53 protein-coding genes, 1 other RNA gene and 1 pseudogene (1 of these 55 cut by a window edge) are annotated in these 57,184 nt (G+C 52.4%); 36 read left to right on the top strand and 19 right to left on the bottom strand.

All coding sequences use genetic code 11. The features are described from left to right. Positions 1-304: 304 nt before the first annotated feature. The 8 genes and pseudogenes from E5987_RS02720 to lptG all read left to right on the top strand — a co-directional run bounded on the left by E5987_RS02720 (position 305) and on the right by lptG (position 9,287). Positions 305-1,897: an ABC transporter substrate-binding protein gene (locus tag E5987_RS02720; protein ID WP_160334555.1), complete on the top strand. Its 1,593-nt coding sequence runs from the start codon at positions 305-307 to the stop codon at positions 1,895-1,897. Between the two features lie 54 nt (positions 1,898-1,951). Next, on the top strand, positions 1,952-2,917 hold the full coding sequence (locus E5987_RS02725; RefSeq protein WP_160334556.1) for an ABC transporter permease: 966 nt from the start codon (positions 1,952-1,954) through the stop codon (positions 2,915-2,917). A 9-nt stretch (positions 2,918-2,926) separates the two neighbouring features. Continuing rightward, positions 2,927-4,141: an amidohydrolase gene (locus E5987_RS02730; RefSeq protein ID WP_160334557.1), complete on the top strand. Its 1,215-nt coding sequence runs from the start codon at positions 2,927-2,929 to the stop codon at positions 4,139-4,141. Beyond that, positions 4,086-4,820: pseudogene (locus tag E5987_RS02735) on the top strand (ABC transporter permease); the annotation flags it as partial. The gene E5987_RS02730 and the pseudogene E5987_RS02735, both read left to right, overlap by 56 nt. Before the next feature lie 9 nt (positions 4,821-4,829). After that, positions 4,830-5,870, top strand: coding sequence for an ABC transporter ATP-binding protein (locus tag E5987_RS02740; RefSeq protein ID WP_160334559.1), 1,041 nt, complete (start codon positions 4,830-4,832; stop codon positions 5,868-5,870). Continuing rightward, positions 5,867-6,895 (top strand): ABC transporter ATP-binding protein, encoded by a 1,029-nt coding sequence (locus tag E5987_RS02745; protein ID WP_160334560.1) that lies wholly within the window; start codon positions 5,867-5,869, stop codon positions 6,893-6,895. The genes E5987_RS02740 and E5987_RS02745 overlap by 4 nt, the downstream gene beginning before the upstream one ends. A 101-nt stretch (positions 6,896-6,996) precedes the next feature. Continuing rightward, a complete protein-coding gene (lptF, locus tag E5987_RS02750; protein WP_160334561.1) occupies positions 6,997-8,154 on the top strand; it encodes an LPS export ABC transporter permease LptF in 1,158 nt (385 codons plus the stop codon). Then, on the top strand, positions 8,151-9,287 hold the full coding sequence (gene lptG / locus E5987_RS02755; protein ID WP_160334562.1) for an LPS export ABC transporter permease LptG: 1,137 nt from the start codon (positions 8,151-8,153) through the stop codon (positions 9,285-9,287). Before lptF ends, lptG begins: the two co-directional genes overlap by 4 nt. 67 nt (positions 9,288-9,354) lie before the next feature. Here lptG and E5987_RS02760 read toward each other — a convergent pair whose 3' ends face one another. The 3 genes from E5987_RS02760 to E5987_RS02770 all read right to left on the bottom strand — a co-directional run bounded on the left by E5987_RS02760 (position 9,355) and on the right by E5987_RS02770 (position 16,044). Beyond that, the gene (locus E5987_RS02760; RefSeq protein ID WP_251452956.1) at positions 9,355-9,855 is read right to left on the bottom strand and encodes a MarR family winged helix-turn-helix transcriptional regulator; all 501 of its coding nucleotides are present in this window, start codon (positions 9,853-9,855) and stop codon (positions 9,355-9,357) included. A 122-nt stretch (positions 9,856-9,977) separates the two neighbouring features. Next, positions 9,978-15,548, bottom strand: coding sequence for an excinuclease ABC subunit UvrA (gene uvrA / locus E5987_RS02765; RefSeq protein WP_160334563.1), 5,571 nt, complete (start codon positions 15,546-15,548; stop codon positions 9,978-9,980). 184 nt (positions 15,549-15,732) lie between these two features. Continuing rightward, positions 15,733-16,044 carry an HPF/RaiA family ribosome-associated protein gene (locus E5987_RS02770; RefSeq protein WP_160334564.1) on the bottom strand — a complete coding sequence of 104 codons (312 nt, stop codon included), beginning with the start codon at positions 16,042-16,044 and terminating at the stop codon, positions 15,733-15,735. Between the two features lie 149 nt (positions 16,045-16,193). On the opposite strand from E5987_RS02770, the gene glpK reads away from it, so the two are divergent. The 5 genes from glpK to argC all read left to right on the top strand — a co-directional run bounded on the left by glpK (position 16,194) and on the right by argC (position 21,672). Continuing rightward, the gene (glpK, locus tag E5987_RS02775; RefSeq protein WP_160334565.1) at positions 16,194-17,687 is read left to right on the top strand and encodes a glycerol kinase GlpK; all 1,494 of its coding nucleotides are present in this window, start codon (positions 16,194-16,196) and stop codon (positions 17,685-17,687) included. Continuing rightward, positions 17,687-19,147: a glycerol-3-phosphate dehydrogenase/oxidase gene (locus E5987_RS02780; RefSeq protein ID WP_237178701.1), complete on the top strand. Its 1,461-nt coding sequence runs from the start codon at positions 17,687-17,689 to the stop codon at positions 19,145-19,147. The genes glpK and E5987_RS02780 overlap by 1 nt, the downstream gene beginning before the upstream one ends. Before the next feature lie 332 nt (positions 19,148-19,479). Continuing rightward, positions 19,480-19,908: a 50S ribosomal protein L13 gene (gene rplM / locus E5987_RS02785; protein ID WP_160334566.1), complete on the top strand. Its 429-nt coding sequence runs from the start codon at positions 19,480-19,482 to the stop codon at positions 19,906-19,908. 2 nt (positions 19,909-19,910) lie between these two features. Then, the gene (gene rpsI / locus E5987_RS02790) at positions 19,911-20,303 is read left to right on the top strand and encodes a 30S ribosomal protein S9 (protein ID WP_160334567.1); all 393 of its coding nucleotides are present in this window, start codon (positions 19,911-19,913) and stop codon (positions 20,301-20,303) included. A gap of 310 nt (positions 20,304-20,613) precedes the next feature. Further along, entirely contained in the window at positions 20,614-21,672 is a 1,059-nt protein-coding gene (gene argC, locus E5987_RS02795; RefSeq protein WP_160334568.1) for an N-acetyl-gamma-glutamyl-phosphate reductase, read from the top strand. Between the two features lie 54 nt (positions 21,673-21,726). Here the strand turns inward: argC and E5987_RS02800 are convergent, their stop codons facing one another. From E5987_RS02800 to tyrS, 3 genes are read right to left on the bottom strand one after another with little or no spacing between them, the layout of a single operon-like run. Next, positions 21,727-22,371, bottom strand: coding sequence for a YbhB/YbcL family Raf kinase inhibitor-like protein (locus E5987_RS02800; RefSeq protein WP_160334569.1), 645 nt, complete (start codon positions 22,369-22,371; stop codon positions 21,727-21,729). 4 nt (positions 22,372-22,375) lie between these two features. After that, positions 22,376-22,825: a D-aminoacyl-tRNA deacylase gene (gene dtd, locus E5987_RS02805; protein WP_160334570.1), complete on the bottom strand. Its 450-nt coding sequence runs from the start codon at positions 22,823-22,825 to the stop codon at positions 22,376-22,378. A 10-nt stretch (positions 22,826-22,835) separates the two neighbouring features. After that, positions 22,836-24,080 carry a tyrosine--tRNA ligase gene (gene tyrS, locus E5987_RS02810; protein WP_160334571.1) on the bottom strand — a complete coding sequence of 415 codons (1,245 nt, stop codon included), beginning with the start codon at positions 24,078-24,080 and terminating at the stop codon, positions 22,836-22,838. Positions 24,081-24,285: 205 nt separating this feature from the next. On the opposite strand from tyrS, the gene E5987_RS02815 reads away from it, so the two are divergent. Further along, entirely contained in the window at positions 24,286-25,611 is a 1,326-nt protein-coding gene (locus tag E5987_RS02815) for a M23 family metallopeptidase (protein ID WP_288319247.1), read from the top strand. Positions 25,612-25,652: 41 nt separating this feature from the next. Then, positions 25,653-26,759, top strand: coding sequence for an anhydro-N-acetylmuramic acid kinase (locus E5987_RS02820; RefSeq protein ID WP_202074532.1), 1,107 nt, complete (start codon positions 25,653-25,655; stop codon positions 26,757-26,759). A 70-nt stretch (positions 26,760-26,829) separates the two neighbouring features. On the opposite strand, the gene erpA is transcribed toward E5987_RS02820, so the two are convergent. Further along, positions 26,830-27,183: an iron-sulfur cluster insertion protein ErpA gene (gene erpA, locus E5987_RS02825; protein WP_160334572.1), complete on the bottom strand. Its 354-nt coding sequence runs from the start codon at positions 27,181-27,183 to the stop codon at positions 26,830-26,832. A 175-nt stretch (positions 27,184-27,358) separates the two neighbouring features. Here erpA and glyA point away from each other — a divergent pair, with 175 nt between their 5' ends. The 10 genes from glyA to E5987_RS02875 all read left to right on the top strand — a co-directional run bounded on the left by glyA (position 27,359) and on the right by E5987_RS02875 (position 35,261). Further along, the gene (glyA, locus tag E5987_RS02830; protein ID WP_160334573.1) at positions 27,359-28,627 is read left to right on the top strand and encodes a serine hydroxymethyltransferase; all 1,269 of its coding nucleotides are present in this window, start codon (positions 27,359-27,361) and stop codon (positions 28,625-28,627) included. Positions 28,628-28,642: 15 nt separating this feature from the next. Next, a complete protein-coding gene (gene nrdR / locus E5987_RS02835; protein ID WP_160334574.1) occupies positions 28,643-29,098 on the top strand; it encodes a transcriptional regulator NrdR in 456 nt (151 codons plus the stop codon). A gap of 13 nt (positions 29,099-29,111) precedes the next feature. Next, positions 29,112-30,203: a bifunctional diaminohydroxyphosphoribosylaminopyrimidine deaminase/5-amino-6-(5-phosphoribosylamino)uracil reductase RibD gene (gene ribD / locus E5987_RS02840; protein ID WP_237178703.1), complete on the top strand. Its 1,092-nt coding sequence runs from the start codon at positions 29,112-29,114 to the stop codon at positions 30,201-30,203. Between the two features lie 18 nt (positions 30,204-30,221). Next, complete coding sequence (locus E5987_RS02845; protein WP_160334575.1) at positions 30,222-30,827, top strand: riboflavin synthase; 606 nt, start codon at positions 30,222-30,224, stop codon at positions 30,825-30,827. 90 nt (positions 30,828-30,917) lie between these two features. Beyond that, positions 30,918-31,412 carry a 6,7-dimethyl-8-ribityllumazine synthase gene (gene ribH, locus E5987_RS02850; protein WP_160334576.1) on the top strand — a complete coding sequence of 165 codons (495 nt, stop codon included), beginning with the start codon at positions 30,918-30,920 and terminating at the stop codon, positions 31,410-31,412. Positions 31,413-31,416: 4 nt separating this feature from the next. Next, positions 31,417-31,899 carry a transcription antitermination factor NusB gene (gene nusB, locus E5987_RS02855; RefSeq protein WP_160334577.1) on the top strand — a complete coding sequence of 161 codons (483 nt, stop codon included), beginning with the start codon at positions 31,417-31,419 and terminating at the stop codon, positions 31,897-31,899. Beyond that, positions 31,889-32,923: a thiamine-phosphate kinase gene (gene thiL / locus E5987_RS02860; protein WP_160334578.1), complete on the top strand. Its 1,035-nt coding sequence runs from the start codon at positions 31,889-31,891 to the stop codon at positions 32,921-32,923. The genes nusB and thiL overlap by 11 nt, the downstream gene beginning before the upstream one ends. Further along, complete coding sequence (locus E5987_RS02865) at positions 32,910-33,443, top strand: phosphatidylglycerophosphatase A family protein (protein ID WP_160334579.1); 534 nt, start codon at positions 32,910-32,912, stop codon at positions 33,441-33,443. Before thiL ends, E5987_RS02865 begins: the two co-directional genes overlap by 14 nt. Then, the gene (locus tag E5987_RS02870) at positions 33,444-33,938 is read left to right on the top strand and encodes a CinA family protein (protein WP_160334580.1); all 495 of its coding nucleotides are present in this window, start codon (positions 33,444-33,446) and stop codon (positions 33,936-33,938) included. It abuts the gene before it with no gap. A gap of 3 nt (positions 33,939-33,941) precedes the next feature. Next, a complete protein-coding gene (locus tag E5987_RS02875; protein ID WP_160334581.1) occupies positions 33,942-35,261 on the top strand; it encodes a hemolysin family protein in 1,320 nt (439 codons plus the stop codon). A gap of 288 nt (positions 35,262-35,549) precedes the next feature. Here the strand turns inward: E5987_RS02875 and E5987_RS02880 are convergent, their stop codons facing one another. From E5987_RS02880 to dacB, 6 genes are all read right to left on the bottom strand, one after another. Next, complete coding sequence (locus E5987_RS02880) at positions 35,550-36,533, bottom strand: LysR family transcriptional regulator (RefSeq protein ID WP_160334582.1); 984 nt, start codon at positions 36,531-36,533, stop codon at positions 35,550-35,552. Positions 36,534-36,646: 113 nt separating this feature from the next. Further along, positions 36,647-37,303: a carbonic anhydrase gene (locus tag E5987_RS02885; protein ID WP_160334583.1), complete on the bottom strand. Its 657-nt coding sequence runs from the start codon at positions 37,301-37,303 to the stop codon at positions 36,647-36,649. 137 nt (positions 37,304-37,440) lie between these two features. Next, positions 37,441-37,824 (bottom strand): hypothetical protein, encoded by a 384-nt coding sequence (locus E5987_RS02890; protein WP_160334584.1) that lies wholly within the window; start codon positions 37,822-37,824, stop codon positions 37,441-37,443. After that, the gene (locus E5987_RS02895; protein WP_160334585.1) at positions 37,811-38,278 is read right to left on the bottom strand and encodes a phage holin family protein; all 468 of its coding nucleotides are present in this window, start codon (positions 38,276-38,278) and stop codon (positions 37,811-37,813) included. Before E5987_RS02895 ends, E5987_RS02890 begins: the two co-directional genes overlap by 14 nt. A 27-nt stretch (positions 38,279-38,305) precedes the next feature. After that, a complete protein-coding gene (locus E5987_RS02900) occupies positions 38,306-38,608 on the bottom strand; it encodes an ElaB/YgaM/YqjD family protein (RefSeq protein WP_160334586.1) in 303 nt (100 codons plus the stop codon). 44 nt (positions 38,609-38,652) lie between these two features. Then, entirely contained in the window at positions 38,653-40,086 is a 1,434-nt protein-coding gene (gene dacB, locus E5987_RS02905; protein WP_160334587.1) for a D-alanyl-D-alanine carboxypeptidase/D-alanyl-D-alanine endopeptidase, read from the bottom strand. A 212-nt stretch (positions 40,087-40,298) separates the two neighbouring features. On the opposite strand from dacB, the gene E5987_RS02910 reads away from it, so the two are divergent. From E5987_RS02910 to pyrF, 4 genes are all read left to right on the top strand, one after another. Next, the gene (locus E5987_RS02910) at positions 40,299-40,586 is read left to right on the top strand and encodes a co-chaperone GroES (RefSeq protein ID WP_160334588.1); all 288 of its coding nucleotides are present in this window, start codon (positions 40,299-40,301) and stop codon (positions 40,584-40,586) included. Positions 40,587-40,633: 47 nt separating this feature from the next. Beyond that, a complete protein-coding gene (gene groL, locus E5987_RS02915; RefSeq protein WP_160334589.1) occupies positions 40,634-42,274 on the top strand; it encodes a chaperonin GroEL in 1,641 nt (546 codons plus the stop codon). Positions 42,275-42,383: 109 nt separating this feature from the next. Then, positions 42,384-43,586, top strand: a complete 1,203-nt coding sequence (locus tag E5987_RS02920; protein WP_160334590.1) for an MFS transporter — start codon at positions 42,384-42,386, stop codon at positions 43,584-43,586. Between the two features lie 70 nt (positions 43,587-43,656). Beyond that, positions 43,657-44,469, top strand: a complete 813-nt coding sequence (gene pyrF, locus E5987_RS02925) for an orotidine-5'-phosphate decarboxylase (RefSeq protein WP_160334591.1) — start codon at positions 43,657-43,659, stop codon at positions 44,467-44,469. On the opposite strand, the gene E5987_RS02930 is transcribed toward pyrF, so the two are convergent. After that, positions 44,466-45,434, bottom strand: coding sequence for a LysR family transcriptional regulator (locus E5987_RS02930; protein WP_160334592.1), 969 nt, complete (start codon positions 45,432-45,434; stop codon positions 44,466-44,468). The genes pyrF and E5987_RS02930 overlap by 4 nt on opposite strands. 177 nt (positions 45,435-45,611) lie before the next feature. Between E5987_RS02930 and E5987_RS02935 the strand changes: the two genes are divergently transcribed. From E5987_RS02935 to E5987_RS02945, 3 genes are read left to right on the top strand one after another with little or no spacing between them, the layout of a single operon-like run. Next, positions 45,612-47,042 (top strand): lyase family protein, encoded by a 1,431-nt coding sequence (locus E5987_RS02935; RefSeq protein ID WP_160334593.1) that lies wholly within the window; start codon positions 45,612-45,614, stop codon positions 47,040-47,042. 2 nt (positions 47,043-47,044) lie between these two features. After that, positions 47,045-48,415, top strand: a complete 1,371-nt coding sequence (gene dcuC, locus E5987_RS02940) for a C4-dicarboxylate transporter DcuC (RefSeq protein ID WP_160334594.1) — start codon at positions 47,045-47,047, stop codon at positions 48,413-48,415. Between the two features lie 52 nt (positions 48,416-48,467). Further along, on the top strand, positions 48,468-49,277 hold the full coding sequence (locus tag E5987_RS02945; RefSeq protein ID WP_160334595.1) for an SGNH/GDSL hydrolase family protein: 810 nt from the start codon (positions 48,468-48,470) through the stop codon (positions 49,275-49,277). A 58-nt stretch (positions 49,278-49,335) separates the two neighbouring features. Here the strand turns inward: E5987_RS02945 and E5987_RS02950 are convergent, their stop codons facing one another. The 5 genes from E5987_RS02950 to E5987_RS02970 form a co-directional block, all read right to left on the bottom strand. After that, positions 49,336-49,629 carry a hypothetical protein gene (locus tag E5987_RS02950; protein WP_160334596.1) on the bottom strand — a complete coding sequence of 98 codons (294 nt, stop codon included), beginning with the start codon at positions 49,627-49,629 and terminating at the stop codon, positions 49,336-49,338. 87 nt (positions 49,630-49,716) lie between these two features. Continuing rightward, on the bottom strand, positions 49,717-50,355 hold the full coding sequence (locus tag E5987_RS02955; protein ID WP_160334597.1) for a serine/threonine protein kinase: 639 nt from the start codon (positions 50,353-50,355) through the stop codon (positions 49,717-49,719). A 103-nt stretch (positions 50,356-50,458) separates the two neighbouring features. Beyond that, the gene (locus E5987_RS02960) at positions 50,459-52,525 is read right to left on the bottom strand and encodes a protein-disulfide reductase DsbD family protein (RefSeq protein WP_160334598.1); all 2,067 of its coding nucleotides are present in this window, start codon (positions 52,523-52,525) and stop codon (positions 50,459-50,461) included. A gap of 47 nt (positions 52,526-52,572) precedes the next feature. Then, on the bottom strand, positions 52,573-53,865 hold the full coding sequence (hemL, locus tag E5987_RS02965; RefSeq protein ID WP_160334599.1) for a glutamate-1-semialdehyde 2,1-aminomutase: 1,293 nt from the start codon (positions 53,863-53,865) through the stop codon (positions 52,573-52,575). Between the two features lie 93 nt (positions 53,866-53,958). After that, positions 53,959-55,131, bottom strand: a complete 1,173-nt coding sequence (locus tag E5987_RS02970) for an outer membrane beta-barrel protein (protein ID WP_160334600.1) — start codon at positions 55,129-55,131, stop codon at positions 53,959-53,961. Positions 55,132-55,290: 159 nt separating this feature from the next. Here E5987_RS02970 and rnpB point away from each other — a divergent pair. The 4 genes from rnpB to ftsL form a co-directional block, all read left to right on the top strand. Then, positions 55,291-55,595, top strand: an RNA gene (rnpB, locus tag E5987_RS02975) — RNase P RNA component class A. A gap of 151 nt (positions 55,596-55,746) precedes the next feature. Next, positions 55,747-56,175, top strand: coding sequence for a division/cell wall cluster transcriptional repressor MraZ (gene mraZ / locus E5987_RS02980; protein ID WP_160334601.1), 429 nt, complete (start codon positions 55,747-55,749; stop codon positions 56,173-56,175). A 15-nt stretch (positions 56,176-56,190) separates the two neighbouring features. Beyond that, positions 56,191-57,153 (top strand): 16S rRNA (cytosine(1402)-N(4))-methyltransferase RsmH, encoded by a 963-nt coding sequence (gene rsmH / locus E5987_RS02985; RefSeq protein WP_160334602.1) that lies wholly within the window; start codon positions 56,191-56,193, stop codon positions 57,151-57,153. A 2-nt stretch (positions 57,154-57,155) separates the two neighbouring features. Beyond that, on the top strand, positions 57,156-57,184 hold the 5' end (the start) of the coding sequence (gene ftsL, locus E5987_RS02990) for a cell division protein FtsL (RefSeq protein ID WP_160334603.1). The gene runs 277 nt beyond the window's last position; 29 of the gene's 306 nt are visible here — the first part of the coding sequence; its start codon is at positions 57,156-57,158; the stop codon falls past the right edge of the window.

Consider the following 57,184-nt stretch of genomic DNA (forward strand, 5'->3'; position numbering starts at 1 on the left):
TGAAACGCCTCCACGCCGATGATAGTGAGTTGTATTTCTTGCGAAAGTAGGTAGTCTCCGGGCTCTCCATTCTTAAAGCCTCTTGCTGCGAATGCGGTGAGAGGTTTTATTTTGTCCGCGTGAAGGGGTAATAAATTTATACAGATCAAATTGTTATTTTTTTACTTCCGTGCACAGTTTCGAGGCTGTACCGATCCAATGAGTGTTTTTTCGGGTAGTAATTTTTTCTCTCTCCTTCGATAAATTTCGGTTTTTGCATGATATAAAAGTTATGGCATACCGTTAATTTTTATAGGAGATAGATATGCGTCGTTTAGTTGCAGTTGCAATGGCCTGCGCGGCCTTGGGTATCGGTATTTCTTCTGGCGCTTATGCAGCCTCTTTCAAATGGGCAAGTCAAGGGGACATATTAACTTTTGATCCGCACGCTCAGAACGAAAATCTTAATAATTCAGCCAACTCGTACGTGTACGAGCCGCTTGTGGAACTCTCCAAGGGGAAAATCGTTCCCTGTCTTGCCGAAAGCTGGAGATCCGTTCCTGAAGGCTATGTGTTTAAGATCCGTCAGGGCGTCAAATTCCATGAAGGCGAGACGCTGACTCCTGCCGATGTCGTCTTTTCTATTAACAGAGCGCTTCACCCTATCTCTCAATTTAGAACTTATACCGCCGGTATTTTGGGCGCTGAAGAATTGCCTAACGGAGAGGTTCTCGTAAAAACGAACACTCATTCTCCGGTGCTGATGACTCAGCTGACCAATCTTCGAATTTTGAATAAAGCCTGGGCTGAAAAACACGGTGCCACAGCACCGCAGAACTTTGTCGGTAAAGAAGAATCTTATGCGGCAAAACACGAAAACGGAACAGGACCGTTCAAACTGCAGACTCGAGAAGTCGATATCAAGACTGTTTTTATTGAAAATCCGGACTGGTGGAATAAGGCAAATAAAGTTGGCAATGTGACAGAGGCTGTCTACACGCCGATTAAATCAGCTGCAACGCGTATGGCCGCACTTTTATCGGGCGAAATTGACCTCGTGCTTGATCCTGCGACGCAGGACGTTGTCCGCCTGAAAAGAAATCAGGACTTGAAGGTTGAAGAAGGTCCTGAGCTTCGCGTTCTGATGATTTCTCTGGATCAGATGCGCGATGAGTCGCCGTATATTCTCATTGACGGGAAAAAATCAACTAAGAATCCCTTTAAAGACATTCGCGTTAGAAAAGCCCTTTATCAGGCAATTGATGTGAACACCCTCAAGAGAACTGTCATGAGGGGTATGTCGATTCCCAACGGCACAATTATTTCGTCCGAGACAAACGGATGGACGGAAAAAGCGGCGGAAAGACTGCCGTATGATCCCGCTGCCGCAAAAAAACTCCTCGCAGAAGCAGGCTATCCCAACGGATTTGAATTCACGCTGGATGCACCGAATAACCGCTGGGTCAATGACGAAGCAATCGCAAAGGCGCTTGCTGCCATGTGGGCAAAAATCGGTGTCAAGGTTAACGTTAATACGATGCCTCGGGCGAACTATTTCCCGAAAGTGCTGAAGTTTGACAGTTCAGCCGGTATGGTTGGCTGGGGTGCAACAACTCAGGATGCGCTTTTCCCGCTCCAGTCCCTGGTCGAAACAGTCGACGTGCAGAAAGGCAACGGGCTTTCCAATATCGGCCGAGTCTCTGATCCCAAGCTGGACGCTTTGATTGAACAGATCAAGGCAGAAACAGAGCCGACAAGGCGAAACGCTTTAATCGAGCAGGCTCTGCTGATGGTGAACCATAATGTTTACCAGCTTCCGCTGCATACCCAGATCATTAACTGGGCAATGAAAAAGAACATTGATACACCGATGCGTGCGGATAATCGCCTAGAGCTTGATAAGGTCACTGTCAAGTAAAATTGCCGCTTTTGCCGGAGCACTGTCTCCGGCGTCAACCTTGGAAAAAAGTAGATGTTAACTTTCGTATTGAAACGTCTGCTCCAAGCCGTCATCGTTATGCTTGTCGTAACGCTGATCGCATTCCTGCTTTTTCAATTTATCGGAGATCCGGTTACCCAAATGCTCGGTCAGGAAGCGACTGAGGCGGATAGGATTGCTCTGAGGCAGAGTCTCGGCTTGGATGAACCGCTGTGGAAACAGTACGGGACGTTTGTTGTAAATGCGCTTCACGGCGAGTTCGGTACTTCGCTGCGGCAAGGCGCACCGGTGGCTCAGCTTCTCGCAGAGAAAATGCCGGCAACGCTTGAATTGGCATTTTTCTCCGCCTTTGTTGCGACGCTGATCGGTATTCCTTTGGGCGTGTTTGTCGCGCTCCATAAAGACTCCATGATCGCCAAATGGCTGATGGGATTGTCGCTTCTGGGGATTTCTTTACCGACCTTCTTTATCGGTATTCTGCTGATATTGGTTTTTTCCGTTTGGCTGGGCTGGCTCCCTTCTTACGGAAGAGGTGAGATTGTCGCATTTGGCAAATGGACGACCGGTCTGTTGACGGCAGACGGATTAAAACACATCATTCTGCCCGCGGCGACGCTTGCGATATTTCAAATCGCTCTGGTTATGCGTCTGGTGAGAAGTGAAATGCTCGAAACGCTTCGATCAGACTTCATCCGATTTGCGCACGCCCGAGGAATACCAAAATCTAAAATCTTTTATAAACATGCGCTGAAGAATACGCTCCTTCCGGTCATCACTATTACCGGACTTCAGCTGGGCGGGATCATCGCATTCTCGATTGTGACTGAAACGGTTTTTCAGTGGCCGGGAATGGGACTGCTTTTTATTCAGGCGGTTCAGTTTGCGGATATTCCGGTGATGGCAGCTTATCTGTGCCTCATCTCGCTCATATTTGTTGTGATCAATTTAATTGTCGACCTTCTTTATTTCTTGGTAGATCCGAGACTGAAGGCCGATTAAGGAATCTTTATGTCAGCCCGATCTTTTGATTTCAATAAAAACGCTTTTCCTCAGATTAAGGAATATGCGCAAACGCTTAGAGACATTCGTCGTGACTTCCATAAGAATCCGGAAATCGGATTGGTGACGCCTCAGACCAGCGGCAAAATTGCATCGCTGCTTCGCAGTTTTGGTGTCGATGAAGTTCATGAGGGTATCGGCGGCTGCGGTGTTGTCGGTGTTGTCAGAGGCGCTCGTCCCGGCTCCCTGAGAGTAGGTCTCAGAGCAGATATTGACGCGCTCCCCTTGGCGGAACTTTCTTCTCACGATCATGTCTCACAGATCGGCGGCTGTATGCACGCCTGCGGACATGACGGTCACGCTGCGGTACTGCTGGGCGCCGCGAAATATCTCGCGGAAACCCGTGATTTTCCGGGAGAAGTCGTCCTGATTTTCCAGCCGGGGGAGGAAGGCTGGTCTGGTGCAAAACATATGATCGATGACGGATTGTTTGATCGCTTCCCTGTTGCTGAAGTCTATGCGCTGCACAACTCATCAGCGCTGGAGCCCGGAAAGATCGCACTGAACTACGGAGCGATGCAGGCCGCCGCAGACGCCTTTACGATTACGGTTAAGGGCAAAGGCGGTCATGCTTCGCGTCCTCAGATGAATCATGATCCGGTGCTTGCTTCCGCTCATGTGATTGTGGCTCTGCAGAGTATTGTTTCCAGAGAGGTTGATCCGCTGGAAACCGCTGTGGTTTCATGCTGCTCGCTCCAGGCGGGAGACCCGAGAGCGCAGAGCGTTTGTCCGGAAACCTGCCAGATTGTCGGAACCGCCAGAACCTTCTCACCTGAAGTAAGAGACTTGGTAGAAAAGAGAATCGGTGAAATCAGCGCCTGCATCGCCGCGGGTCTCGGCTGTGAAGCTCAGACAAAGTATGAACGCTTCTATCCTCCGGTCATTAATACGCCTGCTCAGGCCAAGATTCTGGCTGATATCGCTGCTGATTTAGTGGGCGAAGAAAATGTCGACCGCAGCTATCCTCGGATGGCCGGCGGAGAAGATTTTGCATTCATGCTCGAGAAGGTTCCGGGCGCCTACATTCGCATCGGTCAGGGCGGGGCTCCGGCGCATAACCCTTATTTTGATTACAACGACGATGTCACACCGCTTGCGGCAACACTTCTTGCCGCCGGCATGGATGGAAGGAGGAAACTGGAAATTTGTTTTGGGCACGGATGATCAGGGCCGAGATATGTTTTCAGCCATCCTGTACGGATTGCGCGTATCTCTTGAAATCGGCCTTTCTTCGGTATTGATTTCCATTGTGATCGGCGTGTCGCTGGGGCTCATTTCCGGATATGCGGGCGGTATGACCGATACGTTCATCATGCGCTTCTGCGACGTGATGCTGAGTTTTCCCGCGATTCTGCTTGCGCTTCTCATTGACGGCGTCATCCGAGCGATTCTTCCTGAAAGCGTTCATGATCAGGCCGCTTATGGGGTTCTGATTTTTGCGATTTCTCTTTCCGGATGGGTGCGTTATGCAAGAACGGTTCGAGGCGCGACACTGACGGAAAAGAAGCGGGATTATGTTCAGGCCGCTCAGCTTTTTGGCGTAAGTTCCATGAGAATCATGTTTACGCATATTCTGCCCAATGTGATGGGACCGGTTTTGGTTTTGGCGACTGTTCAGGTTGCGACCGCGATCATTACCGAGGCGACACTTTCGTTTCTCGGCGTTGGCGTTCCGCCGACAACGCCGTCTTTAGGAACGCTGATCCGAGTCGGAAATGAATTTCTCTTTTCAGGAGAGTGGTGGCTCGCGATCTTTCCCGGCGTGGCTCTGATCCTTTTTGTGCTCACGATCAATCTGCTTGGCGATTGGCTGCGTGATGCACTGAACCCGAAACTGCAGTAGGAGCGGAATATGACAAAACAAGAACCGCTTTTAGAAGTTAAAAATCTTGTCGTAGAGATCCCGACGAGGCGTGAGAAACTCATAGCCCTGGATAAGGTCAGTTTTGAGATCTATCCGGGAGAAGTGCTGGGCGTTGTGGGCGAATCGGGTGCCGGAAAGTCGATGGTCGGCAACTCGGTTATCGGTCTGCTGGGGGCTCCGGCTCATGTGGCCGGCGGAGAGATTCTTTTAAACGGACGCCGAATCGATAATCTGAAGGAGTCCGAGAAAGAAAAAATTCGCGGCGCTTCAATCGGTGCGATCTTCCAAGATCCGCTGACGAGCCTGAATCCTCTTTTTACGATCGGAGATCAAATGATTGAGACGATTCGGGTTCATTCCAATCTTTCCGAACAGCAGGCACGGGAAAAAGCGATCTCGCTGCTTGCACAGACCGGTGTTCCGGCACCTGAAAGAAGAATTGACAATTATCCGCATCAGTTCTCGGGCGGTATGCGTCAGCGAGTCGTGATTGCTTTGGCGCTTTCGGCGGATCCGAAGCTGATTATCGCGGACGAACCGACGACCGCGCTCGACGTCTCGGTGCAGGCTCAGATCATCGAGCTTCTGAAAAAACTGTGCGTCGGAAACGGAACGGCCGTGATGCTGGTCACGCATGATATGGGCGTGATAGCGGAGACTGCAGACCGTGTTGCGGTTATGTACGCCGGAACGCTCGTCGAAATCGGGCCGGTCGAAGAAATGGTTCGGCAAGCGCGCCATCCTTACACCATCGGCTTGATGAATGCGATTCCGCGCATCAGCGACCAAAGAGACACCCTCCAGCAGATTCCCGGCTCCATGCCGAGACTTTCGAAAGTTCCGAAGGGATGTCCGTTCCATCCGAGATGCCCGATCGCAGACGAGAAATGTGTTCGTGAACGACCCAATCTTGTCGGAGAAACCAACCATTTGTGCGCATGCTGGAAAGCCGGTGAAGTAAAGGCGGATGTTCCTGTATTCCCGCCGGAGCCCTTTACGATTCATGCGCCTGAGGATATGCCGAGATGATGAATGAGCATGTCAAAGCTTCCCAGTCTGTTCTGGTAAGCGTTCGAAATTTAAAAAAATATTTTGACGCTTCGCCGTCTTTGCTGGCTCGGCTTATTGAGCGCAAGCCTAAAGCGACTCTGAAGGCAGTGGACGGAGTTTCGTTTGATATTCGCCGCGGAGAGACTCTGGCGCTTGTGGGTGAGTCCGGATGCGGAAAATCAACCACCGCCCGAATGCTGGTCGGACTTTATAAGCCGACGGAGGGCTCTGTGGTTATTGACGGCAAAGATCTCTTTAACTCGAAGGGAGAGGATGAAAAACTTGCAAAAGGGAAAATTCAGATGATTTTCCAAGACCCTTATGCAAGTCTCAACCCGAGATGGAACGTCGGGAAAATTGTGGCCGAACCGATCCGCGCGCAAAAACTGATGCGAAATGCAAAGGAAATTGACGATCGTGTGAACTCGGTGCTGCATCTTGTGAATCTGTCGAAGGAAGATAAGGCGAAGTATCCGCACCAGTTTTCCGGAGGTCAGCGCCAGAGAATATCAATCGCTCGAGCGATTGCAATTCATCCGGAGTTTTTGGTTTGTGATGAGCCGACCTCGGCACTGGATGTTTCGGTACAGGCTCAGGTATTAAATCTGATGCAGAATCTGCAGCGGGAGGTCGGCCTGACGTATCTCTTTATTTCGCATAACCTTTCCGTTGTGCATCACATCAGCGATCGCGTGGGCGTCATGTATCTCGGGCGCCTGGTTGAACTTACTGATAAGCGGACATTGTTTACGGAACCGAGACATCCGTATACGCGGATGCTGCTGGAAGCGATTCCCGACATGACACAGATGCATAAGAAGCGCACGCCTGTGGCGGGAGAGGTTCCCAATCCGCTCAAACCGCCGAGCGGATGCGCCTTCCACCCGCGCTGTCCTTATGCGACGGAGCGCTGTAAAAGGGAAGTTCCGCAGATGAAGTTCATCGATTCGCACGGCTCGACGGCCGAAGTTGCCTGTCACGCAGTTGAGGAGCGAAGAATTTAATTTGCTTTGATTGATGCTGAGGATTTACTGAACAAATCAATAATTGATAAACTAGCGATCTTGCGGACCTTTAAGGTGCGCTTAGATTACCGAAGCTGGCGATGATTTATAGAAAGGCACTTACCTCAGAGTTATCCAATACGGCGGGCGGCGCGTTTACAGTGCTGTTCTCCATCGTCGTGACCATTGGTTTGGTGCGAATCCTAAACCAAACGGCGGGCGGCCGCTATGACACCGGATCTATTTTGGAGGTTGTTGCCTACACGTCCCTGGTCAACCTTCCGGCGCTGATTTCCCTGGCGCTTTTCCTGGCAGTGCTGATGACGCTGAATCGTTATTGGCGCGACAGTGAAATGTTTGTCTGGTTCTCAGCGGGCGGCTTAAGTCTTGCCTCATGGATTCGGCCTGTGCTGAAATTCACGATTCCGATTGTATTTCTTGTCGCGGCCTGCTCGATTGTGATTTCGCCGTGGTCGCGCAGTCAGATTCAGTCCTACCGTGACCGTTTTGCTCAGAAAGAAGACGTGACGAAACTCTCTTCCGGCCGCTTTATTGAAGCTAAGAGCGGGCGTCAGGTATTCTTTCTGGAGCAGGTGGATCAGGAGCGCGGGAACGTCGAAACGCTTCTTTTGGTGGAGTTAAAAAAAGACGGTTCACGTTCGGTGCTGACTTCCAAGAAAGGCCATCTGGAGACTAAACCGAACGGCGATCGCTACGTTATTCTGCAGGACGGCCGAAAGTATGAAACGGATCCGAGCGGGCTGGGTGCGTCGGTATCCGATTTTGGCGAATATGAAGTTCGGCTCGACAGCTCTCCCACGTCTCAGGTCAGCAGCGCCCGCGTGAACGCGATGCCGTTTAAGGAGCTTTTGGAAAGCAAAAACAGAAAGGCGCCTGCCGAAATTTTCTGGCGTCTGTCCTGGCCGCTCATCGCTTTGAATTTGGCGATTCTTGGTATTCCGCTCTCATACAACAATCCGCGGTCGCTAAAGTACTACGGTCAGACGGCGGCGGTTTTAATCTTTATTCTTTATCTGAACGGACTGTCTATTTTCCAGACATGGATCACTCAGGGCAAGGTCGGTATTTACTCGGCGATGCTCTATATGAATGTTCCGGTGGCGTTATTGTCGGCTTATCTTTTCTATCGTCTGATGACGCTGAATGTCGGTCATTTTGATGCAAGGATTTGGGGCTTTTTAACGAAGCCTTTTCGTGTCGCGGCGGCGAAACGGGCTGAAAAGAAGGATAAAAAATGACCATCATCTCTCGAATGGTATTTAAGCAGATCATGAAGAACTCGCTTTTTGTTCTTCTGACGCTGGTCGCGCTCTTTGCCTTCTTTGATCTGATCGGACAGTCAGGCGACATCGGGACGACATACTCGCTGCTTCAGGCCTTCATCATGACCGGGCTTATTCTTCCGTCGCGCTGCTATGAAGTCCTGCCGATCGCGGTCATGCTCGGTGCGATCTTTACGCTGGCTCGATTTGCGCAAACAAGTCAGTTCACGGTGCTTCGAGTTTCCGGCATCGGTCCGTGGAAGTTTTTCGGGATGCTGCTCGCGCCCGGAATTGTGCTGGTCATCTTTGCTTATCTACTTGGAAATATGGTCGCTCCGCCGGCGCAGCGCCTTGCCAAGGAGCTGAAACTGGATGTCAGCGGTTCGGATTTTACAGGAAAGGAATTGGATTCCGGTATTTGGGTGCGTGACGTTCAGAGAAATGAGCAGGGGCGCGCCTCTCAGGTCAGCTTCGTGAATGTTAAGAGGCTTAAACCCGGAGAAGCCGCTTACGATTGGGTCATATACGTTTTTGATAAACCGAATCACCTCGGTTCCATCATTACGGCAAAGAGTGGAACTTATTCCGAAGAAAAGGGCTGGATACTGCACGATGTGACGCAGGAAGCGGTTCCGACCATTCCGAAGGATTCGAGAGCACAGACCGACGCGGCGGTCACAATGAAGGCCATGAAGGAGATGGTCTGGGGCAAGAGCCTTGACGGCAATATTTTTGGTCTTCTTATGATCAAGCCCGAGGACATGTCGCTTCAGGAGCTTCATCACTACATTGAGTACCTGAAAGATAACGGACAGACCTATAAACGCTTTGATACCGCTTTTTGGTCGAAAGCTTTTTATCCGCTGGCAATTCTGGTCATGCTGGCCTTATCGATGCCGTTTGCCTATCAGAACGCGCGTTCGGGAGGCATGGCGATTAAGATTTTCGGCGGCATTATGATTGGTATTTTCTACTATGCGCTTAATAACCTGTTTGCGTTTATGAGTGTGCTTGACAGTGTCCCGTCGGTGCTTTCAGCGATGATGCCTTCAATACTGATGCTGAGCTGCGCGGGGGCCGCGATGTGGTTTGTAGAGCGCAGGACGTAGATAAAAAAGAGCGGCGGAGCCGCCAATAAAAAACTCGAACCTTTTTTATATGGGTTCGAGTTTTTTGTTATCGGGTTCTTTGTGTTCGATGCTTCATTTCCCTAATGAGCCGCTGGGTAGAAATGTTTTCCTCTTCTTTTTTCAAGTTTTCGGCGATCGTACAAAGGCATCTTTCGAATGTCTTTATTTCATCGCCGGAAAGGCCGACAAGCGCTCTGTCTTCCATACCTTTTGTGTTGGTCTTTAGGCTCCGTTCAATCTCGCATCCCTTATCCGTCAGCGTGACGCATTTGCGTCGGCAGTCGTTGGGATTGGTTGAGCGGCTGATAAATCCTTTTGCCTCCAGACGCTGCATGAGTCCTGTGATGGTCGGGTGGGACAGCTTGAGGGCTGCCTGCACGTTCTGCTGGGTCACCTCAAGCTTCCGATTCTTAAACAGGTACATCATCACGCTTGCCTGAGAGGAGGTAATGCCCAGCGCGTCAAAGTCTGCATTTCTGCATCTTTCCATCTGATTGTAGACATAGCGCAAAATGCGCAGTGTCCCCTTTTCATACTTTTCGCTCACTGCTACCTCCACACTCCCTGCGGCGAATCAACTCGCCGCTGATGGGTGTGATTATAGAAAGAGGGATTTTGATGCTCCCTTTCAAGCGCCTATAGTGGGAGGTGGAGGAAAAATTTCAGGCTTTAACGTGCGCTTTTTGGGCGGGTTTCCTCAAGAAATTTCCTTAACGCCTCCGCGGTATGGGTCTTGGCTCTGCACATGCGGCCCGGCGTTCCGCTGTAAACCACGGTACCGCCGCCGGAGCCGCCCTCAGGTCCCATATCGATAATCCAGTCGGCTTCCGCGATCACATCAAGATTGTGTTCAATCACGATGACGGTATTGCCGGCGTCGACCAGACGATGAAGCACTTTGATCAATTTGTCAACGTCGGCCATATGCAGACCGACAGTCGGCTCGTCCAGAATGTAGACCGTCTCAGGCAGTTTGCGACCGGATTTGCGGACGTCATCCTTGACCTTGGCAAGTTCAGTGACAAGCTTAATGCGCTGCGCTTCTCCGCCGGAAAGGGTGGAGGACTGCTGCCCGAGCGTCAGATAGCCGAGTCCGACTTCCTGCATCAGCTTGAGCGGATGGTGGATCGAGGGAATCGAAGCAAAGAACTCGACTGCTTCGTCGACCTCCATCTTCAGAACTTCCCCGATGCTTTTGCCTTTCCACTTGACTTCCAAGGTTTCGTCGTTAAAGCGCATCGAGTCGCAGACATCGCAATGGACCTTAACGTTCGGCAGGAAGTTCATCTCGAGTGTGATGACGCCTTGTCCTTCACAGGCTTCGCATCGGCCGCCCTTTACATTGAAGGAGAAGCGCGAGGCGGTATAGCCGCGTGCTTTCGCTTCTTCGGTTCCTGCAAAAAGCTTGCGGATATCGTCCCAGAAACCAATGTAGGTCGCCGGACACGAACGCGGGGTCTTGCCAATCGGCGTCTGATCGACTTCAAGCACACGGTCCACGGATTCCCAGCCGGAAAGTTCCGTGCAGCCTTCAAGCGGAGCACCTCCTTCTTTCTTGTGATGCACTGCGTTGATCAGGTTTGTCAGCAGGACTTCGCGCGCAAGGGTGGATTTGCCGGAACCAGAAACGCCCGTCAGAACCGTCAGACGATTAAGAGGGAAAGACGCCTCCACGTCAGTGAGGTTGTGCGCGCTGACACCTTTAAGGAGGATTGCCGGCGATGCTTTTGTTGTTTTGCGTCTTGATTTCCCATTGTGCTGCAGCGGGTTCTTCAGGTAGCGGCCGGTCAAAGAATCCGGAGCGTTTTCGATATCTTCAACAGTACCCTGAGCGATCAGTTTTCCGCCTCTTACGCCCGCGCCCGGGCCGATATCAATCACGTGATCCGCCGCGCGGATGGTGTCGACGTCATGCTCGACCACCAAAAGCGAGTTGCCCTTGGAAGTGAGTTTGCTCAGCGCGGACAAAAGAATTTGGTTGTCTCTCGGATGCAGACCGATCGTTGGTTCATCCAGCACATAGCACACGCCCTGAAGGTTGGTTCCGAGCTGCGAAGCCAGACGGATTCGCTGCGCTTCACCGCCTGAGAGTGTGGGCGCGGCTCGATCCAAGGTGAGGTAGGAAAGACCGACCTCCTTGAGGAAAGAAAGACGCGAGAGAATTTCTTTAAGGGCGTCGCGGGCGATGCTCGCTTCTCTTCCCTGAAGCTTAATTCCCTTGAGGTACTCTTCAGCCTCTTCGATGGTCATCTTATTGACGTCCGCGATGGATTTTCCGGCGAAGAAAACATTCCTTGCGATCGCGTTCAGACGTGTTCCGCGGCAGTCGGGACATTCGACGAGTTCCTGCATCGAATCGGCGGTCAGTTCCCCCGTGTTCTCGTCCACAGACATCGCGTTCTGGAACGGTTTGAATCCGTTGCCCATACATGTCGGGCACCAGCCGAGCTTGGAGTTGTAGGAGAAGAGGCGCGGATCAAGCGCAGGGAAGCTCTTGCGGCAGCTCGGGCAGCTGAGTTTTGTAGAGAAGGTGCGGACAGCGCTGCCGTCGGAAGTCTCAAAAACTCCGTCACCGAGTTCGAGTGAGCGGTCCATCAGCTGTTTAACGTCCGCCTCATTTTCCGCGGTCACTTCGATCTTGCCCACCGGAAGTTCGATGGTGTGGTCTTTAAAGCGATCGAGCTTGGGGAAGGGCGAGCTTCTGACACGCTGTCCGTCGACAATCAGTTCATTAAAGCCTTTGTTTCTGGCCCACTGAGCCAAATCCTTATAAAGACCCTTGCGGTTTTTAATGAGCGGGACAATGAACTCAACTTTTTTTCCGCGGAAATCGCTCATCAGCGACGAGAAGATTTCTCCCGAGGACTGAGGCAGCACCGGGACATGACAGTCCGGGCAATACTGAACGCCGAGTTTGACGTAGAGAAGGCGCAGGAAGTGGTAGAGCTCCGTCATTGTGGCGACCGTAGATTTTTGTCCGCCTCGAGAGGTTCTTTGTTCGATCGCGACAGTCGGAGGAATGCCGTAGATAGCGTCCACGTCAGGTGCGCCCGCAGGCTGCACCATAGAACGGGCAAAGGCGTTGAGCGACTCCAGATAGCGGCGCTGACCTTCGTTGAAGACCAGATCAAAAGCGAGCGTTGACTTGCCGGAACCGGAGACACCGGTGACCACGGTGAATTTATCCCGCGGAATGCTCAGCGACAAATTCTTCAGGTTGTGTTCTCTCGCGTTTACGATAGTGATCGCGTCTGAAGAGGGCGGTGTGGTTTCTGCGACGGGTTCCGGTTTGAAATCGGTGAAGAAAAGCGACGGCTGCTTATCGCGGATCGCTCGGTTGTACGCGGCCAAGGCCAAGCCGGTCGGCGTGTCTTTTAGTTCAAAGTCTCTCGGAGAGCCGGCAAAGAGTTCTTCTCCTCCCTTTTCTCCGCCCTCGGGACCGAGTTCAATGATCCAGTCCGAGGCGTTGATCACGTCAAGGTTGTGTTCGACCAGCAGCACGGAGTGTCCTGCCTGCACCAGCTCCTGCAGAGAGGTCATCAGTTTGAAAATGTCGTCAAAATGCAGGCCGGTTGTCGGTTCGTCAAAGACGAAGAGCATATTTTTGCTTTCGCCTTTCAGCGCGTCGGCAAGATGCTTGGCGAGCTTTAACCGCTGGGCTTCTCCGCCGGAGAGCGTCGGAATCGGCTGACCGAGTTTGAGATAGTTCAAGCCCACTTTAACCAACGGGGTCAGGGTGCGGACGATTTCTTTGTTTTCGCTGAAGAAGTCGAGCGCCTGATCCACAGTCATGTCGAGGACGTCCGCAATAGAAGCTTCCTTGTCTTTGCGCTTGAGTTTGACTTCAAGGATCTCGCGGCGGTAACGAGTGCCGCCGCACTCTGCGCAGCTCAGGTACACGTCGGAGAGGAACTGCATCTCGATGTGTTCGAAACCGCTTCCGCTGCAGGACGGACAGCGTCCCGTGCCGGAATTGAAAGAGAACATGCTCGATTCGTAACGACGCAGACGCGAGGTCGGAGCGGCCGCAAAGAGTTTGCGGATGGTGTCGAATGCGCCCATGAACACCGCAGGTGTGCTTCGCGTCGTTTTTCCGATAGGCGACTGATCCACAAAGGAGATGTCAGTGATGAGATCCGCCCCGATGAGTTTCTCGAAGGCGCCGGGCGCTTCTGTAGGTTTGCCCTTGGCTTTCATCAGTGCAGGGACGAGCACGTCCTGAACGAGTGTGGACTTGCCGGATCCGGAGACACCCGCAACGCAGACGATCGAGTGCAGCGGAATACGAATGTCCAGATTCTTCAGATTGTGTTCGCGTGCTCCGAGCAGAACGAGCGCAGGGTTAGCCGGATTGATCCGTTTGTGTTTGGAGCGCGGGAAGGGTCGTTCGCCGCGAAGATATGAACCGGTCAGCGTTCGGGATTTTTTCAGCTCCTGCGTGGTTCCGTCAAAGACGATTTTTCCGCCCTTGGCGCCGGGTCCAGGTCCCATGTCAATGACGCGGTCGGCCGCGAGCATGACCTGCGGGTCATGTTCCACAACGACAAGTGTGTTGCCCGCTTTTCTCAGTCTGCGCATGACTGAATTCACGCGGTCCATATCCTTCGGATGCAGACCGATAGAGGGCTCGTCGAGTACGAAGAGCGTGTTGACGAGCGACGTGCCGAGCGCGGTTGTCAGATTAATGCGCTGAACCTCGCCTCCCGAAAGCGTGCGGCTCTGTCGATCGAGGTTTAAGTATCCGAGACCGACTTCATTCAAAAAGCGAAGACGCGTTTTGATTTCTTCAAGCAGGTGCTCGCAGCCTTCCTGCAGAGCGCGCGGCAGCACAAGCTCATCAAAGAAAGTCTGAAGTCTTTCAATCGGCAGCAGCATCAGATCGCGGATATTTAAACCCGGCAGGTTTTCCAGCACCTCTTCGGAAAAGAGTGTTCCGTTCGGTCGGAAGCGCTTGTAGCTGCCGTTCTCGGACTGCCTCGCATGCTTGGCGTTTTCAAGCGTGCCCAAGCGCCACAGAAGCGCCTCCGGCTTGAGGCGCGCGCCGCGGCAGTCCGGGCAGTCCGAATAGCTTCTGTAGCGAGAAAGCAGAACTCGGACGTGCATTTTGTAGGCTTTGGTTTCGAGCCACTCGAAGAAATGTTTAACTCCGTACCAGCGTTTGGAGCGGAAGCTTGTCCATTTAGGATCGCCGTAAAGAACCCAATCCTTTTCTTCTTTTGTGAGTTCTCGGAAGGGTTTTTCGACGTCGAGGCTGCGTTCGCGCGCATAGCGAAGCAGGTCCTGTTTGCATTCGTCGTAAGACTCGGTATTCCAGGGCTTAACCGCGCCTTCAGCGAGTGATTTGCTTTCGTCCGGTATGACAAGGCCGTAGTCGACACCGATCACGCGGCCGAATCCGCGGCAGGTTTCGCAGGCGCCGAGCGGAGAATTGAAGCTGAAGGTTGAGTCATGCGGCCGCGCGTATGTGATACCGCAGTCAGGGCAGGAGAGAGAAGCGGTGAATTTCCAGATTTGTTCTTCGGCGCCGAGAACCTGCACTTTGATTTCAAGGGCGTTTTTCCCGAGTCTCATGGCTGTTTCAATCGCTTCCACGGCTCGGCTTTTGGTCACGTTGGGCTTAAAACGGTCGGCGACGACTTCGATCAGCGCGCCGTCCCTGTCCTCTCGGACGACAGTACAGCGAGTGAAACCCTGAGCCTCTAAACCGGAAAGAGCGGTTTCAACCGGAAGGGACGGGGGCACCGGCATATGAAAGCATACGTACAGGCGCGCATCGGGCGAGACGCTTTCCAAGCGCTGCGAAAGTTCTTCCCAGATATCCTGAGCGCTTTGCGCGCGCACTTCTTTTCCGCAGCCTCGGCAGTAGAGTTTCGCGGCCTGTGCAAAGAGCATTTTCAGATGATCGTTGAGTTCGGTCATCGTGCCCACGGTTGATCTTGAGGTACGAACGGGATTGGTCTGGTCGATAGCGATCGCGGGCGGCACGCCTTCGATGCTGTCGATTTTCGGGCGGTCCATGCGGTCCATGAACTGGCGCACGTAGGGGCTGAACGTCTCTACATAGCGGCGTTGGCCTTCGGCGTAAAGGGTGTCGAAAACCAGAGACGATTTACCGGAGCCGGAGACGCCGGTGACCACGGTGAGTTTTCCGTGTTCGAAGTCGACATTGACATTTTTTAAGTTGTTCTGACGCGCACCGCGGATGCGGATTGAGTCGTTGTTTTTCTTTTCAGCTTGCATCTGTTTCGTACTAAACGGACACGAGGTCCTATAGAGAAAAATTACGTCGTTTTTAAAACCGACACTTTAGTGATCGTAACTATAACTCTATGGAAGGAAAAGAAAAAAGAGTAAATGTGTATCGTTTTGTTTGGTAAACAGAAAAGGCCCCGAAGGGCCCTTTTCTTACAGAGAAGAAAGCAAATTAATTGCCTCTGCGTTTTGCTGCATTGTCCTTGACCTGACGGGCAAGGGAATCAAAAGCGGCACGGACTGCTGCGTGCGCATCTTCGTTCTTTGTGTTCATGATGAATTCATGACCGGGGGCGTTGAGTGCAACTCTGACGCTGCATTCTCTGCCCTGATTCTGATGGCGGCCTTCGCTTTCAATCGCGACGCGGCAGCTGATCAGATCAGCATCAAATTTATGCAGACCTTCGACTTCTTTGGCAATCAGGTTTTCAAGAGCTTCGGAACGATCGATACCGTGGAAACTAACTTGGAGGGGAAGCTTCATATATACCTCACTTTCTTTTTAAAACTTCTATTGGTGATTGTTTCATACTTTTTAATTTATGTCAGGGGGTCTCGAAAAAAAAGAGAATTTGAGTCACAATCAAAAAAATGTGCTCCGATCAGCTTATATCTTTAGGAGGGACTCTTTAGATGCCTTTGGGAAGCTCTAAGTACGTTGCCGCGTTTGACTTAGGCACGACTAGCGCGCGTGTCATTATTTTTGACGAGTACGGCAGTCCGCAGGCTGCCTGTCAGAGGCCGCTGACTCAGATTTTCCCGAAAGAGGGCTGGGTCGAGCAGGACCCCATGGAGATGTTTCGGCAGCAGCTTGCCTGTTTTAAAGGGGCGCTTTCCGATTTAAATATTTTGCCTTCCGATATTTCCGCCATAGGCATTACCAATCAGCGTGAGACGACGGTGGTTTGGGAGAAAGCGACGGGGCGGCCGATTTATCCGGCTATCGTTTGGCAGGATCATCGAACAACGGAGCAGTGTGAGGCGCTGGGCGCGCACAGTCTCATGATCCGAGAGAGGACAGGGCTCAAACTGGATCCTTATTTTTCCGCTACGAAAATTCGCTGGATTTTGGATCATGTGAGCGGCGCCCGTGCAAAGGCTCAGGCCGGAGAGCTGCTTTTCGGGACGGTGGACAGCTGGCTGATTTGGAATCTCACGGGCGGCAGGCGTCACATGACGGATATTACCAACGCCTCGCGCACGCTTTTAGCCAATATCCGCACCGGCCGCTGGGATGAGGAACTTTTAGGCATGTTTGGCGTGCCCGTCTCGATGCTTCCGGAAATCACGCCGTCCTGCGGCGCGCTTGCCGAGAGCGATCCTGAGGTGCTTGGCGCGTGCATTCCGATTAGCGGGACGGCGGGCGATCAGCAGAGTGCGGCCATCGGACAGGCCTGTTTCCGTCCCGGCATGACCAAGAATACATACGGAACCGGAGGTTTTCTTCTGATGAACACCGGAAAAACCGCGCCGCTGTCGGATCATTTGCTGAGTACGGTCGGCTGGGAGGTCGGAGGCGATCGCTCATACGCGCTTGAAGGCAGTGTGTTTATTGCAGGCGCGGTGGTTCAGTGGCTGAAAGACGGGCTCGGACTTTTCAGAACCAGCGCAGAAATTGAGACTCTGGCTTCCCAGGTTCAGGATAACGGGGAAGTCTATTTAGTGCCCGCGTTTGTCGGTTTAGGCGCGCCGTATTGGGATCCTTTTGCGCGAGGCATGATTATCGGTATAACTCGAGGCACAAGCCGCGCTCATATCGCTCGGGCTGCATTAGAATCGATAGCGTTCCAGTGCAATGAAGTGCTTCAAGTCATGGCCGCCGACACCGGCGCGCCGGTCGAAGAGCTGCGGGTTGACGGCGGAGCGGCGGAGAACGATCTGCTGATGCAGTTTCAGGCCGACTTAGCCAATGTGCCCGTAGTCCGTCCGGTCGTGACCGAAACAACCGCGCTCGGCGCGGCTTATTTAGCCGGCCTTGGCATCGGTCTGTGGGAGGATTTCTCTGAGATTGAATCGCTTTGGCGCCGGGAAAGAATTTTTGAACCGAAGATGTCGCAGGACAGACGAGAATATTTAACCAAGCAATGGCATCGAGCAGTGGCTCGTACAAGAGGATGGGAGCAGTGATGGCAGGACAATTAAAGGCAAATCCGGAGCGCGCGGCGCGCTTTAACAGACTGAGCGAAGACAAGGTCTGGGATGTTGTCGTAATCGGCGGCGGAGCGACAGGCTCGGGCATAGCGGTCGATGCGGCAGCGCGCGGATTTACGACACTGCTGCTGGACGCGCATGATTTCTCCGAGGGCACTTCAAGCCGTTCGACGAAACTCATTCACGGCGGCGTGCGCTATATGAAGAATCCCCGTGATTGGAAGCTGGTTCGGGAAGCGATGATCGAGCGCAAGCTGCTTTTAGGCAACGCGCCGCACTTAGTGCATCCGGAACCGTTCATTCTTCCGTGCTACGAGAACTTTGAGCGTGAGTACTACATGGCAGGCCTCTGCCTGTACAGCGCAATGGCGAGCGGCGGCTATCAGATCGGCAAGACAGAATACTTATCGGCGGCGGAGACGATTCGCCGTCTCCCCGGTGTCAAGCCGCAGGGCCTCAAAGGCGGCGTTCAGTTCTGGGACGCGCAGTTTGATGATTCGCGTCTGAATATCGCGCTCGTGAAAACCGCGGAAGCCAGAGGCGCGCTTGCGCTGAACTATGCGCCGGTGATTGGTTTCGGCCGCGGCAAGAGCGGTGAGATTCAGACGGTTCGTGTTCAGGACAAATTGAGCGGCAATGAGTATGAAGTGAAGACCCGCATGGTCTTTAACGCCGCCGGAGTTTGGACCGATGAAATCCGCCGCATGGTCAATCCGGAGGCAAGAGCGCTGATTCGCGCTTCCCGCGGCTCTCATATTATTGTGAGCCTCGAGCGTTTTGGCGGAAAGACCGGCATGTTTATTCCGAAGACGGAGGACGGCCGTGTGCTTTTCTGTATTCCGTGGCACGGAGTGCTGGAAATCGGCACGACAGACGTTGAGGAAAAGGATATTACTTTCCATCCCGAGGCGACCGAAGCAGAAATTGAGTTCATGCTTGAAACCGCGCGAGGCTATTTGGATTATCCGATTGAGCGCAAGGATGTGCTTGCATCCTTCTCCGGACTTCGTCCGCTCTTTAATCCTTCCGCGGGCGGTTCCACCGCAGCGGTTTCCCGAGAGCACTCGGTGATCCCGGAATTTAAGAATATGGTTACCGTTACCGGCGGCAAATGGACGGCTTATCGAGCGATGGCCGAACACGCGATGTCGGTCGCGGTGGATCAGGGGTTGATCTATAAGCGTCCGTGTACTACAAAATACATGTCGATTTACCGAGATGAGGCCTTTGACGCCGAGGCGATTGAAGAGGCGGCGTTTAGAGGCGAGCTTGAGGAAGAAAAACTGCTCGCGTTCGCGCGTCACTGCAGAGACAACGCCTTTGCGGTTTATCCTGAAGATGTTTTGTATCGCCGCCTGAGAATCGGCCAGATGAGCGCTAAGCGCACTGAAGAGCTTCTGCCGAAGATCAAACCGGTGTTTGAGCAAGCCGAATAAACTTTAGAGAGCCGGACAAAAATTCCGGCTTTTCTTCTTTTGGGCGGTATATGGGAACGGGAGTGAAAAGTCGGCGGCTGATTCAAAAAAGGCTGTTTTAAAGGCCGTCGTCGGGGAAGGAATGAGACTCAGGTATAACAAAGTTTTACATCCCTATCTTATCAAGTTGAATCTCTGTGATTTTTTCCGTATAATCCTGTCCTCTCTGTTGGAGCGTTGTCCTTTCGTCATCGCTCGTCCGTTGTAAAAATGTCATCTCAGGGCCTGACGGCTCTGGGTATTAGAAAAAATGTCGAGTGTCCTTTGGACACTTAATTTATAGGTGAAAAGTAATGAAAACCTTCTCGGCCAAGCCGCTTGAAGTAAAGCGCGAATGGTACGTGGTTGATGCAACCGATAAGGTTGTCGGCCGCCTTGCCGCTGAAATCGCTCTCAGACTCCGTGGCAAAGACAAGCCTGAATACACACCGCACGTCGACACGGGCGACTACATTATCGTTGTCAACGCTGACAAGCTGGTGATGACAGGCAACAAGACGGAAGACAAGAAGTATTTCCGTCACTCCGGTTACCCCGGCGGTGTTTATGAAACAACTTTCCGCAAGATGCAGGAAAAGCATCCGGGTCGTGCTCTGGAAATCGCTGTTAAGGGTATGCTCCCAAAAGGACCCCTTGGCTACGCAATGTTCAAGAAACTCTTCGTTTACGCCGGTTCCGAACACAAGCATTCCGCACAGCAACCTAAACAGCTCGAGATCTAAAAATGATTGGAAATTACAACTACGGCACAGGCCGCCGCAAGAGCTCTGTTGCTCGTGTCTTCATTAAGCGCGGTACTGGCAAAATCGAAATCAACGGTCGCACTCTTGACGAGTACATCCACCGTGAAACCGGCCGTATGGTCGTTCGTCAGCCTCTCGTTCTGACTGATAATGTTGAAACATTCGACATCAAGGTCAACGTTAAAGGCGGCGGTGAATCCGGTCAGGCCGGCGCTATCCGCCACGGCATCACTCGCGCTCTCATCGACTATGATGAAACACTGAAGTCCGTTCTGTCTCAGGCCGGTCTCGTTACACGTGACGCCCGTGAAGTTGAACGTAAGAAAGTCGGTCTGCGTAAGGCACGTCGCCGTAAACAGTTCTCCAAGCGTTAATTCGCTTTTGGAAATTTCGATCTTCGATCGAAATACCGCAGAAAAGGTCGCTTCGGCGGCCTTTTTTATTTCCTGAGCATACAGTTCGTCTAGCGGCAGAATCTGTCAGAGGCCGCTTCCCGGCAGGGATTTCATATCCGTTTTTTGTTTACGGTCAAAGTATAATTTTCCGAGCAGCTCCGGTGAGTTTTCGAAATGAACGGAGAAAGAGCGTCGTGCGATGCTGTGCGGCCGCTGCAGGGATTTCTCGTCACTGATGACGAGAAGGATGTCAAACTTTCAAAATCCTCAACCTAACAGGAAGTCCGAAATGAAAAAAATTAAAGTCGGTATTGTCGGCGGAAGCGGCTACACAGGCATTGAGCTGCTTCGTCTTCTTGCGCAGCATCCGAAGGCGGAAATCGTCACCATTACCGGAAGAAAAGACGCCGGTACGCATGTGGCGAAGATGTTCCCTAATCTTCGCGGACGTTTGGATCTGACATTCTGTGATCCTTCCGAGGCTCCGCTCGATCAGTGTGACGTGGTATTTTTTGCGACGCCGCATGGCGTAGCGATGTCCATGGCGCGGGAGCTGACCGCCAAGGGCGTCAAGGTTATCGATCTGGCGGCGGATTTTCGTATTAAAGACACGGAAGTGTTTAGCAAATGGTACAAGATGGAGCACAGCTGCCCCGATCTGCTTGCTAAGGCCGTATACGGTCAGCCTGAGACAATGCGCGAGCAGATGAAGAAAGCGGATATTCTCGGTATGGCCGGCTGCTATCCGACAACGATTGAGCTCGGTCTTATGCCGCTTTTAAAACTTCACAGCGCGGAAAAAGACATTGTGAATCTCAATGTCTCGATCATTGCCGACAGCAAGTCCGGCATCAGCGGCGCCGGCAGAAAGGCCGACGTGAGTTTGATTTGCGCAGAAGCTGCCGACAACTTTAAGGCCTATGGCGTTGGCGGCCACCGCCACGAGCCCGAGATGGTTCAGCAGCTGAGCGAATTCGCGGGCGAGAAGGTTCCGCTCACGTTCATTCCGCATCTTCTGCCGACGATCAGAGGCATCTTCTCGACGATTTACGTGCGTCTGACGGAAAAAGGCACGGGAGTGGATTTCCAGTCTCTGTATGAAAACGCCTATCGTGACGAACCCTTTGTGGACGTTCTGCCGACTGGATCGCTACCGGAGACGAGGTCGGTACGCGGATCCAACATGGTTCGCATCGCGCTTTACCGCAAGGAGCCTGATCTGCTCGTGATCCTTGTGGTCGAAGATAATCTCGTTAAGGGTTCTGCCGGACAGTCTGTGCAGGCGATGAATCTGCTCATGGGACTGCCTGAAAGCACAGGGCTGGATCAGATTGCGCTGATGCCCTAAAAGAAAAAAGCCTCTGACTCCATGGAAGAATCAGAGGCTTAAATTTTTAGCGGCCTATTTACGCACGAGTTTCGGATTCAAGGTGTAAAGACCCGAGACGGAGGCGGATGCGAGAATATGTCCCTGCATCGCTTCGAGCACTTCCGGACCGGTGAAGCTTCCGCTCAGCGGCAGCAGCGGGAAGTCGACCGCATAGACAGTAAAGACGTAGCGGTGCATTCTCTCATCATTCCACGGAGGGCAGGGACCGTCATAGCCGTAGTGCTTGCCGGTTTCCTCCGGTTTCTCGAAGTTGGTGTAGTCGTTCAGTCCCTGACGCATGCCGTTAGCGCATGCGGGCCCTTTCTTGCCTTTCGGGGTCACGCCTTTTGAGAGGGTGCCCACGTCAATACAGGGTTCTTCCGGCACGATATCCACCAGAATCCAGTGGAAGAAGTCTCTTCTCGGCGCATCTTCCGCAATGACTGCGTCCTCACGGTTAGCCATAGAGAAATCCTGCGGCACGTCGTGATCCTGGCAGATGACTACCAACGACTGTGTGCCCGCGGGCGGATTTGACCATGCAATCTGAGGATTGCGGTTCCCAGCGGGAACAGTATGTTCGCGCCCCATCGGATCTAATTTCGCGTAGGCGTAGCCTTCCGGAATCATTGCGCCTTCGTCAAAAGAATCGCTCCATACTCTGAAGATACTTTCCATAGACTTACCTCTTTTTCGGGTATCTTAGCCAAAATGTGACCGGACCGTCGTTGACCAGTTCAACCGCCATATGCGCGCCGAACACGCCGGTGACAGGCGAAAAACCTTCAGCTTCCAGTTTTTTAACAAAACGTTCGTACAGTTTCTCGCCGAGCTTCGGCTCCGCTGCGGGCGTGAAGCTCGGTCGATTGCCGCTGTTGGTGTCGGCGGCGAGTGTGAACTGAGAGACCGCCATGATTTGGCCTTTGATGTCACGAAGGCTCAGATTCATTTTGCCGTTCTCGTCGCTGAACACCCGATAGTTCAGCACGCGTTCGGCAAGCGCGTCCGCGTCCTTTTCGCTGTCATCTCTTTCGGCGCAGGCCAGTGCGACCAAGCCCTGATCGATACGGCCGCGAAAAACACCGTCGGCGGTCAGGGATGCTTTGGAAACCCGCTGAATCAACGCGATCATTTTGTCTCTCTTACTTCAAATGAATCTTGGCCCACTTTCTCTTGCCGACCTGAAGGACGTAATCGCCGGGAGCGACTTCAGTCTTTTTATCGGTGACCTTTTCGCCGTCGAGGCGCACGCCGCCCTGATCAATATTGCGGTTGGCGTCGCTTGTTGAAGCGCACAGGCCGGCTTCTTTAATCAGTTTGGCAAGAAGCATCGGCTCGCCGGAGTTGTCGACGCTGATTTCGGGAACATCGCTCGGCATCGCGCCTTTGCGGAAGCGGTTGACGAATTCCTGTTCCGCGGCGTCTGCTGCGGCCGCGTCATGGAATCGAGTCACGATTTCCTTAGCGAGCAGAACCTTCGCGTCGCGCGGATTGCGTCCGTTTTCGCATTCCTTCTTCAGCTGAGCGATTTCCTCGTTGCTGCGCATGGAAAGCAAATCAAACCAGTTCCACATCAGATCATCGGACAGGGACATGACTTTGCCGAACATATCGTTCGGATTTTCGGTAATGCCGATGTAGTTATGTTTGGACTTGCTCATCTTGTTGACGCCGTCCAGGCCGACCAGCAGCGGCATTGTGATGATGCACTGCGCTTCCTGGCCGTACTGGCGCTGCAGTTCGCGGCCTACGAGCAGGTTGAATCTCTGATCGGAACCGCCAAGTTCCACATCGGCCTCAAGGGCGACGGAGTCGTAGCCCTGCATCAGCGGGTAAAGCAGCTCATGCATGGCGATCGGTGCCTGTTCGGCAAAACGCTTGGCAAAGTCGTCGCGCTCAAGCAGACGAGCGAGCGTATAGCGGGACGCTAAGCGAATCATGCCTTCGGAACCGAGTTTGTTGCACCATTCGGAGTTGTAGCGAATTTCGGTTTTATCCGGATCCAGGACATGGTAGGCCTGATCAAGATAAGTCTTCGCATTTGTTTCAATTTGTTCTCTCGTTAACGGCGGGCGTGTTGTATTGCGGCCGGAGGGGTCGCCGATGGCACTTGTAAAGTCTCCTACGAGGAAGATAACGGTATGTCCGAGATCCTGAAACTGACGCAGTTTGTTCAGAACGACAGTGTGTCCGAGATGGATGTCGGGAGCGGTAGGATCGAGACCGAGTTTGACACGAAGAGGCTTGCCCGTCGCTTCGGCGCGAGCGAGCTTCTGCTCAAGCTCCTGCTCAATCAGAAGTGTGTCGGTGCCGCGTTTGATTAGGGCCATTGCGTCCTTAATCTTCTGGCTCACCGGGAATTTTTTTTGTTCGACACTTTCAGTCATTTTTAGAAACAATCCTAAAATCGTAGTAGTAAAACCCCTTGCAGACGTCAATGTTTAAATCCAATATAATTGACGCACTTGACGGTAGGGGCGTAATCAAAGCCATCCCCATATTCTATATTCTCTTTCAGCGTTTATCCTTTCTGCGTTGGGGGATTTGTTTTCGTCAAGCGAATTGAGAGTGAGAACGAAGAGAGACAGAAAAGTGAATACTGCAGCAGGCAAATTAACCAAGATTTTTAAGTCAGTGACATTTGCGGCTGCTCTCGTTCTGCCTTTCGCCTCCTTTAATTCTCTGCACGCAGCGGAAGAAAAGACGCCGGTCATTATGGAAAAGGCCGGCGAAATTGATCTTAGCGTTCTGATTCAGCAGTGGGCAAGCGAAATGGACGATGTCTACGCTGAGACCCACATTGAACCGAAAGACACCTCCAAGAAGATTTTCGAGCGCCTTGGTATCCAGGACAAAGCCTTTACTCGTTACGTGACGACAATCAAAGGCAAAGAAAATCCGTTTGCGCGTCTCTCCCGAGGACGTCTTATCCAGGCTCGTCTGACGACTGGCGGAGAAGTGATTTCTCTGAGAGTGTTCCGTCCGATTGACTCACAGTCCAAAGATATTTCTTTCTTTGAGGTCAGCAAAAATAAAGACGGGAAATTCATGCATGCCGAGAAAACCAGCGGGTTTGATGCGCTTCCGATCGCTGCTTCGGGCGTTATTACCTCCAACTTGGATAAAGCGGCTGTCGAAGCGAATATTCCTGCCGGAGTTCTCAAGCAGATCAAAGATCGTTTGTCGACGGAGCTGAACCTCTCCAAGGACGTCTCTAAGGGCGACACATTCAGCGTGATTTATGAGCGCCGTCAGCTTGACGGAGCTGACATCGGAACCGGGAAACTGCTCGCGATTGAGTACTACGCCAAGAATAAGACGATTGAGTCGTATTGGTATGAAGGCGAAGGAATCGAAGGTTATTACGATTCCGAAGGAAAAAACAACGATGTGACTTTCCTTCGCATGCCCTGCGAGGCGCGTGTCACCTCGACTTTTAACCGAGTTCGTCGACATCCCGTGACCGGACGTTTGCGACCGCACTGGGGTGTGGATTTAGGCGCGCCCAAAGGAACGCCTATCTATGCAGCCAGTGACGGCACGGTGACGACGAAGCGTTATCAGCGACGCGGCTACGGCTATTGGCTGGAGATTTCGCACTCCTCGGGCTATACCTCCCTTTACGCACACATGAGCAAGTACGCTCCGGGGATTGAACCCGGAACAAAAGTGAAAAAAGGTCAGCTCATCGGTTATGTCGGTGCGACCGGCATGGCAACAGGACCTCATCTGCACTATGAACTTAAGAAGGACGGCCAGCAGGTCAACCCGCTGATTGCTGATTTGCGTACCGGTGAAAACCTTCGAGATGAGGCCGCTGAAGATTTTAAAGTGGCGATTGCTCCGATGCGCCGTCAGATCGCGATGCTCAGTCGAATTCAGCTCGCTCAGAATCAGCCTCGTACAGCCGCGCATTAACATCCATTAGAATTGAGGTCTTGTAAACAAGACCATTTTCTATGTCAGAACCGCAAATTCCTATTTATGTCGGAATGATGTCCGGCACCAGCATGGACGGCGTCGACGCGGTCGCAGCCGTGTTTACTAACGGTCGATATCAATTTATCGGCCGAAGTTCGGAGTCCTATTCCACACATCTGCGCTCCTCTCTGATCAGTCTCTGTTCGAGCGGTCCGGACGAGGTCCTGCGCTGTCAGGAGTGCGGCAACGAAGTCGCCAAAATCTACGCTAAAGTTTTTAACAAGCTGCTGGAAGGAACCGGTCTGGAAACCTCAAACATTTGCGCTATCGGCGCGCACGGTCAGACGATTCGTCACAGCCCGCAGATGGGCGCGAGCACGCAGCTGATCAACGGGGCGCTGCTTGCGGAGCTTACGAAGACGGATGTGGTGACGGATTTTCGCAGTCGGGATTTAGCCGCGGGCGGTGAAGGCGCGCCGCTAGTGCCGCTGTTTCATAAATGCGTGTTCAGCGGCAGTGTGCCGCGCGGCATTCTCAACATCGGCGGCATCAGCAATCTGACATATCTGCCTGCTTTAGGTTCCGACGCAGATGTTTTTGGTTTTGACTGCGGTCCGGGCAATGTTCTGATGGATGGCTGGACTGAGAAAATCAACGGCACGCCCTACGATCACGATGGAATGTGGGCTAGAAGCGGTAAGGTTAGTGAGAAGCTTCTGGCGCTGCTGAAGAAAGAAGCGTTTTTTGATCTGACGCCGCCGAAAAGCACCGGCCGTGAGCTTTTTAACTTAGGCTGGCTTGAATCAAAACTTTCCGATGAGTCTGTAGAAGACGTGCAGAGGACGCTGGTAGCCCTGACGGCGGGCACGATTACTGAAGCGATTGAGCGCTTTGCCCCGGACATTCAGGAGTTGTTTGTATGCGGCGGCGGAGCGAAAAATTCGCTTTTAATGCAGGAGCTTACGGCAATGAATCCCGCAAGGGCGGTAAAAACGACGGCGGCTCTGGGCATGGACGCTCAGGACGTGGAAGGCGCGGCCTTTGCGTGGCTCGCAAAACGATTCGTTGAGCGGCAGCCGGGGAATCTTCCGAGCGTCACGGGCGCAGAAGGCGGAAGGATTTTAGGCGCGCTTTATCCGGCGTAAAAAATAATAAGGCCCGATTCGAAAGAATCGGGCAGAATTCTTATTACGTCAAGAAGCGCGAATTTTACCGTTATACGGAGAAGCTGGAGCCGCAGCTGCAGGTTGTCGTCGCATTCGGGTTTTTGATGACGAACTGAGCGCCTTCAAGGTCTTCTTTGTAGTCGATTTCAGCGCCGACTAAATACTGATAGCTCATCGAATCGATGAGGAGCATGACGCCGTTGCGTTCCATGGTCGCGTCGTCTTCATTGACTTCTTCATCAAAGGTGAAGCCATACTGGAAGCCGGAGCATCCGCCGCCCTGAACAAAAACGCGAAGTTTCAGGTTGGGGTTGCCTTCCTCGTCGATCAGTTCTTTAACTTTCATGCTGGCCGCATCGGTGAAAATGATCGGATCGGGAAGCTTGACCTGTTCTTCAGACATATTGATTCCTCATAATTAACTAATTTGGTGACTCGATTATATAGATGCAGTCAATATCCTTTCGTATTAATTGAAAAAATTAGTTTGGAAAGTTGTTCTTTACAGCGGCGTATCATTTAAGCTTATGCACATTCGGCACCCACCAGGTGTTGTATTTATTAGAGAGGATTTCGGAATGTTTAGTAAAGCCGACAAAGTCGAAATGACGGATCCCGCTATTTGGGAAGTTATTCGCAAAGAAGGGCAGAGACAGGAAGATCAGATCGAGCTGATCGCAAGCGAAAATTATGCTTCTCCTGCGGTAATGGAAGTTCAGGGGTCTGTCTTAACCAATAAATACGCTGAAGGTTATCCCGGCAAGCGTTATTACGGCGGTTGCGAATTTGTGGATCAGGCTGAGGCCTTGGCAAAAGAGCGCGCTCTGGAGCTTTTCTGCAAACTCTGCGGCGTGGAGATGGCGGTTAATGTTCAGCCGCATTCCGGCGCTCAGGCCAATATGGCGGTGTTTTTCGGACTTCTGAATCCGGGCGACACCGTCATGGGAATGTCGCTCGCTGAAGGCGGTCATTTATCGCACGGCATGAAACTGAACATGTCCGGCAAATGGTTCAATATCGTCAGCTACGGCCTGAATGAAAAAGAAGAAATTGATTACGACGCCGTTGAGAAGCTCGCATTGGCAAATAAGCCGAAGCTGATTATCGCCGGAGCGTCTGCCTATTCTCTGCGCATTGATTTCAAGCGTTTCGGAGAAATCGCGCATAAAGTCGGCGCCTATCTGATGGTCGACATGGCCCACTACGCCGGTCTTGTGGCCGCAGGCGTTTATCCGAGTCCGTTCCCTTACGCCGATATCGTCACAACGACGACGCATAAGACGCTGCGCGGTCCACGCGGCGGCATGATTTTCTGCCGTCCCGATCTCGAAAAATCGATCAACATGGCGGTCTTCCCCGGAATTCAAGGCGGTCCTCTGATGCATGTGATCGCCGCGAAAGCGGTCGCGCTCCATGAAGCGCTTCAGCCCGCATACAAGGAATATCAGAAGCAAGTCATCCGCAACGCCGCCGTGATGGCCGAAGAGCTCAGCAAGCGCGGTCTTCGCATTGTTTCAGGCAGAACTGAAAGCCACGTCATGCTCGTTGACCTGAGATCGAAGAACATCACTGGCAAGGAAGCCGAAAACATTCTTCATGAGATCGGCATTACCGTAAACAAAAACTCTATTCCGAATGATCCGCAGAAGCCTTTTGTGACCAGCGGCATCCGTATCGGTTCGCCCGCAATGACGACTCGCGGCTTTAAAGAGGAAGAAGCAAGAGAAGTCGCAAGTCTGATTGCCGACGTTTTAGATCATCCGCATGACGAAGCGGTTCTTGCCAATGTGAAAGACGCGGTTGCTTCCCTTGTCGCCCGCTTCCCGGTTTATCGCCAGACTGTTTAAGTAAAGAGGCCGCCTATGCTGTGTCCGTACTGCAAAGAGCCCAATACGCAGGTCATTGATTCGCGCACCAGCGAAGAGGGCAGTGTCATTCGCCGCCGCAGAAAGTGTCCCGCTTGCGGAGGACGCTTTACCACTTACGAGAAAGCGGCGCTGTCGATGCCGCAGATCATCAAGAACAACGGCAGTGTGCGTGAGCCTTTCAGCTCGGAAAAATTGAGAAGATCGATGGAAATCGCGCTTCGCAAACGTCCGGTCAAGGCCGCACTTGTGGACGAAGCGGTCAACAGCATTGAGCGGCAGCTGAGACTTCGCGGCGAGAAAGAAGTCTCCTCTAAAGAGGTTGGCGATTTGGTGCTTGCCGAACTGAAGTGTTTGGATATGGTTGCTTATATTCGCTACGGTTCCGTTTATCTGAATTTCCAGACTCTGGAGGACTTTGTCAGTCTCGTTGAGCAAACCCGTAAGCTCTGATCAAGAGAAAAAAATGAGTTTTTCTGATATTTCCTACATGCGCCGCGCTCTGGAACTTGCGCGCGAGGCTCGTATGATCTGCCCCCCGAATCCGGCCGTCGGCTGTGTGATTGTCAAAGACCGTCGGGTCATCGGCGAGGGACATACTCAGCGCACGGGCGAGGCCCATGCTGAAGTGATGGCGCTTCGTGACGCGGAGCGTCGAGGCGAATCGGTTGAGGGCGCGACTGTTTATGTGACGCTTGAACCCTGTTCGCATTACGGCAGAACGCCGCCCTGCGCGCTTGCGCTCAAAAATGCGAAAGTCGCCCGAGTGGTTGCGGCGCTCAAAGATCCGAATCCTCTGGTTTCCGGACGCGGTCTGAAAATGCTGGAAGAGGCTGGAATTGAGGTGGAGTGCGGTGTCGGCGCAAGAGAGGCGGAAGACATTAATAAAGGCTTTCTGAAGCGTCAGCGCACCGGTATGCCTTGGGTGCGCTCTAAATTCGCGATGAGTTTGGACGGAAATACCGCGCTTTCAAACGGCGTCAGCAAATGGATTACCGGCGAAGATGCTCGAAGAGACGGTCATTTCTGGCGAGCGATCTCGGGCGCCGTGCTGACCGGTTCCGGCACAGTGGAAGCTGATGACCCGCTCATGAACGCCCGAATTGAAGGCGCGGAGCGTCAGCCGCTTAAGGTGGTGGTGGATTCGCAGCTTCGTCTCAGCCCGGATCTGAAGATATTTAAAGAAGGCAAAGTGCTCTTGGTATGCGCTTTCTATGACATTGTCCGCGCTCAGATGTTTGAAGCGCAGGGCGTGGAAGTGATTGAGCTGCGTGGCGCTGACGGTAAAGTTGACTTGAAGGCGCTGTGCGCTGAACTCGGACGGCGCGAAATCAACGAGGTTCATGTTGAGGCGGGCGCTCGTCTGAACGGCGCGCTCGCGATGCAGGGGCTGATCGACGAGTATTTGATCTATGCGGCACCTCTGTTGCTCGGACAAGGACGAAAACTGCTTGATTTGCCAATGCTTCAGAACCTTTCTGAAGGTATAGCGCTAGAATTTATCGATGTTGAAAAAGTAGGACCGGATCTGCGCCTTTTACTGCGTCCGGCCGGTTAGATTACAGGAGAGCTAGAGATGTTTACAGGAATTATTCAGGCCGTCGGTCGCATTCGTGATAATGAAGAGATCGGAGACGGTCTGCGCATTCATGTCGAGGCGCCTGAACTGGGTCTGGATACAGTTAAAATCGGCGATTCGATCGCGATCAACGGTGCCTGCATGACCGTTGTGGAGGTCGACGAAAAAATGTTTAAGGTCGAAGTCTCCGCCGAGTCTTTAGATAAGACCGCCGGTTTGGACGGCTGGGGTCATGTGAACTTGGAAAAGGCGATGCGTCTGGGAGATCGCCTTGACGGTCACATTGTCAGCGGACATGTGGACGGCGTAGGCGAAGTCGACGCTTTTGAAAAGAAAGCGGAGTCCTATCATCTGGTGGTGCGCTGCCCGATGAAGCTGGGCAAGTTCCTTGCCTATAAAGGCTCGATCGCGATCAACGGAGTATCGCTTACGATTAACGAAGTTGAAGATACGCCCGCAGGCACACGTGTTTCGATTAACCTGATCCCTCATACGTTTGAGCACACATCCTTCAAGTACACCAAGGTCCGTGATCTGGTGAATGTCGAGGTGGATACTGTTGCTCGCTATATTGAGCGCATGTATTCGCTCACTCAGCGCTAAGCTGAAATCTTTGCGCTCATCACGGCGCAGGAATTCGGGAGGATGCGGCTGCTTTGCTAAAATTCCGAAGATTTAAGTTAGGAGATAAAATTGGCTATCAACTTTATTCAGTCGAAATTAGACGGTACTGATCTGAAAATCGGTATTGTCAGTGCTCGCTTTAACGACTGGGTTTGCAAAGGCTTGTTTCAGTCCTGCTATGAGGAGCTGAAGGCCAACGGTGTTAAGGACGAAAACATTGTTGTCACAACCGTCCCGGGAGCTTTGGAAATTCCCTATGCGCTCACAATGCTCTTTGAGCGTTATCCGGATCTGGACGCGATGATCGCGATCGGCTGCGTGATTCGCGGTGAGACCTATCATTTTGAGCTGGTCGCAAACGAATCTTCCCGCGGCATTACGGATATTGTCGTCAGAGAGGCGATTTCCATCGCAAACTGCATTCTGACTGTTGAGAACGAAGAGCAGGCCAGAGTAAGAATGCAGGAAAAAGGCAGAGACGCCGCTCGTGTCGCTCTGGAAATGGGCAATCTCGGCAGAATCTGCGCTGTGTCGTTTGACGACGATACAGATTCGCAAGAGTAAAAATATGTCAAAAGAAACTACATCGGTTAAAGCGCCGGCGAAGAAACGCGGCGGCCGCAGTGCCCGCAGACGTTCGCGCGAATTTGCGCTGCAGGGTGTTTATCAGTGGCTTATCAGTCATACCGACCCTGTTGAAATAGATGCGGCCGCACTGGAAGCGGAAGATTTTGATAAGGCGGACGCGGAGTTTTACCGCAGTCTGCTGCACGGCGTAATTGATGATTTTGTCGCGACGGAAGATGCGTATAAACCTTTTGTCGACCGCGACGTCACGACTCTGTCTCCGATCGAAAGAGGCATTCTTCTGATTGGAACTTATGAACTGAAGAATACCGCGACGCCGTATCGCGTCGTGATCAACGAAGCGGTTGAGCTCGCTAAGAGCTTTGGCGGTACTGACGGATTCCGTTATGTGAACGGTGTTCTTGATAAGCTCGTATCGAAGCTTAGACCGTATGAGGCCTCCGGCAGCAAAGATGCCAGATAAGCCGCACAGTACGAGGACCCCGAATTCGCTGGACGAGTTTGGGGTCATATCCGAATTCTTCACCGATAAAGGCGCTCATCCCAACGCTTGGCCTTCGCAAGGAGTTGGAGATGACTGCGCCTTTTTGGATATTGGAGATAAAAGAATTGCCGTCACGACGGATATGATGGCCTTGGGAACGCATTTTTTTGATAACGCGGATCCCTACACCGTGGGCAGAAAGTCTCTTGCGGTTAATCTCTCGGATCTGGCTGCCGCTGGCGCCGTTCCGAAAGCGTTTTTTCTGTCGATTTCTTTTCCTTCAATTGATGAGAAGTGGCTTAAAGCTTACTCTAAGGGGCTGATGGAAGAGTCGTTCCGCTACGGCTGCCCGCTTCGCGGAGGCGATACAGTCAAGGCGCCGGTCATTGACGGCAAACCATCCAAGACCACAATTTCCATTACTGCGCTTGGCGAGCTGCCTGCGGGCAAAGGTCTGACAAGAAGCGGAGCGCGGCCCGGAGATGATATTTGGGTGAGCGGCACGCCCGGAGACGCATTTGCCGCTTTAGGAGACATTTGGGGATACTGGAAGTGCGCGCCGTCTGACTACCGCTACTTCAAATCCCGAATGGATAAGCCCACAGCGCGGGTTGCGCTGGGCACGGGGCTCTTAAACCTCGCAAGTTCTGCCTGCGACATCTCGGACGGTCTGATCGGAGATCTTCAGCATATTCTGGATCGATCCGGCGTTTCCGCGGTGCTTCACTGGAAGGATTTCCCGCTCTCGGAGGCCATGCGCAATATGCCGGAGGACGTTCGCCGCCGTTGTGTGCTTTCCGGCGGAGACGATTATGAACTTCTCTTTACCGCCTCGGCCGAACAGAGCGCGCGGATATTAGAACTATCTCAGCGGCTTAGCGTTCCTGTCACACGAATCGGCGAGATCACGGGCGCGGGAGAATCGCTTCTCATTGATGACGGCGAAGGCGGAGTTCTGTCGCCTCAGCCATCCTTTAATCATTTCACAAATGAAGTCGTATAAAACCGAGGCGCCTGCCTTTTCTTTAGTGCTCCGTCATCCCTGGCTGATGATTTCGACATTTTTCGGAGCCGGCTGCATTACGCCTGCGCCGGGGACGTGGGGTTCCTTTGCGGCATGGCTCGCATTTTGGCTGATGCAGAGCGCATTCGGAAGAGCGCCGATTTGGTTCGCCTCAGCGCTCGCGTTTATTTTGGGCTGCATCGCTGTCGGTCGATCCGAGACCTATCTGTATAAAACGGATCACGGATCCATTGTCATCGATGAAGTCGTCGCGGTTTGGCTGACGCTTTTGGTGACGCCTATAGGGTTTTTCTGGCAGTTAGCCTCCGTGATCGCATTCCGTTTCTTTGATATCGTCAAGCTCCCGCCCGTATCGGTTTTGGATTCGATGCGGCAAAACGGTTTTACTGTCATGCTTGATGATGTGTTCGCGGCTGTATACGCGATCATTCTTATTAATGCGGCGGCTTATGTACTTGAGGTTTCGGGGTTCGCCGCTCCTATTTGGACTTTCTTTTAAATGACTGCAAATATTGAAAGCTTAGTTAAAACGCTCAGTGACCGCATCAGCGGCACAGGCGAGGTAATTGTGACTGCCGAATCTCTGACGGGCGGGATGATCAGTGCCGCGCTGACCTCGGTTTCGGGTTCAAGCGCTTGGTTTGAAAGAGGCTTTGTCACATATACCAACGAAGCTAAGCATCAGATGCTTGATGTTCCGCAGGGAATTTTGGATCGTTTTACAGCGGTAAGCGCAGAGACGGTTACTCATATGCTTATTGGCGCGCTGAAGCATTCTGGCGCGTCGGTCGCGGTCGCGGTCAGCGGAATCGCGGGCCCCACGGGCGCACTGCCCGGCAAACCTGTTGGCACCGTGTTTATCGGATGGATGAGACGAGATGAGATTGCCGAAGTTGTGCGCTGCCAGTTTGACGGTGATCGTGCTGCAGTTCGCGAGCAGACCGTGGAAAAAGCACTGAACGGACTCCTCGGTTATTTTGACGAAAGGCCATAAAAAATGAGTGTCTGGTTTGACGTTATTTGTTTAATCATTTTGATTTTGATGAATGGTTTTTTCGCGATGAGCGAAATCTCCATCGTTACTGCCCGCAAGAGCAAGCTGCAGGTTTTGTCCGAGCAGGGCGCTTCCGGGGCAAAACTGGCGCTCAGCCTTTCTGAAAATCCGACGAGAGCGCTTTCGACGATTCAGGTTGGCATCACCTCCATCGGCATTCTCTCAGGTATTGTCGGCGAATCTGCTTTGGTGGATCCGTTCTCTAACTTTATGGTGAGCGTGACCGGCATATCCATGGCGACGGCCAGAGTTGCCTCGATGGTGATTGTCGTCATCCTCATTACTTATTTTTCCATTGTTGTCGGTGAGCTTGTGCCGAAGCGCATCGGTCTTTTAGGCGCGGACGCGATTGCGCGTTTTGTCGCTAAGCCGATCCATTGGCTTTCTCTGATCGCATTGCCTTTTGTGAAACTGCTGTCCTTTTCGACCGAGTTTGTTATGAAGCTGATCGGTACGAAAGAAAACGACCAGAAGATTACGGAAGAAGAAATTCATTCAATGATTGATGAAGGCGGATTGGCCGGCGTGATCGATGCTCAGGAGCACGTCATGGTGAAGAATATTTTCCGCCTGGACGACCGCAGCATTTCTTCTCTGATGATCCCTCGCGGTGAGGTTGAGTACATTGACCTGGACGATTCCAGAGAAGTCAATATGAAGAAGGTTCTGGAATCGAACCACTCAAGGCTTCCGGTCTGCAAGGGCGGTCTCGATGATGTTGTGGGTGTGGTTACCACTCGACAGCTTCTGAAACAGATCGTCTCTGTCGGCAAACCGAATTTTAAGGTTGAGTATGATCCGCCGTTGTACGTGCCGGAGTCACTTACCGGCATGGAGCTTTTGGAGAACTTTAGAGCGAGCGACGCTGCTTTGGCGCTGGTCGTTGATGAATACGGCGCGATTTTAGGTTTGGTGACGCCGCATGATGTTCTGGAAGCGATTGCCGGAGAATTTAAGCCTGAAACGCCGGAAGATGCGCAGATCATTAAAAAGTCAGACACCTGCTATGAAGTTGACGGACTGCTGCCGATTCCGGAGCTCAAGGATTTGCTTGCGCTGCATGAAGTTCCCGAGGAAATGGAGGATCGCTATACGACGGCTGCCGGCATGGTGATTTTCCTTCTGGAAAAACTTCCGCGTCCGGGAGATCGAGTTAGCTGGGGCGGATGGGAGTTTACGGTCCGTCAGATGGACGGCCGAAGACTTGATCGAATTCTCATTACAAAGCTTCCTGAGGCTAAGGAAGAAGAGGAAGAGAGTTAATTTGTTTTCTTAAAGCGCAGATTGCCAAGAAGCGTCAGCCGCTCAGATATTTCGCGAAAAGGCCGGGAATTTCTCGGCTTTTTTCGTACTTGCCGTGAGCGAGGCTAAGGCTGTATTGAATGTGTACGCAATACAGCCGAAGTAGTAGACGACAGGTTGCGCTGCAAAATCGACGGTGTCAGAGCCGGAGCGCGCTTTTGCTTTAAGAAGAAATTGCTGTCCCCACGCACATGCCGAATTATGGAGCGGTGCCGGTGACTTATTTATAACTTCACGCGCTTAACGAGATTATTCTGAGAGGTCCTTACGCAGGTTGGAAGGGCTATCGTCAAAAGGCAGTTTCCATACGGGAGCTGCCTTTGTTTCAATTGCCTCAAAGAAGGCGAGAAAACTCTCCTGCAGGTACTTAATGAAAACGCGGTTGAGCTTATTGCGCCAAGCGGACTGCGTGCAGGCGACATATGTCGGCGCCGGTTCACAGGCCCATCCGGGAAGAACCGGAACCAGCTTTTTCTCAAGGAGCTCATCGATACAGAGAAACAGCGGCATATCCAAGCAGAAGCCGTAATCCTCAAGAACAAAATCTTTAATCCCAAGAATGCTTCCGATGACCATAACGTGTTTTTGATCAATTTCGACCGTGCGGTCTGCGCTCCTCATGGTTTTAAAACGGGAGCGGGTTGCGCCGTCAAACTGAAGTGCCTTGAAATTCGTTAAGTCCGACGGGTCGGTCGGCATGCCGAATTTTTTAATATAAGAAGGAGTCGCGACAGGAACATAGATATTTCGGCCGCGAGGCAGGAGCATCAGATCCTTTCCTTCGTGCATCCCGCTGACGCAGGCGATGTCCGCTTTGTACGAGGTCACATCGTTGATGCTGCCGGAACCGGCAATGGTGAAGCTGACATTGGGATAAAGCTTGTTGAAATCCTCCAGAAAGGGTCTCAAATGCCGAGTGGCTACGCCGTGAGAAACCGAAAGACGAATACCGCCTTCAAGCAGACTGTTATTTTTCAGAATTCGGTCAATGGCGTCAGTGTGCTGGTGAATGACCGGTTCAATGATGCTGAGAATTTTCTCGCCTTCCCTCGTGAGCTTAAGCGGCCTTGTTCTTTGGAATAAGCTTTGCCCGACGGTCTTTTCCAACTGGGAAAGATTGCGGGAAACAGTGGAGACCTCGACATCAAGTTCTGCGGCCGTGTAAGAGAAATTACGCGTCCCGCATAAACTCAGAAAGACACGCCAAAGATTCATATCATCAAGTTTGGACATAGGTCGAGGTCCCGAAAAGAAAAAAGTGCGAAAAAGCTTCAGCTCATATCGTCCGATTCTAATCGAGTCGCAGAGATGACTATTGATAATAAGAGGATTTCTCAGTAAAAATCCTACTTAGTAGATTTCTTTGGTGTTTTGAGAGCAAGCGGCAGGAAGTCCTCTTTTTCCGGGCTGAATCGGTACAGTTCTCCCTCGCCGAGATCGTAGTAAAGCGCATGAAGCTTCAGCGATCCTTCTTCGACTTTAGAGGAGATCCAGGGATACGAAAGCAGATTATCCAAGGACAGAAGAACAGCGCCTTCCTCACAATGGCGGGCTCTGACTTCCGGCGGTTCATCATCTGTGAGATCGTCCAGCCGATCCAGAGCCGGCGCAGCGATGCTGACCCACTGCCAAATGTATTTTTCATTGCAGATAGTCTCCGGATGCATCAGTCCGTGGATCCCGCCGCATCTGGAGTGGCCCAGAACGACGATATGCTCGACGCTGAGATGCTTGACGCCGTACTCGATGGCGGCCATGACAGCACTGGGGGAGTCCGCCTGATCCGAGGACGGAATCAGAGCCGCGACATTGCGAATGACAAAAAGTTCACCGGGCTTGCAGTGCAGAAGAATTGCCGGATCAACACGCGAATCACAGCAGGCAACAACCAGTGTTTTGGGATTCTGGGATTTCTCCAGAGACTCGAAATACTCGCGCTCTTTGAGAAAATACTTCTGTTTGAAATTATGAAAGCCTTGGAGAAGCTGGTGAAAGTTATCCATGTCCGTGCAGTTAGGTGAGGATTTGAATAGAAATTCGACAGAGTGTCATTATGGCAAAAGTGAAGCCTCAGACAAAAGAAGCGCCGGACAAAATCCGGCGCGCCAATTTGATTGATTAGATCCGTAACGGACTGCGTTCAGTCTTTATTCGGAGTTGTAAGCTGATCTGATTTCTTCGCGTGCTGTTCGGCGTCATACTCCATTCCTTTGAAGATTCCGAACGAACTTGCCGCGATAAGCGCAGCTCCGAGATATCTGCGGGGACTGCCGTTTTTCAGAACAAGCCTTGCGATAGCAAGCGCCGCAGGAATAAAGACGGTACGGGCAAGCGGGATCGCGACTTTAGGATCTGTAAGTCCCAAAGCCTTTGCCGCTTTCAGCGCGTCCTTTCCTACAGACTGTGCGGCTGTAGCAGGACGGCTACGCATCATCTCAATTTCGTTATGAATCTGAGCGCGCTGCTCGCCGGCGCGTACGGTCAGTTGGGCAAGTCTGCGCGCGACTTCGTCATTTGCCTGCATTATCGGCCTCCTTTGTCTGAACCGTGGCCCCCGCTGCAGGAGCCTCTTCGGGCGTGCCTTGCGAGCGCTTCAGCGCACCCCGGAAAGAGTTCACATCCGCCTGCATAATTTGTTTCGATTCTGCGAATGAATAGGGCAGTGTGGAAGCAAAATTGCGAGCTCGGCCCAGTAAATAGAGGAATATGACCGTGTAAAAGACCGCAAGCGCGCAGGCAACAAATACACGGTGCTCATCCCAGAAAACGACCAGCAGGGCAATTGAAATGAAAACTAAGGAAAACAGTCCGAAAAACCCCGCAAGTATGCCGTAGAAAGCGGCTTTGCCCGCATTGTCTCTGGCGACCGAAAGTTCGATAGAGGCAATCTGCAGACGAGTCGACAGTCCGTCGGCGATCTGGCCGAGCAGCGTATAGAGCCCGGGTGAGGATCTTTCCTGATTTGTTCCGCTAGCCATAATGGCCTCTGCGTGTAAAAGCCAAAATTATTTGCGGGCGATCAGAAGGCCGAGCAGCAGACCGCCGACAGCAGCGATACCGACAGCGCGCCACGGATTGTCATGGACGCAGTCATTGACTTCACCGGCAATCTGCTTGCTTTCCGCGCCGGACTTTTCAAAAAACGTTTTCATGCCGCCGCGAGCACGCAGCAGGCATTTCTTGGCTTTTTCCTGAAGTTCCTTAGCTTCGTCGCCGGTTGTTTCGGCAGCGCGCTGCAGAAGTTCATCAGCCTGCTCAAGGGCGTTATCAACGTTTTCACGTACAACTTCGTTTAAATTGGTGTCCATAAATAAACCTCCCAAAAATCTTTTTCGGCAATGAAAAAAGTCTATCACCTGCTGTGAACCCAGCTGATTACAGCGTCCAATACGGGTACTGATCCGAGGGCGGACGGTCCGTTGACAATAGCCGCGACGGCATAGCGTTTACCGTCTTTGGCCTGCACGTAGCCCGCGACAGAACGGGCGCCAGAGATGTAACCGGTTTTAATGTGCGCGTAACCGTCCGCGGCATGACGCTTGCGCATGGTGCCGTCTACACCGGAGATCGGCATGCTCGACATGTATTCCGGCATCCTCGGTGTGTTCCACATATGCGCCAGCACTGATGCGAGCGCTCCGGCTGAAATTCGCGATTTTCTGGAAAGTCCGCTGCCGTTGTCCAAAGACAGTTCGTCGGCCGGAAGTTTGTTTTCAAGGGCCCAGGCTTTGATTGTTTTCCGGCTTTGCGCCAAAGTCTTCGGCTCTCCGGCTTCCGTCTTGCCTAATTCCAGGAAAAGCTGCCGAGCGGCCGGATTCAGACTGTGTTTATTCATGTCGTAGATGATTTTTGCCAGAGGCTCCGAACTTGTACTGCTCAGTATGTTCATGTCTTTTAAAGAGCTCGAGGCTTTTCCGCTGACAAGTTTGCCCTTCCAGCTTCCGCCCGCTTTCTTCCAAAATTCAGAAAAGAGCAGCGTGAGGTATTCATCCGCACCAAGAGAGGTGTAGAAGAAATCTTTGTTTCCGCAGGAGGCGGGGAAGGAGCCGAGGAATTTCGGTGCTAACGGGTTGGAAAAATCCGGTTTGATCTGTTTGCGCCAAGCGCTGCACGCTTCCTTGCTCAGAGGGATAGTTTTCGGAAGTGCTAAGCCGTTGAGGTGCGGAACGGAGTACAGATAAGCGACGCCTTCTTTCCGATCGGGGCGTATCTGCATAAATAACGCGCGGGAGTTGACAAGCAGCGCGTCGGCTCCTGTGTTGTAAGGACGGTTGCCTTCGCCGTCAAAGGCAAACGGATCGTGCGGCGGAATATCGAATCGGGAACGATCGACAATGATGTTTCCTTCGATACTCTGAATGCCCCTGCTTCGAAGTCCTTCGATCATGTCTCTGAAGTCAGAAAGAGACAGTTCGGGGTTGCCCGAGCCGATGAGGTAGATGTCGCCTTTAAGCACGCCGGCGCTGTTGGGTTCGGTCTGCGACACCATTCGGGTGTGCCAGACTTTGGCCGGTCCGAGCAGTTCAAGCGCCGCAGCCGAAGTCACAATTTTTTCTACGGAAGCGGGCATTCTGGGAACGGACGCATTGATGAATACCGGTTTTTCTTTTGCCGAGAGCGGAATCACCGCCATAGAGAAGTCGGCTGTCGGCACTTTGTATTTGGTCATCGCCTTTTTAATCGGCGCCGGAATCGGAGCAGCTTTTTCGGCTGCGTATGAAACGGACAAGGCCGAAAGAATGGAAATCAGTGCGGCTTTCCGCAGCAATGAGAGATAAGACTTCATAAAAACAGAACAGACCTGCCTAAGAAATAGACAGGTTAAGGGTTAACGATTACACAATGTTAATAAAAAAGAAATAGCTCTTCTTTAAACCTTCGGATGAAGTTGTTAGTATAAACACCTATTTATCTGAGGGGTTGAAAAATCGATTCGAATCCCAACATAAGGAATATTGAAACACAACTTGTTTGTTTACCAAGAATAGGAGTTTAAAGATGAACATTCGTCCTTTGCATGACCGCGTTATCGTAAAGCGCGTAGATGCCGAAACGCGTACAGCCAGCGGCATTTATCTTCCCGAAGCCGCAGGTGAAAAACCTGATCAGGGTCAGGTTTTGGCTGTCGGTCCCGGTAAGCGCGACGACGCCGGCAAGCTTATTCCGATGGACGTTAAGGTAGGCGACCGTGTTCTCTTCGGCAAGTACTCCGGTCAGACGGTCAAGGTTGACGGAGATGAATATCTCGTGATGCGTGAAGAAGACATCATGGGCGTTCTTGAATAACAGAACTACCGAACTACGAAAGAATTTAGAAATAGGAGATTTAATAAATGGCTTCTAAGCAGGTTTTATTTGGTGATGACGCCCGCGTACGCATGGTTCGCGGCGTTAATGTTCTCGCTGACGCGGTAAAAGTAACTCTCGGCCCGAAAGGTCGTAATGTTGTGCTTGAACGCGCATTCGGCGGCCCGACAATCACTAAGGACGGTGTTTCCGTCGCTAAGGAAGTTGAGCTGAAGGACAAGTTCGAAAACATGGGCGCTCAGATGGTTAAGGAAGTTGCTTCCAAAACCAGCGACAACGCTGGTGACGGTACAACTACTGCGACCGTGCTTGCTCAGGCGATCGTTGACGAAGGCATGAAGTTTGTTGCCGCCGGCATGAGCCCGATGGATCTGAAACGCGGTATCGATAAGGCTGTCGGTGCTGCAATCGCTGAACTGCACACACTCAGCAAGCCGACAACAACCAGCAAGGAAGTTGCTCAGGTCGGCGCTATTTCCGCTAACTCCGATCATGAAATCGGCGACATCATTGCTCAGGCGATGGAAAAGGTCGGCAAAGAAGGCGTGATCACCGTTGAAGACGGCAAGAGCCTGCAGAATGAACTTGAAGTGGTTGAAGGTATGCAGTTTGACCGCGGCTATCTGTCTCCGTACTTCATCAACAACCCCGACAAACAGGTTGCCCTTCTTGAAAACCCCTACATCCTTCTTGTTGAGAAGAAAGTCAGCAACATCCGCGATCTTCTCCCGATTCTCGAGCAGGTTGCCAAGTCCGGCCGTCCGCTTCTGATTATCGCTGAAGATATCGAAGGCGAAGCGCTTGCTACTCTGGTTGTCAACAGCATCCGCGGCATCCTCAAGACTGTTGCCGTCAAGGCTCCCGGCTTTGGCGACCGTCGCAAGGCAATGCTTGAAGATATCGCCATTCTCACCGGCGGTACAGTCATCAGCTCCGATGTCGGCCTGACTCTTGAAAAGGCTACACTGAACGAACTCGGCTCCGCTAAGAAGGTTGAAGTCAATAAGGAAAGCACCACGATTATTGACGGCGCCGGCAAGGAAGATCAGATCGAAGCCCGCGTAAAACAGATTCGTAAGCAGATGGAAGAAACATCCAGCGATTACGACCGTGAAAAACTTCAGGAACGTGTTGCCAAACTGGCAGGCGGTGTTGCGCTGATCAAGGTTGGTGCTGCAACTGAAGTTGAAATGAAGGAAAAGAAGGCTCGTGTTGAAGATGCTCTGCACGCTACACGTGCTGCTGTTGAAGAAGGCGTCGTCGCCGGCGGCGGTGTCGCGCTGATTCGTGCAAAACAGGCCATTAAGGAACTGAAGGGCGAAAATGCCGAACAGGACGCCGGTATCAAGATCGTTCTGCGCGCTATGGAAGAACCGATGCGTCAGATCGTCCGCAACGCCGGTGACGAACCGAGCGTCGTAGTTGACCGCGTCGCCAACGGCAAGGGCAACTTCGGCTTCAACGCTCAGACCGGTGAATACGGCGACATGATTGAAATGGGTGTTCTTGACCCGACTAAGGTCACACGTACCGCTCTGCAGAATGCGGCTTCTGTTGCCAGCCTGATCCTGACAACCGAATGCATGATCGCAGATCTGCCGGAAGACAAACCTGCTGTTCCTCCGATGGGAATGGGCGGCATGGGCGGAATGCCCGGCATGATGTAATCATCCGCTGATTGATTAGAACGAAAGGCCCTCAGTGAAAGCTGAGGGCCTTTTAGTTTTTTAAGCTTAGAATATTAGGGGAAACATCCAAAACAACAGAGCTCGAACCATGAAGTGGAAATTCGTCCTAGCCCTGCTCACGACGTGTGCGATTCTGATGTCGATGAGCTACACAATGCTTATCCCGTTCCTCCCGATGTATTTAATTCAGGATCTTGGCGTTAAGCAGGCGGATGTGGACATGTGGTCGGGCGCGATCTTCGCGGTGACCTTCCTCGTGAGCGGTATCATGGCGCCGATTTGGGGCGCGCTCGCCGATAAAAAGAGCCGCAAACTGATGGCGATTCGAGCAGGTTTCTGTTTAGCGATTACCTATTTGCTCGGCGGCTTGGTTTCCAATCCGTGGGAACTTTTCGGGGTACGAATTGTTCAGGGGCTTTCCGCGGGTTTGTGGCCGGCGCTTCTTGCGATCATCAGTGCCGAATCTCCCAAACTAAAGCTCGGCTTCTGCATGGGCGTCATGCAGGGCGGCATGACTGCGGGCGGCGTGCTCGGACCTCTGTTCGGCGGCCTGCTTGCTGATCAGTTCGGCATGCGAAGCGCATTTTTTATCGCGGCAGGTGCACTCTTTCTAATCACCCTGGCGCTTGTCTTCTTCATTAAAGAAAAACCGAGAGTTCCGGATCCCAATGCCAAACCGGTTCGTATTTGGGACTTTTCGCTTCTGAAAATTCCTGCAGTGAAGCGCATGCTGATCTGCGCGGGTGTAGTTCAGCTCACCATCCTTCTGCAGCAGCCGGTTATGCCGCTGTACGTCGCAGAACTTCAGGGTTCAATGGACCGCATTGTTCTGGTTTCCGGCATTGTCTTTTCGATTACGGGTGTCTCCGGAGTTCTGGCTTCGCCGGTTTGGGGCATCATGGGACAGAATATCGGCTATCGTCCCGTCCTGTATTTATCTTTGCTGGGCGCGGGCATATTGGGCGTCATACAGGTCATTCCGAACTCTCTTGAATGGTTTACCGGCTGGCGCTTTATCGGCGGTTTGGCCTTTGCGGGAATTTTCCCCGCGATTAACGCGGTTCTTACCGTTTCCACCTCTGCCAATGACAAGGGAAGGGTATTCGGACTGTCTTATCTTGCCCAGCAGCTCGGCGCGGTTTTCGGGCCGATCATCGGCGGGGCGATGGCGGCTTGGTTCTCTTATAAATTTATTATCGGACTTTCGGGCTTTATTCTGCTGCCGCTCGTTCTTTATCTGTATCTGAAAAGACCGGCGAGCAGTGAAGGAAGCGGCACGACACTTACCTAGCAAACGGTTAATTTCGGAATGCGGCCGCTACAATGCATCTCCACATATTCACTATTGAGGAAGAAGACGGATGAAATTCACAGAAATGCTCCAGCAGCGCTGGGATAAGAACAACACTCTTTTATGCGTCGGACTGGATCCGGATCTCAAACGATTTCCCGATAAATTCGCCTCTTGCCGTCATCCGTACCTTGATTTCTGCTGGGAGATTGTGCAGGCAACCGCCGACACAGTCTGCGCATTTAAGCCGCAGATCGCGTATTTCGCCTCAGTCGGCGCGGAGGATCAGCTCACTGAACTCATCAGACGCATTCACTCCGAATTCCCGGGTATCCCTGTGATTTTGGACGCGAAACGCGGAGATATCGGATCCACTGCCAAGCATTACGCTAAGGAAGCGTTTGAGCGGTTCGGAGCCGACTGCGTGACACTTTCTCCGTACATGGGACGAGACTCGGTCGAGCCGTATCTGGAGTATGAAGACAAAGGCGCATTCATACTTTGCAGGACCAGCAATAAAGGCGGAGACGATCTTCAGATGCTCGACTGCGGCGGAAAGCCCCTCTATCACGTCGTTGCGGAAAAAGTTGCCGAATGGAACACAACTGGTCAGCTTGGTCTGGTGATCGGCGCGACCTATCCGAATGAGCTGAAAAGCGTGCGCGCGATCACGCCGGAGTTGAATTTTCTGGTACCGGGTATTGGCGCTCAGGGTGGAGATGTGAACGCGAGCGTCAAAAGCGGTATGAATGCCGAGAAAACCGGCATGATAATCAATTCAAGCCGGGCAATTCTTTATGCGTCTCAGGGCGACGACTTTGCGCAGAAAGCAAGATTTGCCGCACTGAGGACCCGCGACGAAATTAATAAGGCGCGCGGCTAAAGTTCCTTAACCAACGTCTTTGTGGGCAGGCGCCAGAACGGAGCGACCAGCTCTTCCTGCTCACGGAAGAACGCCTGCAGTCTCGGCTGGAACCACTGCAGGAAGATGCGGTGCCGTCTCATGCGCCAGTTGGATTTCGTTGTTACGATAAAGCACTCGACCGGAGGGTGGTACCAGCCGGGGAGAATCGGTATCAGCTGTCCAGAGGCAATTTCTTGGGCACAGTGCAGAAGAGGGAGGTCAACCGCAATTCCGAGGCCGTCCAGAACGGAACGCTTAATCGCGAGAATATTCCCGACGCGCACGACTTTCTGCCATTTTATTTCTGTTTCTTCTTCTCCGTTCGAGAGCGTTTTAGTCGCATGACGGACAGTCCCGTCATAAAGCAGCACGGTATGCTGACTCAGCTCGCTCGGGTGCTGAGGCATACCGTATTTTTTTATGTATTGGGGCGAAGCGACCGGAACATAGACGTTTCTGCCGCGTGAGAATGAAATAAGTCGGGAATCGGTCGGTTTAAAGCTCACGACAGCGATGTCTGCTTTGTACTGAAGCACGTCAGCAAGGTTTCCGCCGCCGACAATATCAAACGAGATTTCCGGATACATGGAATTGAATTCCATCAGCATCGGCATCATGTAGCGTGTCACAAAGCCCGGCGCAAGAGAAAGGCGGATTTTGCCGTCGATTTGCGCGGAGCGCTGCGTCAGCTCGGCAATCATCTCCTGATGAAGCCGAATGACATGAATCGCGCTCTCATAAGCGGCGCTGCCGACTTCAGTGAGCTGAAGCGGCCGCATATTGCGTTTAATCAGATCCTGCCCCAGAGCCGTTTCAAGCGATGAGACCGCCCGTGAAACGGTAGAAACTTCGACATCAAACTCTGCAGCGGTATCAGAGAAGTTTCTGGTTTTGCAAAGACTGCAAAACATACGCCATGCGCTGAGATCATCCAGTTTTGACATTTACTTTCCTCTAGTTAGGTAAAAGAATGACAAAACATGCAGTTGCGAGCAATCATGATAAATACGCAATTACTTTGCGAATTACGCAAGATACAATTTCTCTTTTTGCATGGGCTTGTCAAAGAAAAAATTTCAGAATGTAAATAAGAAAATCAAATCAAACCCGGAGAAAACAGAATGTCCCTTAGAGACGAATTTTTCTGGCTTGGAGAAATTAACAAAGCCACGCTTGTTATTAATTCACGCCAGGGTCTTCTTCCCATGCCGATCGCGCTGGGAGCCGCCAAGGCTTTGCGCGAAGTACTTGCAGACGGGGAGGTCGATCCGACAAAACGCGCAAAGACATATATCACCTTTGAGCCGCTGATGCTGAAGAAAGCCGGTCCTGAGATCACTTTGATGCATGCCGGCCGTTCAAGTCAGGATATGCACGCGACTTACAGATCGGCTCTTCTGAGAGATCACGTTCTTGAAGTCTATAACGCGCTCGACACTGTCAAAGAAACACTGACAGCGCTTGCTGACAAGAACCGCGAAACAGTGGTTCCAAACTACACCAACGGTGTTGCCGCTCAGCCCAACAGCCTTGCGCATTATTTCCTTGCGTTCCTCGCCGGATTCAATCGTGACGCAGAAAAGATGAGACAGTTCTACGCACGCCTTGACCGCTGCCCGATGGGAAGCACGGTGCTCAACGGCACCTGCTGGCCGCTTGACCGTAAAGCGATGGCTGAACGTCTTGGCTTTGCCGCTGTCGCGGAAAACGCTTATGACGCGACACAGGTTGGTCAGAGCGATCTGCCCTGCGAATTCGCTTCTATCCTTGCGGGCATCTGCCTGCACATCAATGTCTTCCTTGAAGACCTGATGGTTCAGTATGCTCAGGCTCGTCCCTGGATGCTGCTTCAGGAAGGCGGAGACAACACTTACGTTTCTTCCGCGATGCCGCAGAAACGCAATCCGGGTCTGGTCAACAACTGCAGAACCGAAGCTTCAAGCGTTATCGGTGAAGCTCAGGCTGAAATTTTCCGCGCTCATAACCTGCAGAGCGGCATGATTGACCCGAAGACACAGGGTCACAACGGTGCACTTGCTCAGCATGCGGTTAAGACGCTCACGATGTTCAACCGTGTCCTTAACGCTCTGGTCATCAACAAAGACCGCGCTCTGGAAGAGCTGAACAGTGACTGGACCGCCAGTCAGGAAGTTGCCGACCGTCTGATGAAAGAGTACGGCGTGCCCTTCCGCATCGGTCACCACGTCGCGAGCAAGATGGTGGGCTACGCGAGAGCCAACAACATTCTTCCGCTTCAGTTCCCGCATGAAAAGATGCGTGAAATCTACCGCGAAGTTATTGAAACCGAATATCCGGAAGGCAATCCCGAACTTCCGATGAGTGAACAGGAGTTCAAGGATGCGTTAAATCCTCTCTCTATCGTTCACAACAGAAAGACTTTAGGCGGTCCGCAGCCTGAAGAGCTCCAGCGCATGCTTACCGAACAAGCAGCCGAAAACAAGCTCAGCAGCGACTGGGCGGAGCAAAAATCCCAAGCTATTGCAACAAGCCTCTCAAATCTGGATCAAGAATTTAACAAACTAGGAGAATAAACATGACTGCCTTACTCCCTTGGTTCGCCCTAGTAGTGACACTGCTAGCAGGCTGGGCTATTATTAAACGAATGTCGACCTCAATGGTTCTGCTTTTTGCAGGTCTCGCGATGATTGGTTTCGCTGTTGTCTGCGGCGTTACCGGTTTCCTTCCCAAAGGTGTCAAACCGTCGGGCTTCGTCCTTTTCGACATTTTTGACCTGCTTCGCTCGATCGCGACCAAACAGGTTTCCGGCATCGGCTTCCTGATTATGGTTGCCGGCGGCTACGCTGCCTACATGGACCGCATCGGCGCTGCCCGCGCTCTGGTTAAGGTCTGCGTCAAACCGCTTAACGCGCTGTCCTCTCCGTACCTCGTTCTGGTTATGGGTTACTTCATCGGCCAGTGTCTGGTTACCGTGATTCCAAGTGCTGCAGGCCTGGCGATGCTTCTCCTGGTTGCGCTCTTCCCGATTCTTACTGGCGTCGGCTGCTCTCCGGCTGCCGCATCTGCTGTCATCGGCACATCCGCCGGTATGACCTTAGGGCCGGCCGCGGGTACTGCAAACCTTGCAGCTAAAGTTGCTGATCTTGATCCGATCATTTACTTCGTTCAATGCCAGCTTCCCGTTGCGATTCCGACTCTGATTGTTGTTGCTATCTGCCACTATTTTGTTCAGAAGTACTACGACAAGAAGAACGACGACGTCTATACTGAAGCCATCCTGACTAAGAAAGACGACGATCGCCATGTTCCCGCTTGGTATGCGATTCTTCCGGCTCTGCCCATCTTCCTGATGATTATCTTCAGCAAGCTGGTTTATTCCGCTGTCAAACTGAACACGATCTCCGCTCTCCTTCTGGTTTGGGTCTTCGCAATCCTTGTTGAACTTATCCGTCGTCGCGATGTTAAGGCAGTCCTTGCTGACGGTGCCTTCATCTTCAAAGCCATGGGCGGTATGTTTGCATCCATCGTCGCGCTGATCATCTGTGCCGAGTTCTTCGCTACAGGTCTGAAAGTGACAGGTCTGATCGGTGCTCTGATTGCTCACGCTCAGAACCTTGGTCTCGGCGCCAATGGTATGACAGCTGTTCTGACTGCTGTTGTCGGTATCGTGACATTCCTCACTGGTTCCGGTGTCGGCGCGTTCTCGAGCTTCGCTGCTCTCGGACCTGAAGTTGCCGGCGGCTTAGGCGGAACAGTCTCTGCCTTCGTTACTCCGATGCAGTTCGCTTCCGGCATGCTTCGCGCCATGTCTCCGGTTGCAGGCGTTATCATCGCGGTTGCCGGTGCTGCCGGAGTCTCCCCGATGGCTATCGTACGCCGCACATGGATCCCGATGATCGCCGGCATGATCACCGTCATGATCGCCGACTTCGTCTTCCTGAGCTAACTCCGTTACTCCAAGGCCCCGTAAGGGGCCTAAATTAAATAAGGATCGAACTATGAAGAAACTTTTAATCTCTGCGCTTTTCCTGGCAGCTGCCTCAATGAGCGTTAACGCGCTGGAAACGGATGTTAAGCCGACAGTCACCGACATTAAAAATCACAATCCTAAAACCGGCTTAATCGTCGGAAACTCCTACAGCTTCTACAACTGCGGCGTTCACGGCTATCTGCGCGGTCTGACCAGAGAAGATAAACGCGATTGGAAAGCCAGAATCATTACGATCAGTTCCGGCAGGCTTTCCTATCATGACGTTCCGCAGTACATGGGTCCGCACGAGATGGATCCGTACGCAAAATTTGATGATAAGAAAGAGCTGATCAACCCGATGTTTGACGTCGTTGTCCTGCAGGGCATGTCGTCCGAACCGATCGCTGCTAAGAGCATCCCCACTTTCAAGAAGTATCTGAAGGAACATGTTGAGACCATTAAAGCGAAAGGCGCAGAACCGATCGTTGTCGTGACATGGGCCCGTCAGGACAAGCCGGAAGATACAAAGCGTCTTGCCGATTCCATCATTTCCGAAGCGAACGCCAACGGCGCAATCGCTCTGCCTGTCGGACTTGCTTTTGCTGAAAGTCTGAAGCGCCGCCCCGATCTTCTGATGCATCAGAAGGATAAGAGCCATCCGACAGCAGCCGGTTCTTACCTGTACGGCGCAATGCTCTACGGTCTTCTGTTCAAGAAGAGCCCGGTCGGCATGAAGTATCCCGGCGAATGCGAAAAGCCGCTCAAGCCTGAAGACGCAAAGCACCTGCAGCAGGTTGCTTGGGACGTTCTGACAGAGTTCTACGGCTGGAAAAAATAAGGAATCCCCTTAAAAATTAACTCCTCCTCCTAACGAGTTTCGGTCTTTAGGCGCAAGTCTAAAGACCGTTTTTTAATGCGCATTGGGGAAGATCGACGGTATCAGGCAGGGAAGTCTTTTTTGCGAGCGAGAGGTGAACAAGGCTCATTGCAGTTGAAGGCCAGATGAGGGAGAGCCACTTCGGAGGTTCCTTGTGAAAAACAGCGTCGTAATCTTTCAGCGCGCTTCTAAGGCCTTTTTTGCTGTTGTCTGAAGTGTATCCGTTTTGCTGCAGCATTCTTGTCAGCATTTCATTGAAATCCAAACCGGAAGAGATGCGATTTGCAAAGCCGGCTTCATCAAGTTCCTGCATATTTAATTCCTCACAAGAGAATCACATCATAAAAGAAAGCCTCCGCAAAAAGCGGAGGCCGGACCTAGTTTGAACGTTTAGGCGTGATTACTGCTGCTGAGCCGGAGCATTCTGCGCAGGCGCTGTGTTTTGCTGAATCGGAGCCTGCGGAGCAACTGTCTGAGGCACCATCATCATGCCGCCCATCATCGGGACCTGAATCGTAGGAATTGCGTCAGGCGGCATCGGAGCTGACTGACCCGTGGCAGGAGCCTGGGGCATAGGCTGTGTCAGTGGAGCAGGCTGAACCTGAGGCATGGGCTGAACCTGAGGTGCAGCTTGTTCCGGAGCAGGAGTCTGCGCCTGCGGCATAGACGGTGTTATCGGTGCTGCCTGAACCGGAGCGGCGGGCGCAGCGGCATTAGGAACATGGTGAGCGGCCTCACTCGGCAGCTGCATCAGCACGCCAAGCTGGCCGGAAATATAGCCTAAGGCGATCAGAGACTGATCTCTTGACATCGGAATGCCGTACTGCTGTGCTCGATTCATTAGGAAATTTGAGGCGCTGTTAATTTCAGCCTGATCGACCGGAAATTCACCAAACTTCATCTGTCCCATAGATGCGAGCTTTGCAATCGTAGACGTAGCAGGACTAAGCGTAATAGGCGCTTCTTGAGCGTTTACGGAGAAGGTCATAGTAAGAGCCGCGGCGCAAAGGCAAGCGGCTGTAAGTTTTCTAAAAGACATACAATCCTCCATATCAGATGGTGCGGACTATACTCCGTAGAAACCCTAACGCAATAGACCGGACGTCGAATTTACCCAAAGTGATATTGAAAATTTATAAAAATCAATTAGATAGAAGTTTATCTAAAGCTTCAATCACAATGTTTTTTGTAAGCAATTCCGGCAAAACCGTCGTTTTTCCTTCAGGTGAGTAGAGGATATAAAGAGGGACTCCGCTTCGGCCGAAACTTTCGAGCGCCTGTGTGATATCCGGGTTTTGATTGGTCCAATCGGCAACGAGAAAGACGACGCCGTGCTGTTTAAAGGCTTCGCGAATGTCCTCACGATCGAGTACAGCAATCTTGTTTGCCTGGCACGTGACGCACCAGGAGGCAGTAAAGTCCACGAAAACAGGTTTGCCTGCTTTCAGAGCGTTTTCGACTGCCTGAGGCGACCAGGCGTCTGCGGCCTGAACCGCGGCATCGGGCTGCCTAAAGAGCGGAGAGGATGCGGCTGCAAAGAGAAGTACGGCGCAGGCAGCGCTCAGAACGATCGGCAGTTTGGCCGTTAAAAGTGAGAACTGCAGTTTTCCATACAGGAAAAGACAGACGCAAAGAGAGATGACGGCCGCGATGTACAGCACAAGCGCAGTGAAGCTGACCTGCAGGGAGAGAACCCACAAAAGCCAGATCATCGTCAGAAGCATCGGGATCGCCATCAGCTTTCTGAAGACGTTCATCCATGCGCCCGGTTTCGGCATCCAGGCGGTAAGCACCGGGAAGAGAGAAAGCACAAGCCAAGGCAGGCTCATGCCAAGCCCAAGCGCAAGGAATACAAAAATAGATTCCCGGATCGAAGCGGTAAGCGCGTAACCGAGCGCAGCGCCCATGAAAGGAGCGGTACAGGGAGAGGCTGCGACAACCGCCAGAACGCCGGTCGCGAAACAGTTCAATAAAGAGTTGGAGTAACTTCCGCCGCTGACGCGGACGCCGGAAAATTCAAACCAGCCGAGCAGATTGACGCTAATGGCCGCAAAAATCACGGCAAGCGAAGCGACAAAGATCGGAGACTGCAGCTGGAAGCCCCAGCCGACAGAAATACCGGCGCTCTTGACCGCAATGAGTACGCCCGCAAGAACCAGCATGGTGAGCAGAACACCGAGTGTGAAAACCACACTGTGAAGCGGCAGATTGATGTGCTGACGATCCTGTACCAGACTGAGAATTTTGAGCGAGAGTACCGGAAAGACGCACGGCATGACGTTAAGGATCAGACCGCCGATAAAAGCCATGGCGACTGCGAGCCAAGAAGAAAGGCCGGTCTGCGGGGTGTCGTCTGAAACAGTAGGGGCGGCAACCGTACCGCTTTCAAGAGGGACGGAAAAAGATCCGGCCCAGCCGCCTTTTCGGGGACCTCCGTCGGCAGCGAACACGCCGGAGAATTGAGAACCGGCTTTGAGCTCATCCGTACCTTGAAGCGTCACGGAGATTTTGTCAGCAGAGCGGGATACGGACTGTGGAGCGCCGTATACAACAGAGTCGTCGCCCTCGGCGAAGACATAAAAATGATGAAACGGTTCTGTGGATTTGAAAGTTACGCGCACCGCATGCGTCTTGGGGTCGAAAACGCCGGAGGCGTCTGAGAGAGGGCTCGGCATTGCGGTATGAGACGCCTCAAAGAGCGTGCATGCCTTTGTTGCACCGCCGTCTTTGTCCGCGACCTGAACGGCAAGCGTCAGACTCGCTTTGCCGGGAACACACTGGTCTGCACACATCAGCCACGAAACTTCGGCTTTAATGTCCTGAACGGAACCGACTTTTGCGCTTGCGGGAACAGAGATACGGACCGGCAGAAGCACTTCATCGCCGTAGCCGTAATTGACGAGATCGCCGATCTTAAAGACGGCAGGTGTCGGCCAAAGAATCTCAGAGGCGTGCCATCCCTGCGGGAGCGACCATTGAATTCGGGTAGGAAGTCCGGTGTCGCCGGTGCTCTTCCAATAAGTGTGCCATTTGCTGTCATGCCTGAGTAAAAGGCCGATTTCGAATTCTGTGCCCGGAACGGCGTCGTGAAAACGACTGACCAGTTCGGCCTGAACGGGCTCCGGTTTTTTCCACGGCTGGGCCTGAACGCTCAGACCAATGAAGAAAAGGGATAAAAACAGAAGTCTAAGGAGGCGAAGAAATGACATACAAAAGACAGGAAGCCGCGGGGCGGGGCCCCGCGGAGAGTGTGAGATTAACCGTGGACGCGCTTGACTTCAGCAAAGGCTTTGTCAGCGGCCTCAAGTGTGCGGGCAATGACGGAATCGTCATGCGTAATGGAGACAAATCCAGCCTCGTAGATGCTCGGGGCTAAATAAACTCCGTTATCAAGCATGGCGTGGAAGAACGTTTTGAAGCGTTCGCCGTCGCATTCCATCACTTCTTTAAAGGAAGTGGGGCAGGAGCCGCGGAAATAAATACCAAACATGCCGCCCATGCTCTGAGCAGAGAACTGCACGCCGTGTTTTTTGGCGGCTTCGCCGAGACCGCGGACTAACTTGGCTGCCTGAGCGGAAAGGCGCTTGTAGAAGTCAGGAGCCTTAATTTCCTCGAGAGTTGCAAGACCGCAGGCAACCGCGACCGGGTTTCCGGAGAGAGTTCCTGCCTGATAGACGGCGCCGAGCGGAGCGACACAGTTCATGATGTCACGTTTGCCGCCGAAAGCCGCGACGGGCATGCCGCCGCCGATGACTTTGCCAAACATAGTGATGTCCGGATCAATACCGTAAACTGACTGAGCGCCTCCCAGCGCGACTCGGAAACCGGTCATGACTTCGTCAACGATAAGAACCGCGCCGTGCTTAGCGGTCTCTTCACGCATCGCGTTGAGGAATTCCTGCGTGGCGGGAACCATGTTCATGTTGCCGGCAACGGCTTCGACAATTACGCAGGCGATTTCGTCGCCCTGCTTGTCAAAGAGTTCTCGAATCATCTGCGGATTGTTGTATTCGAGGACGATGGTGTCGTTTGTGACGGCTTCAGGCACGCCGGCTGAGCTCGGAGTGCCGAAGGTGAGCTGACCGGATCCGCCCTTAACCAGTAAAGAGTCGCTATGGCCGTGGTAGCAGCCTTCGAATTTCACGATCTTATTTCTGCCGGTGTAGCCGCGGGCGAGACGAATCGCGCTCATACCGGCTTCCGTGCCGGAAGAAACCAAACGAACTTCCTCAATGGTAGGAATCAGTTTTTTAATTTCTTCAGCGATCAGGACTTCGGCCTTGGTCGGTGCGCCGAAACTTAAACCGTTATCGACGGCGTGTTTGACGGCTTCAATTACCTTAGGATTGTTATGACCGAGAATCATGGGGCCCCAAGAGCCGATGTAGTCGATATAACGTTTGCCTTCAATGTCAAACATATGCGGTCCGAGCGCCTTTTCAATAAAACGCGGCGCGCCGCCAACCGAACGGAATGCGCGAACAGGTGAGTTCACGCCGCCGGGAATTGATTCTTGGGCTCTGTCAAAAAGAACCTCGTTCTGGTCCATAACGCTTCTCCAGTGCATTGATTAAATAAAAAATAGCGTCCTTGTGTGGACGCTATCCTAAATGAAAAAGATAAAGATATCCTTAAAAAAACTTTAGAAGGCCAGACCGACCGCAATTTTGAATGTCGCGGGCGAGGGCCTCATTGAGTAGGAAGAATCCGCCGTGTGTGTTTCATAGCGCGGGAACGCTAAGTCCACACCGCCGGTGATATGCAGGTTCTTAGTGATAGCGTAAGTGCCGCCCGCCTGCACCACGGGAGAGAAATCTCCTTTGTGGTAGCTGGTTCCTGCTTCAAATTTAGAACCCTGAAGTCGGAAATAGCCGGCGCCGATGCCCGCATAGAGCTTGACGGAATCGGAAGCCTGCATATGGTACTGAGCGGTGAGCTGGTAGCCTCTGAGCTTGAAGCTGCCGATTTGGCGTCCCTGAGAGCGCACCTTTTGCTCTGCCGACTGTGTAATGCCGAAGTCGAGTGCCCAATGCGGCGTTACAAAGAATCTGATACCGCCGCTGTAGGCGCCTTCGGAAGTGGTTGTCGCGTTATGCGGCATTCCCTTCATGTCGTTTTTCTGATAGCCGCCGCCCGCATAAATCAGGAAACGGTTGGAGAGCAGATTGTTGCTCGAGAAATCCAGACTCTTGTTTCCCTTGGCGTCGGTCGCGTAGTTGGCAAAGAAAAAAAAGATGTTGCTGAACGGAACATACGTGCCGTAGATAGAAAAAGCGTCGGTACCAAAACCGAGGAGCGGCAGCGGGGCCGGGAACGGGATCCACTTATAGTCACCGCGGGCGGTAATGCCGAGAGTGTAGCCGGCTTCAGCGTAGAAGTCCGAATTTCCGAGCCGCCATCTTGAGAGCCATCCGTAACCGAGGAACGGCTCGATGTTGCTGTGCGAATCGGAAAACGCCATCGCGTAAACAATTCTACGGTTGCCGCGACCATCAATGAAATTCCGTGTGACGCCGCCGCCCCAGGTATAGCCGTTTTCGTTGCGGCGTTTTGGTGTCTTATAGGCCCAGCCCGGGTGAATGGTATAGGCAGGCAGAATGAGGCCATCGGTGCCTTCAAAGAAGATCTTCTTAAATCCGCTCCAGCTGTCCGAGACGTAGCTGTCGGTTCTGTCCTCTGCTGACAGGACGCCCGCAGGGAGCGTATCCAGAATCGCGTCCCAGACAGAACGGTCTGCAGCGCCTGCGGGAAAAACTACACCCGCCAATAAAGCGCCGAAAAGATAGTTAGAAATTTTATTTTTCAGTTCAGGCATTTAGTAATGCAGTTATTTATGGGGTCACAAGCTTTGATAATTCTAATAAAAAAAAGCGTATCAACTCGTTTTTTCAGCCGGTGGAAAGCATTTTGAGTGTTTATTTATTGACAAACTGGTTGCAAAAAAAACAAAAGGTCTCTAAAGTGTCCTGCGCGCGAAGTCTGTCAGGCGATCGCAGGGGAGAAAGACCTCGGAGGAAAGTCCGGACTCCATAGGACGGTGTAGGAGGTAACGCCTCTCCGCCGCAAGGCGAGGATTAGAGCTACAGAGACGAGCCGATTTAGTTCGGGTGAAACGAGCAATCTCTACACGGAGCAACATCAAATAGGCAGCTGCTGACCCTGTCCGGCGAGGCTGCGGGTAGATGGCTCGATCCCAAGGGTGACTTTGGGACTAGATGAATGACCGCCAAGGCGTTTTTCAACGCTGAACAGAATCCGGCTTATAGACGGACTTCGCGCTCTCTTCACTCTTTAATTCGTCTCATTCCTTCTCATTAATTAGGCGAGGAAAATCCAGTTTGGGCTTAGGTCTCCAATAAGTGGAGAAAAGTGGGAAAAAGTGGCTAAAATTATGCTTACATATTTGCAGTTAATTTAGACGAATTTTCTCGTGTTCCAAGGCTCGCCACACCTCTCTCTTGACGCAAAAGGGCGTCTGTCTGTGCCTTCTCGTTTTCGGAAGACACTGGCCGAGCTGTGCGCCGGACAAATGACATTTACCCGCCATCCGGACGGCTGCGTGCTGCTGTATCCCAGACCGATTTGGGAGCAGAAAAAGAAAGAACTTCTGGCGCTGCCTTACGGGGCCCGTTTCTTCCAGCGCATTGTAATGGGCAGTGCCGTTGACGTGGATATGGATGCGAGCGGGCGCCTTCTGGTGCCTTCCGAACTTCGTTCGGTCTGCGGTTTGTCAAAAGAGATCGTGCTTGTCGGGTTGGGTTCTCATTTTGAGCTTTGGGATGCTGAAAAGCTGGAGCAGTGCGAGAAGCAGGCTCTGAACGAGGATATGTCTGCGATTACTGCCGCTTTTAATTTTTAAAGAGTCAGCGAAATCGTGCAGTTAAAGGAGTTTAAGCATCAGCCTGTTCTGGCAAAGGAATCTCCGGACGCTTTGGTGACGCAGCCGGATGGAGTGTATATCGACGGGACTTTCGGTCGAGGCGGACACTCGCGCCTGATTCTCGAAAAGCTTAGCAGCAAAGGCCGGCTGATCGCATTTGACAGGGACCCGCAGGCGGTTGAGGCGGCAAGAGAGATCGCTGATGAACGGTTTTCTATTATCCATGCGCCTTTTGCGCAGATGAAAGAGGAACTTGCCAAGATTGGCGTTGAACGTGTGGACGGCGTGTTTTTAGATATCGGAGTCTCGAGCCCTCAGATCGATGATCCGGAGCGCGGCTTTTCGTTCCGCTTTGACGGTCCTTTGGACATGCGTATGGACACATCGAGCGGTCAGACCGCGGCTGAATGGATCGCAAAAGCCGATGTCGGAGAAATGACCCGCGTATTTAAGGAATACGGCGAGGAGAAATTCGCAACCAAAGCGGCCCGAGCGATTGCGGCCGCTCGAGACGCAAAACCGATTGAAACCACAAAGCAGCTTGCCGACATCATTGCGCAGGCTTTGCCAAGAAATAAAAAGGATTTAGGACAGCACCCTGCGACACGTATCTTCCAGGCGATACGCATTCAGGTGAATCAGGAACTCACACAGCTTCGCGAAGCTTTGGAAGCGGCTGGTTCTCTGCTGAATCCCGAAGGTGTGCTCGCGGTCATTTCGTTTCATTCGCTCGAAGACAGAATCGTAAAGCGTTTCTTTGAGGCGGCGCACAACCCCGCATCCAAACTTGATCCGAGGCTGCCGCTGCTTCCCGAGCAAATGCCCGCACCGCTCTTTGAGCGCCCCAAACGCGTCCTTCCGTCCAAGGAAGAATGCGAGGAGAATCCGCGCACCCGAAGTTCAGTGCTTCGCTTTGCCGTCAGAACGGAAGCTCCTTGGCCCGAGGGAGGCGTCTGAAGATGAAAGAGTTTAAGTTTTTGATCTTTGT

Origin of the sequence: Parasutterella muris (assembly GCF_009767915.1) — a bacterium.
GTDB lineage: Bacteria > Pseudomonadota > Gammaproteobacteria > Burkholderiales > Burkholderiaceae_F > Parasutterella > Parasutterella muris.

Bases quoted from the DNA above. Each gene is read 5' to 3' on its own strand.
- E5987_RS02720 (WP_160334555.1), top strand. From the start codon at position 305: ATGCGTCGTTTAGTTGCAGTTGCAATGGCCTGCGCGGCCTTGGGTATC.
- E5987_RS02725 (WP_160334556.1), top strand. From the start codon at position 1,952: ATGTTAACTTTCGTATTGAAACGTCTGCTCCAAGCCGTCATCGTTATG.
- E5987_RS02730 (WP_160334557.1), top strand. From the start codon at position 2,927: ATGTCAGCCCGATCTTTTGATTTCAATAAAAACGCTTTTCCTCAGATT.
- E5987_RS02740 (WP_160334559.1), top strand. From the start codon at position 4,830: ATGACAAAACAAGAACCGCTTTTAGAAGTTAAAAATCTTGTCGTAGAG.
- E5987_RS02745 (WP_160334560.1), top strand. From the start codon at position 5,867: ATGATGAATGAGCATGTCAAAGCTTCCCAGTCTGTTCTGGTAAGCGTT.
- lptF (WP_160334561.1), top strand. From the start codon at position 6,997: ATGATTTATAGAAAGGCACTTACCTCAGAGTTATCCAATACGGCGGGC.
- lptG (WP_160334562.1), top strand. From the start codon at position 8,151: ATGACCATCATCTCTCGAATGGTATTTAAGCAGATCATGAAGAACTCG.
- uvrA (WP_160334563.1), bottom strand. From the start codon at position 15,548: ATGCAAGCTGAAAAGAAAAACAACGACTCAATCCGCATCCGCGGTGCG.
- E5987_RS02770 (WP_160334564.1), bottom strand. From the start codon at position 16,044: ATGAAGCTTCCCCTCCAAGTTAGTTTCCACGGTATCGATCGTTCCGAA.
- glpK (WP_160334565.1), top strand. From the start codon at position 16,194: ATGCCTTTGGGAAGCTCTAAGTACGTTGCCGCGTTTGACTTAGGCACG.
- E5987_RS02780 (WP_237178701.1), top strand. From the start codon at position 17,687: ATGGCAGGACAATTAAAGGCAAATCCGGAGCGCGCGGCGCGCTTTAAC.
- rplM (WP_160334566.1), top strand. From the start codon at position 19,480: ATGAAAACCTTCTCGGCCAAGCCGCTTGAAGTAAAGCGCGAATGGTAC.
- rpsI (WP_160334567.1), top strand. From the start codon at position 19,911: ATGATTGGAAATTACAACTACGGCACAGGCCGCCGCAAGAGCTCTGTT.
- argC (WP_160334568.1), top strand. From the start codon at position 20,614: ATGAAAAAAATTAAAGTCGGTATTGTCGGCGGAAGCGGCTACACAGGC.
- E5987_RS02800 (WP_160334569.1), bottom strand. From the start codon at position 22,371: ATGGAAAGTATCTTCAGAGTATGGAGCGATTCTTTTGACGAAGGCGCA.
- dtd (WP_160334570.1), bottom strand. From the start codon at position 22,825: ATGATCGCGTTGATTCAGCGGGTTTCCAAAGCATCCCTGACCGCCGAC.
- tyrS (WP_160334571.1), bottom strand. From the start codon at position 24,080: ATGACTGAAAGTGTCGAACAAAAAAAATTCCCGGTGAGCCAGAAGATT.
- E5987_RS02820 (WP_202074532.1), top strand. From the start codon at position 25,653: ATGTCAGAACCGCAAATTCCTATTTATGTCGGAATGATGTCCGGCACC.
- erpA (WP_160334572.1), bottom strand. From the start codon at position 27,183: ATGTCTGAAGAACAGGTCAAGCTTCCCGATCCGATCATTTTCACCGAT.
- glyA (WP_160334573.1), top strand. From the start codon at position 27,359: ATGTTTAGTAAAGCCGACAAAGTCGAAATGACGGATCCCGCTATTTGG.
- nrdR (WP_160334574.1), top strand. From the start codon at position 28,643: ATGCTGTGTCCGTACTGCAAAGAGCCCAATACGCAGGTCATTGATTCG.
- ribD (WP_237178703.1), top strand. From the start codon at position 29,112: ATGAGTTTTTCTGATATTTCCTACATGCGCCGCGCTCTGGAACTTGCG.
- E5987_RS02845 (WP_160334575.1), top strand. From the start codon at position 30,222: ATGTTTACAGGAATTATTCAGGCCGTCGGTCGCATTCGTGATAATGAA.
- nusB (WP_160334577.1), top strand. From the start codon at position 31,417: ATGTCAAAAGAAACTACATCGGTTAAAGCGCCGGCGAAGAAACGCGGC.
- thiL (WP_160334578.1), top strand. From the start codon at position 31,889: ATGCCAGATAAGCCGCACAGTACGAGGACCCCGAATTCGCTGGACGAG.
- E5987_RS02865 (WP_160334579.1), top strand. From the start codon at position 32,910: ATGAAGTCGTATAAAACCGAGGCGCCTGCCTTTTCTTTAGTGCTCCGT.
- E5987_RS02870 (WP_160334580.1), top strand. From the start codon at position 33,444: ATGACTGCAAATATTGAAAGCTTAGTTAAAACGCTCAGTGACCGCATC.
- E5987_RS02875 (WP_160334581.1), top strand. From the start codon at position 33,942: ATGAGTGTCTGGTTTGACGTTATTTGTTTAATCATTTTGATTTTGATG.
- E5987_RS02880 (WP_160334582.1), bottom strand. From the start codon at position 36,533: ATGTCCAAACTTGATGATATGAATCTTTGGCGTGTCTTTCTGAGTTTA.
- E5987_RS02885 (WP_160334583.1), bottom strand. From the start codon at position 37,303: ATGGATAACTTTCACCAGCTTCTCCAAGGCTTTCATAATTTCAAACAG.
- E5987_RS02890 (WP_160334584.1), bottom strand. From the start codon at position 37,824: ATGCAGGCAAATGACGAAGTCGCGCGCAGACTTGCCCAACTGACCGTA.
- E5987_RS02895 (WP_160334585.1), bottom strand. From the start codon at position 38,278: ATGGCTAGCGGAACAAATCAGGAAAGATCCTCACCCGGGCTCTATACG.
- E5987_RS02900 (WP_160334586.1), bottom strand. From the start codon at position 38,608: ATGGACACCAATTTAAACGAAGTTGTACGTGAAAACGTTGATAACGCC.
- dacB (WP_160334587.1), bottom strand. From the start codon at position 40,086: ATGAAGTCTTATCTCTCATTGCTGCGGAAAGCCGCACTGATTTCCATT.
- E5987_RS02910 (WP_160334588.1), top strand. From the start codon at position 40,299: ATGAACATTCGTCCTTTGCATGACCGCGTTATCGTAAAGCGCGTAGAT.
- groL (WP_160334589.1), top strand. From the start codon at position 40,634: ATGGCTTCTAAGCAGGTTTTATTTGGTGATGACGCCCGCGTACGCATG.
- E5987_RS02920 (WP_160334590.1), top strand. From the start codon at position 42,384: ATGAAGTGGAAATTCGTCCTAGCCCTGCTCACGACGTGTGCGATTCTG.
- pyrF (WP_160334591.1), top strand. From the start codon at position 43,657: ATGAAATTCACAGAAATGCTCCAGCAGCGCTGGGATAAGAACAACACT.
- E5987_RS02930 (WP_160334592.1), bottom strand. From the start codon at position 45,434: ATGTCAAAACTGGATGATCTCAGCGCATGGCGTATGTTTTGCAGTCTT.
- E5987_RS02935 (WP_160334593.1), top strand. From the start codon at position 45,612: ATGTCCCTTAGAGACGAATTTTTCTGGCTTGGAGAAATTAACAAAGCC.
- dcuC (WP_160334594.1), top strand. From the start codon at position 47,045: ATGACTGCCTTACTCCCTTGGTTCGCCCTAGTAGTGACACTGCTAGCA.
- E5987_RS02945 (WP_160334595.1), top strand. From the start codon at position 48,468: ATGAAGAAACTTTTAATCTCTGCGCTTTTCCTGGCAGCTGCCTCAATG.
- E5987_RS02950 (WP_160334596.1), bottom strand. From the start codon at position 49,629: ATGCAGGAACTTGATGAAGCCGGCTTTGCAAATCGCATCTCTTCCGGT.
- E5987_RS02955 (WP_160334597.1), bottom strand. From the start codon at position 50,355: ATGTCTTTTAGAAAACTTACAGCCGCTTGCCTTTGCGCCGCGGCTCTT.
- E5987_RS02960 (WP_160334598.1), bottom strand. From the start codon at position 52,525: ATGTCATTTCTTCGCCTCCTTAGACTTCTGTTTTTATCCCTTTTCTTC.
- hemL (WP_160334599.1), bottom strand. From the start codon at position 53,865: ATGGACCAGAACGAGGTTCTTTTTGACAGAGCCCAAGAATCAATTCCC.
- E5987_RS02970 (WP_160334600.1), bottom strand. From the start codon at position 55,131: ATGCCTGAACTGAAAAATAAAATTTCTAACTATCTTTTCGGCGCTTTA.